Genomic DNA, 57671 nt, shown 5'->3' with positions numbered 1-57671 from the left:
TCTCCCGGCTGGACATCCATCTGATCAATACTAATTTCCGCCAGATCTTCGCGTCCCAAACACTGAGACAGAACATGACGCCAAGGATGAGTCCGAGCTTCATCAGGAGTTAAGGCATTGCGTTTCACCGCTTGAGCCACCCAAGTTTGATCTTCGGTAATTTGTTGTAACTGATGTCCGCGTAAACGATATAAACGGGAATCTCCGACATTGGCAAACCAAGGATTCTCCTCATCTTCGCGGAATAAAGCTACAACCCCCGTTGTTCCCATATCCGAGCGTTCAGGATGTTTTTGCTGATCCTTTAAAATGGCGTTATTGGCAGCTACAAACGCATTTTTGAGCAGAATGGGGGATTGATCAGAACTATCCCAATGCTCAAGGATGTATTCTTTAATGGTTTGAGTAGCCATCAAACTCGCCTCTTGACCTCCGGCGTGTCCACCCATGCCATCAGCGACAATGAAAAAACGGCCTTCAGGATCAATATAGTAAGCATCTTGGTTGACGTTGCGAACATTGCCTGTATCCGTCATCCCAGCGAAATAACGTTTCATAAACAAATATGAGTTAACCTCTAACTCCCCAGAGGGTTTTATTCTAAAATTTTCCAATATCTGCGATTGAGAGTGGGTTAGAAGTGCGGCGCGACATCGAAAAATCTCTGACTCTAAAAGTCATCGTTGATGTGACTACCGGATTAAGGGTTTACATCATCCGATCCAAACGATCAATCCGTCGCAACAATCTCAAGAAAGCAATCCCCATCGCCAATGCTAAGAAGAGTACAACAAGAGCTAATCCCACCTGATCACTAATCAATAACAGTGTAGCTGATAGAGTGAAGGCACTGATCAGGACAGCGTAATTTGTTCCCATTTGGACATTGCTCACCCGTCTTAATACCCGGTCGGTTTCCGCCAGACGAACCCGCATTCGGATATCTCCCTGTTCGAGTTTTTCCAGGGTATCTTCAATGCGTCCCGGTAAACCCAAAGCCGAGGAACTGACTTGAACCGCTTGGCGGCTGATTTCATTAAAAATACTATTGGCGGTATTGGGCAGATTTCCATCAGACATAAGTTGTATGGCAAACGGCTGTGCCACCTCCATAAAGTTAAATTCGGGGTCGAGTCCTTTTCCTACTCCTTCTAAGGTGGAAAATGCCCGCATTACAAAGGTAAAGGTTGCGGGAAATCGAAAGGGTTGGTCATAAGCAATTTCATAAAGATCATCACTGATGGAGGCAATGGATTGATTTTCAAAGGGTTGATCCATAAAGTTATCCAACATATATTGAATCGACCGACGCACTGGCCCCATATCCCCCGTTGGTGCGAGTGCTCCGACCGCAATCAAGGATTTCATCACCCGATCCCCATCTTTTTGAGTAATCCCAAATAGGGTTTCCATGAGTTTTTCCCGCAGATTAGAGGTAATTTGTCCCATCATGCCAAAATCATAAAAAATCAGTTCGCCACCGGGACTAACGGCAATATTACCGGGGTGGGGATCGGCATGGAAAAAGCCATGATTTAGGAGTTGTTGTAAATAAGCTTTAGCTCCCATTTGGGCGAGTTCTTTGCGATCGAGTCCTGATGCTTCCAAGGCTTCATAATTGCTGATTTTAATCCCTGGAATATATTCTAAGGTCAGAACCCTGGGGGCGGTATATTGCCAAGAAACTCGTGGCACTTTTACCCAATCACAATTACGAAAATTGCGTCGGAAAGTATCAGCATTTCGACCTTCATTTAGATAGTCGATTTCTAACCACAAAATCCGACAACATTCGTCATAAATACCGACCCAATCTCGACCTTTACCCCAACGAGGATGATTCTGGAAATAACGGGCAATACCTCGCAGAATGCCTAAATCAATTTCAAATAATTTGTTCAGTCCAGGGCGCTGAACTTTAACCACCACATCTGCACCGGAATGCAGTTGGGCTCTGTGAACTTGACCCAGACTTGCTGCCGCTAAGGGAATCGGATCAAAATTTTGGAATAAATCTTGAACGGTTTTACCCAGATCTTCTAGGATAATTTCCTCGGCTTGTTCATAACTGAAAGCGGGAACTTTATCTTGGAGTTTGGAGAGTTCTTCTACATATTCTATGGGAAATAAATCGGCACGGGTGGAAAATAATTGTCCAACTTTAATAAATGTTGGCCCTAACTCTAAAAAGGTTTCCCTTACCCAAATCGCTTGCGCTCGACGACGAGCATTCTTTTTTTCTTCGGTAAAACCGCCCCGGTAACTCCATTTTTTACTATCGATCCACAACCAAGTTAACCACGTCAATACAAACGTCCAAATATCAATAAAACGTCGTTGACGGGAATAATTTTTGCGGTTCCAACGGTAAGCTTTTCCCCCATAATTTTTGCGAGGGGGAGTTACTGAAGGCGGATGAATCCGTTGCTCCGAATCGGAACCCCGAATTGAGTTATTAACAGACACGACCGTTTCCAAAATTAAGTTGACCCAATAATCCCGTGACTTTTACTACAAGAGAGTTTACACGGTACGATTACGATACCGTTGGAGTTCGGAGCGCAATTCCGCCACTTCCGCCCTCAGTTCGTCAATGGTGGCTTGTAAATCTACAGGTTCACCGTTAAAGGATGGGGAGTTAAAGGAGGAGGGACTGTCTGTGACAACAGTTCCGGCTTCTTGACAGGCGCGTTCCATCACTTGTTGGGTAAATTGTCGCAGATTTTCTTTCTGCTCGGCGTCAAATTTCCCCAGTTCACTCAGGAAGTTGGCCAGACTGTTTCCCAGTTGTTCGTACAGTCCTTCCGCTAAGGCGCGACCTACAAAAAACGAATTCACGGCGGGTTTACTCATAAAACTTATAGTTTTGCTAACTTCCGTAACAAATTATAACCCGCCTTTCTCATCTTCGGCTTCTCTTGAACGACAAATACCCCTGTAGAGACGTTGTATACAACGTCTCTACAGAGGTATGAAGAATTCTTTGATTTTGAGAATCAAATAGTTTGGCCTACTTAGTCGGGATTAATCCCCAATGCTCTCAGTTGTTCGGCTAAACGTTCGGCTCGTTGACGTTCGGTTTCGGCCCGTTGATGTTCGGTTTCGGCCCGTTGATGTTCGGTTTCGGCTCGTTGACGTTCCTGTTCGGCTCGTTGACATTCCTGTTCAGCCCGTTGACGTTCGGTTTCTGCGAAAGTTTGAGCTTGGAGTGCGGCTTCTTCTGGAGTGGGAATTAATTCACCTTCTGGACTAAAATAACGCAATTGATTGTTATAAATTCCCAAATTTAACCCTAATACATCACTCCATAATAACCCCAATTCATTAATCAAAATGGGTTGATAGTCTTCCCCGCTTAAGCGAAATCCAGCTAATTCTAAATCTTCGGGAGAAAACCAGAAATATTCAGGGGTTCTAAACCGATTTTGATAGAGAATTTTCTTTTCTTGTCGATCAACTTTAGCGGTAGAATCTGAGAGCAATTCGATAATGATATCAGGATATTTACCGTCTTCTTGCCAAACGACCCAAGACCGACGCGGACGTTTGGCTGTATTTTTGGCAACAAAAAAATCTGGGCCTCTAAATTCTCGATTTTTGAGTTGTTGTTGACTATAATAAACGGTTAAATTAGCCCCAATAAAATAATCCTCTCGATCTCGCCAGAGCCAATCTAAACCAGAAACCAATAAAGCTAATTGTAAATAATGTAAAGAACTTTCCATCTCCGGTTCATCACTTTCTAATTGACTGGTATCCGGCATTAAGTCTGCGATCTGTTGAGCCGTTAGTGCCATTTTGTTGTACCTCCGTTGTTTAACATTTTAACATACTCTTGATTAAAAAAGTCTGTTTCATAAAATTATTTTAATAATTATAGCAAAGCGATCGCTTTTTGATAACAAATAACAAAAAAGCGATCGCTTCTAATTTTTACCCTCAGCTTTCTCTACTTTTCCTTTCATGGCATTTTTCTCCAAAAATTCAATAATTTTATCCGAAACATCAATACCCGTAATGGTTTCAATTCCTTCTAATCCAGGGGATGAATTTACCTCTAAAACCAACGGCCCCTTATGGGAACGAATTAGATCAACGCCTGCAACTTTTAATCCCATCACTTTTGCGGCTTTAATCGCCATATTACGTTCTTCTGCGGTTAATTTAACATTTTCAGCTTTCCCTCCTCGATGTAAATTAGCGCGAAATTCTCCAGGGTTGCTGAGTCGTTTCATCGCCGCCACAACTTTATCCCCAATCACTAAACAGCGCAAATCTGAACCATCTGCTTCATGAATAAATTCTTGCACTAAAACATCAATATTTAACCCTTGAAAAGCTTCAATAATCGATTTAGCAGATTGATAACTATCAGCTAAAATTACCCCCATGCCTTGAGTTCCTGCTAATAGTTTAACAATTAAAGGAGCACCCCCCACAAGTTTAATTAAACTATCAATATCTTTAATAGAAGTGGTAAATCCGGTTTTCGGTAAACGAATTCCTTCTTTCGCCAACCCTTGTAAAGCATATAATTTATCACGGGAACGTGCAATCCCTTGGGATTCATTTAAGGTAAACACTCCCATGAGTTCAAACTGACGGACAATTACCGTTCCATAAAATGTTTTTGACGCGCCTATTCTAGGAATAATTGCATCAAATTCTTCTAAATCATTCCCTTCATAAATAACAGTTGGATTCGGGGAAGTAATCGAAATATGACATCTTAAATAATCAATAATCTGTATCTCATGACCCCGTTGTTCCCCGGCTTTTCTCAGTCTTCTGGTAGAATATAGGGAACTATCTTGGGATAAGATCGCAATTTTCATAACAATCAATACCGTTAAACTGTTGGGTTTTCTGCTCTATTTAGAATTACTTAAAAAGGATTGACGACAATCAATTAAAAACTGTCCTCTGATTGCTTGTCTTCCTAATAGCATCCGAAATCCCATCGCATCTCGATTTGTTAAAGTTAATTCAATTAACCATCGTTTTCCCATCAGTTCAATATCCGTTAAAATCACAGGTCTTAATTCCGTCTGTCCGCCAGAATTACGGACGGGACGATATTCTAGTAAGTCTACTTCAGCACTAACCGTATTGATTGTATCGCGTTGGATGGGATGTACTTTAAACCGAATTCGTTGTTTACCCTGAAATTCAACAATCTGAATATCAAAAGCGTGTAAACTCGATGAACGCGCACCTGTATCAATTTTGGTTTTAATTTGTCCAATCCCCAAACTCGGTAACGCCACCCATTCCCGCCATCCAATCGTCAGTAATTTCATAGTTGGCTGTTGACTGTTGACTCTGTAGAGACGTTGCATGCAACGTCTCTACAGGCTGTTGACGGTTAGCCACTGCTCAGGAGTGCTTATTTCTTAGGACGATGAGGAGAACGATAAAAGGGACGTTTAACAACAGTTGCGGGGTAGGTTTTACCGCGAATTTCAATGTCTAAGAATTGACCAATTTTGGATAATTCTGCGGGAACATAGGCCATTGAAATCGCTTTTCCTAACGTTGGGGATAAAGTACCACTGGTAATTTCTCCCACTCTTTCACTATTAAATAAAACCGGATATCCGTGACGCGCAATATGTCGTCCTTGCATTTCTAACCCGACTAATTTTTGAGTAACACCATTCGCTTTTTGTTGTTCTAAGGCGCGACGACCAATAAATTTACCTTTCGTTTCCCAATGAATAACCCAACCTAAACCCGCTTCTAAAGGAGTTGTGGTTAAATCAATATCTTGCCCATATAAAGCCATTGCTGCTTCTAAACGTAGGGTATCTCTGGCTCCTAAACCACAAGGAATTACACCTGCTGCGGCTAAATTTTGCCATAATTCAATACCGATATCAGGAGCCACCATAATTTCAAATCCATCTTCTCCGGTGTATCCTGTGCGGGCAATAAACGCAGGTTTTCCCAAAATTGTTGTATTAATATGACCAAAAAATTTAACCTGAGAAAGATCATCCTTGACCAAGGGTTGTAATGTAGCTTCAGCTTGTGGCCCCTGAACAGCTAATAAGACTTGATCTCTGGATAAGTCCTCTAATGTTACCCCTTGATCCTCAATATGGGCACTAATCCAAGCTTTATCCCGTGATTTAGTCGCCGCATTCACAATCATTAGCCCTTGGGACAGATTTGTCACTGGATCAATGCCTTGATCATAAAAAATAATATCGTCTAAAATTTTGCCCTGGACATTTAATAAAACACTATATTGGGCTTCACCGGGTTGTAAACGGCTCAAATCTGAGGGAACAAGAGCTTGTAAAGCATCAATCAGACGTTCCCCTCGCAGCATAAATTTACCCATGTGGGAAATATCAAACATTCCCACCGCTTGTCGGACGGCTTCATGTTCTCGGCTAATTCCTGTAAACTGAACCGCCATTTCCCAACCCGCAAAAGGCACCATGCGGCCATTGAACTCAACCGAGACGTTATATAAAGGAGTACGAGAAAAGGTCGTTGACATGGGATGTTGACTGTTGACTGTTGACTGTTGACTGTTAGCTGTTGACCGTTGGGTGAAGATGGGGTTTTGGGTCAATCGTTGTATTTTTCCTGTTTGACTATCATACTGTTAACCCTATATATAATGATGGGTTTTGAAAATTTCCGGGCAAAAGACAAAAAGCCATCTCAGAATGGACGTTCAGTGATTTCATCCAGGTCTGCAATGATGACAACCGATTTAGGATTGCGATATTTATATTTATATAAAAAATATTAAACCCCAATAAACCCAAAACCCTTTTAAATCAAGGGAGAGAAGACAATCGAAAAATATTTTGGCAAAAGGGTTGACAAATCCAGAACTAGCTGATAGATTGATAAGAGTGTCGAAAAACAAAAGACACGCCGAACCTGGACAACTTAAGAGTTTGAAAGCCAAGTTGACACATTTTTTCTCGTCATAGGAATTCAGTCTTAGTCAAGGAGTTTAACACAAACTCTGAAATTAAGCAAAGAATTCCAAAACTTTGAGAAACAAGTTTTGGAGCCAAAAACAACAGATTCTTCAAAATGGAGAGTTTGATCCTGGCTCAGGATGAACGCTGGCGGTCTGCTTAACACATGCAAGTCGAACGGAATCCTTCGGGATTTAGTGGCGGACGGGTGAGTAACACGTAAGAACCTGCCTCTAGGACGGGGACAACAGTTGGAAACGACTGCTAAACCCGGATGAGCCGAAAGGTAAAAGATTTATCGCCTAGAGAGGGGCTTGCGTCTGATTAGCTAGTTGGTAAGGTAAAGGCTTACCAAGGCGACGATCAGTAGCTGGTCTGAGAGGATGATCAGCCACACTGGGACTGAGACACGGCCCAGACTCCTACGGGAGGCAGCAGTGGGGAATTTTCCGCAATGGGCGAAAGCCTGACGGAGCAAGACCGCGTGGGGGAGGAAGGTTCTTGGATTGTCAACCCCTTTTCTCAGGGAAGAAGAAAGTGACGGTACCTGAGGAATAAGCATCGGCTAACTCCGTGCCAGCAGCCGCGGTAATACGGAGGATGCAAGCGTTATCCGGAATGATTGGGCGTAAAGAGTCCGTAGGTAGCCCCTCAAGTCTGCTGTTAAAGAGCGAGGCTTAACTTCGTAAAGGCAGTGGAAACTGGGGAGCTAGAGTATAGTAGGGGCAGAGGGAATTCCTGGTGTAGCGGTGAAATGCGTAGAGATCAGGAAGAACACCGGTGGCGAAAGCGCTCTGCTGGGCTATAACTGACACTGAGGGACGAAAGCTAGGGGAGCGAATGGGATTAGATACCCCAGTAGTCCTAGCGGTAAACGATGGAAACTAGGTGTTGCCTGTATCGACCCGGGCAGTGCCGGAGCAAACGCGTTAAGTTTCCCGCCTGGGGAGTACGCACGCAAGTGTGAAACTCAAAGGAATTGACGGGGGCCCGCACAAGCGGTGGAGTATGTGGTTTAATTCGATGCAACGCGAAGAACCTTACCAGGACTTGACATCTCTGGAATCTTGATGAAAGTTGAGAGTGCCTTAGGGAACCAGAAGACAGGTGCTGCATGGCTGTCGTCAGCTCGTGTCGTGAGATGTTGGGTTAAGTCCCGCAACGAGCGCAACCCTCGTCGTTAGTTGCCATCATTAAGTTGGGAACTCTAGCGAGACTGCCGGTGACAAACCGGAGGAAGGTGAGGATGACGTCAAGTCAGCATGGCCCTTACGTCCTGGGCGACACACGTACTACAATGCGAAGGACAGAGAGCAGCCAACCCGCGAGGGCGAGCGAATCTCAGAAACCTTGGCACAGTTCAGATTGCAGGCTGCAACTCGCCTGCATGAAGGAGGAATCGCTAGTAATCGCAGGTCAGCATACTGCGGTGAATCCGTTCCCGGGCCTTGTACACACCGCCCGTCACACCATGGAAGTGAGCCACGCCCGAAGTCATTACTCTAACCCGCAAGGGGGGAGGGTGCCGAAGGCAGGGCTGATGACTGGGGTGAAGTCGTAACAAGGTAGCCGTACCGGAAGGTGTGGCTGGATCACCTCCTTTTAGGGAGACCTACTTCTGGGTAGAGTGCGAACATCCCAACAAAATCTAGCACCCTCAGAAGTCATCCCAGGTCGTGCGAGAACAATGAATTAGACAGAAGCTTTCAAACTCTTAAACTCAGGTTTAAAAAAACGGACAATTCAGCACCTTGCGTGAGCCAAATCAGCAAGAATGCTGGACTAGCAAGTCCAGACAGAACCTTGAAAATTGCAGAGAAACAAAACTGGCAGTAGTTCGTAGTTAGAACTTCTGATTTGAGGGAAAGGAAACTGACCCATTCAGCAGAAGAACTAATCACAAACAAAAGAGAATCAAGTGGTCAAGATAGAAAGGGCTGACGGTGGAAACCTTGGCACACAGAGGCGAAGAAGGACGTGGCGACCGACGATAAACTCCGGGGAGCTGGAAGCGAGCGATGAGCCGGAGGTGTCCGAATGGGGCAACCCAAAAACAGCCCACTGAATCAAATAGGTGGGTATGAGCGAACCGGGCGAACTGAAACATCTTAGTAGCCCGAGGAAAAGAAAGCAAAAGCGATTTCCCGAGTAGTGGTGAGCGAAAGGGAAACAGCCTAAACCAACAGGTTTACCTGTTGGGGTAGTGGGACAGCGACAGTGGACTCAGAGAGTTAGACAAAGCAGATGAAACCTGCACCAAAGAAGGTGAAAGTCCTGTAGTCGAAAACTCAAAAAGCCTAGCTGAATCCCGAGTAGCACGGAGCCCGTGAAAGTCCGTGTGAATCCGCCTCGACCACGAGGTAAGGCTAAATACTCCTGTGTGACCGATAGAGAAACAGTACCGTGAGGGAAAGGTGAAAAGAACCCCGGAAGGGGAGTGAAACAGAACCTGAAACCGTCAGCTTACAAGCAGTGGGAGTCCGATTCAACGGATGACCGCGTGCCTGTTGAAGCATGAGCCGGCGAGTTAAAGGCAATGGCAGGTTAAGACAGAAAATGTCGAAGCCCAAGCGAAAGCGAGTCTGAAGAGGGCGAAGTCGTCATTGTTTTTAGACCCGAACCCGGGTGATCTAACCATGTCCAGGATGAAGCTTGGGTAAAACCAAGTGAAGGTCCGAACCGACCGATGTTGAAAAATCGGCGGATGAGGTGTGGTTAGGGGTGAAATGCCAATCGAACCCGGAGCTAGCTGGTTCTCCCCGAAATGTGTTGAGGCACAGCGGTTGCGGAAAAATCTGGGGGGTAAAGCACTGATTCGGTGCGGGCTGCGAGAGCGGTACCAAATCGAGTCAAACTCTGAATACCCAGAGGAAAGCAACCAGTCAGACGGTGGGGGATAAGCTCCATCGTCAAGAGGGAAACAGCCCAGACCACCAGCTAAGGTCCCCAAATCACCACTAAGTGAGAAAGGAGGTGGGAATGCCGAGACAACCAGGAGGTTTGCCTAGAAGCAGCCAACCTTAAAAGAGTGCGTAATAGCTCACTGGTCAAGCGTTGCTGCGCCGAAAATGAACGGGGCTAAGTGGTGTACCGAAGCTGTGGAATATATTTTTAATGTATTGGTAGGGGAGCGTTCTGGCGTAGGGAGAAGCACTAGCGGAAGCAGGTGTGGACGAACCAGAAGTGAGAATGTCGGCTTGAGTAGCGAAAATGTAGGTGAGAATCCTACACCCCGAAATCCTAAGGGTTCCTCCGCACGGCTCGTCCGCGGAGGGTAAGTCAGGGCCTAAGGCGAGGCTGAAGAGCGTAGTCGATGGACAACGGGTGAATATTCCCGTACCGTTGGCAAATTGGTCAGGGGAACGGAGAAGGTGTGTGCTAGCCGGACGATGGTTACCGGTGCAACCGTACGAGGTGTTGAGGTCTGGAGAAAACAGACTGAGCTAAGGCGGGAGTCCGACCCTCTACGGAGGGGAAGTAGAGAGCATCAAGCTTCCTAGAAAAGCCCTAAAACCGTTAATTTGTCAATGCCTGTACCCGAAACTGACACAGGTAGGAAGGTTGAGAAAACCCAGGGGCGCGAGATAACTCTCTCTAAGGAACTCGGCAAAATGGCTCCGTAACTTCGGGAGAAGGAGTGCTTATGCAAGTAAGTCGCAGTGAAGAGGCCCAGGCGACTGTTTACCAAAAACACAGGTCTCCGCCAACTCGTAAGAGGAAGTATGGGGGCTGACGCCTGCCCAGTGCCGGAAGGTTAAGGAAGTCGGTCAGGAGTAATCTAAAGCTGATGACTGAAGCCCCGGTGAACGGCGGCCGTAACTATAACGGTCCTAAGGTAGCGAAATTCCTTGTCGGGTAAGTTCCGACCCGCACGAAAGGCGTAACGATCTGGGCGCTGTCTCGGAGAGAGACTCGGCGAAATAGAATTGTCTGTGAAGATACGGACTACCTGCACCTGGACAGAAAGACCCTATGAAGCTTTACTGTATCCTGGAATTGGGTTCGGGCTTTGCTTGCGCAGTATAGGTGGGAGGCATGGAAGTGATCCTTGTGGGGATCATGGAGCCATCGGTGAGATACCACTCTAGTAGAGCTAGAATTCTAACTATTACCCGTGAATCCGGGTAGAAGACAGTTTCAGGGGGGCAGTTTGACTGGGGCGGTCGCCTCCTAAAAGGTAACGGAGGCGCGCAAAGGTTCCCTCAGAATGGTTGGAAATCATTCGCAGAGTGTAAAGGCAGAAGGGAGCTTGACTGTGAGACCTACAAGTCGAACAGGGTGGAAACACGGCCTTAGTGATCCGACGGTACTGCGTGGAAAGGCCGTCGCTCAACGGATAAAAGTTACTCTAGGGATAACAGGCTGATCTCCCCCAAGAGTTCACATCGACGGGGAGGTTTGGCACCTCGATGTCGGCTCATCGCAACCTGGGGCGGAAGTACGTCCCAAGGGTTGGGCTGTTCGCCCATTAAAGCGGTACGTGAGCTGGGTTCAGAACGTCGTGAGACAGTTCGGTCCATATCCGGTGCAGGCGTAAGAGCATTGAGAGGAGCCTTCCCTAGTACGAGAGGACCGGGAAGGACGCACCGCTGGTGTACCTGTTATCGTGCCAACGGTAAACGCAGGGTAGCCATGTGCGGAGTGGATAACCGCTGAAAGCATCTAAGTGGGAAGCCCACCTCAAGATGATTGCTCTCACCCGTTTAACGGGTTAAGGTCACGGGCAGAACACCCGTTTATAGGTGTTAGGTGGAAGTTCAGCGATGAATGCAGCCGAGACACACTAACAGACCGAGGGCTTGACCTCTATTCTCTACTCCAGTTTCTCTGCAATCTTCAGTGTTTCTGATAACTTTTTAAAGTTAATCTTTTATTCTTTAATCTCTAAATTTCCTATGCAGACTAGATCTGTGATAGGGAATTTTTGATTTGGGGATAGGAAGGAGATGTAATATTTTATATGTGGCTTTTGGGGTTTGGAAATCCCAAAAGCCTAAAGTAGAGATAAAAATACTAACTCACCAAATACTGTTCTACTGTCCAGACTAACTGATTCGCCCAATATTCGGCTAAATCGGCGCTCTTTGCTTCTACCATCACCCGAATTAAAGGTTCTGTTCCCGACGCCCGGACTAATATTCGCCCTTGATCTCCCATCGCTTGTTCTGCGGTTTCAATTGCTTTAATCACAGGTTCGCACTCTTGCCAATGACGCCGTTGATCAACATCCTCAACCCGGATATTTTTTAACAGTTGGGGATAGGTTTGAAAACTATTATTCACTAATTCTGCCAAAGACTGACCGGAACGTTTCACTAAGGTCGCTAAATGTAACGCCGTCAGTAACCCATCGCCACTAATTCCATAATGGTGACAGAGAATATGTCCCGACTGTTCACCGCCTAACATCGCCCCGGTACGTTTCATTTCGGCGTGAACGTGTTGGTCGCCTACCGGAGTCCGAATTAATTGGCCCCCGAACTGTTGCCAAGCCCGTTCAAAACCCAGGTTAGCCATCACCGTTGAAATAATTAAATTTTCGGGGAGTTGTCCGGCTTGGCTGAGGGTTTGACCCCAAAAATAGAGAATATAATCCCCATCTACCGTTCGACCTTGGCCATCGACAGCCAAAACCCGATCCGCATCCCCATCAAACGCGAACCCAAGATCCGCTTTATGCTCTAAAACAGTCTGTTGTAGAGCGTGTAAATGGGTAGACCCACAATTAACGTTAATTTGATGGCCATTGGGTTGATCGTGGAGACAAATCACCTCCGCCCCCATTTCTCTAAATACCTGGGCTGCTAAGGGAACTGCGGCCCCCCAAGCTAAATCTAAAACCACCCGCATCCGGTGTAAATTCGAGACAGAGAGTAACGGCCCATGTAGAGATTGGGCATAATTTTGAATCAGTTCGGGGCGATAATAGTGTTGGCCACAGTCGCTATAAGAAATGGGAAAATCGGCAGTTCCTCTAATTCCCGCCTCTATTTGCTGTTGTAGGGCGGTGGATAGTTTTGTACCATCTTTTCCAAAAAACTTAATTCCGTTGTCTTCTGGGGGGTTGTGGCTGGCGGAAATCATCACTCCACCAATAGCCTCAGAGGTTAAGGTTAAATAGGAAACTCCTGGGGTGGGACAAACCCCAATATGCCAAACTTCCAGCCCCGCAGCAATTAATCCGGCGGAGAGGGCCATTGCCAACATATTGCCAGAGGTGCGGGTATCTTGGCCTAAAATTACCGGGCCGGGATGTTGGGCCTGTTGTCGGAGAACTTGACCCGCCCAGAAGCCCACTTGTAAAGCCAGAGGTGCACTCAGGAGTCCTCCAACCCGTCCCCGGATACCATCGGTTCCAAATAGGGGGGTGGTGGGGAGTTCCCCGACTTGATCAGTAAAGCCAAAATGGGAGATAGTTCGAGGTTGGGCGGTGTTGGCTTCTTTTTGCAGCGAACTAAAGTTCTGAGTCCGAGCGGGTGTTGCGACCATAAAAATTCACTCCTCTTAATATATTCACACACTCAATGTGGAGCATAACACGTCAGGAACAGAGGTCAACTCTCTGCCTATGGATTGTGTTGAATCACGAGGGATAAAATTCACTGATTTTATATTACCTGTTGAGGGTCTATTTTTTTCAAAAAGTTTAAATAAATTGTGGAGAATTGATGACTTGACAGGATCATCTTAAAACCTGATACTGAAAAAACTCGCCATGAATCCGGTTGCCCCAAATTTAACACGGTAATGAAGACAAAATCTTTTTCCAAAATCTCTCGTTATTCAATAATTTTAATCGGAATTATTGCTGTTACAGGGTTGATTGCTTATTCTAACATTTTTAATAGTTTTTTTCTCTCGGATGATTTTGTTTTAATTGCCTTAATGTCTAAATTAGGGCCGTTTGGGTTGTGGTTTAATCAACAACATGGTCAATCGTTATTTTTTCGTCCTCTATTGGGATTAATTAGTTTTTTAGATTATAAAATCTGGGGATTAAATGCTTTTGGCTACCATTTAACTAATTTTGGCTTTCATTTAGGAAATGCCTTTTTAGTGGGAATAATAGCATTTTTATTAAGTTTAAATTTAAGATTAGAATTAAAATTAAAACGATTTTTTCCTTATTTTGCCGGATTTATTTTTCTATTATTACCCTCCCATTCTGAAGCTGTTTCTTGGATTTCTGCCCGGACTGATGTTATTGCCACATTTTTTGCCTTACTCTCCTTTTCAACCTATTTAACCTTTAAACAATTTTATCAACCCTTACAATTCTGGATCTCTTTAGCTGCCTTTTTAGCTGCGTTATTATGTAAAGAATCGATTGTTAGTTTTCCAGGGTTAATTTTAGCCTATGAACTCTACCAATATTTACAAGAAAAACCCAGAACTTTGAATAAACTCTTGACAATTGTTTCAATGTACGGAGCCGTTTTAGGGTTTTATTTTGTTTGTCGATATTTAAAATTAGGAACGTTAATTGGGGGATATGGAGAAGGAATTCATCTTCAGTTTAATCCGATTCAAATTTTATACAATTTAATCATTTATCCAACTCGTAGCTTTTTATCACCTCAACTCAACTCAAATTTAACAATCTGGATTACACAATTATTGGGAGTGATTCTCATCTCCTTATTGGCTTTTATTTTAAGTTATCATAAACATCAACTAACCTCTCAAATTCCTCAAACCTTAATTTTATTAATCGTTGGATTTTGGATTTGTGTTTTACCTGCAATTAATGTTTCTGTTTCTCCCTTTGATACCCAAGGAGAACGTTATTTATATTGGGCTTCTAGTTTTACCTCAATTTATATTGCGTTAATCATTACAATTTTAGCTAATAATTTTCAACTGACTTTAATTCTATCCTCGATTATATTAGTTAGTTTAGGATTATCCCTACATTCAGTTAACCAAAATTGGAAATTCGCCGGAGAACTCTCTCAAAGTTTATTAACCAGTCTCCAAAAAACGCCCATAGAATCCCCTATAATTACCAGTGTTCCCGATAATTATAGAGGCGCTTATGTATATCGAACTGGATTAATCCAAGGACTCTATCTTTTTAATTTTGATAATCGCTTTAATATTCAATTTGAGCAAAAATCAACAGATAAACCCTTTGAAAAAGTTAGATTATATACCGATAATATTTTATCAATAATGATGAATACTCTGCTAGAACCCACAGATGAAATTATCGTTAAGCCTCTTCAACCCAATCAATATCAACTAAAATTATCTAATCCCCAAACCTTATTTTTTCTCACGCCTAAAAATACAGTCGTCACGAAAGACTATCAAGTCAGTGATGTACAACCCCAATCCTACACCCTAACCCTAAACAATCCTAGCCGTTTTCAGGATTTATTGTTGTATTCGTCGGGTAAGTTTGTTAAACTATCGAATTAATCTTGTATTATAGAGACAATTTATCCAACGATAATATTAGGTGTGATGGAACCCATTTATATTTTAGGGGCTGGCCCAGCCGGACTCGCTGCGGCTTATACGTTAACGAAACAAGGTCAATCCGTTGTTGTGGTTGAACGCGATAGTCAAGTCGGAGGATTAGCTAAAAGTATAGAATATCAAGGCTTTATATTAGATTACGGCCCCCATCGATTTTATACAAAAATTGCTCCGGTTTTGCAACTTTGGGATGAAGTTTTAGGAGATGAACAAGTTACAGTTAATCGTCTGACTCGGATTTATTATGGGGGAAAATATTTCAGTTATCCCTTAAAAGCTAAACAAGTTTTATCCGCGTTAGGATTCGTTGAAACTTTAAGAATTATTATCTCCTATTTAGCAGTTCGATTATTTCCTAAATCCCAAACGAATAACTTTGCAGAATGGGTTGAAAATAAATTTGGAAAACGATTAGCAGAGATATTTTTTGAAGGTTACACCGAGAAATTATGGGGAATTCCCTGTACAGAAATTAGTGCAGATTGGGCCGCACAACGAATTAAAGGATTATCCTTATCAAAAGCGATTAAAAATGCTATTTTAGGCAATGATGGTAAAGTTAAAAATCTGATTGACCAGTTTCAATTTCCCCGTTTAGGTTCGGGTCAACTCTATGAAAAAATCGCCGACTATTTACAACAACATCAACAACCAATTTTATTAAATACAGAAGTTATTCAAGTTCATCATCAAAATTCTCAAGTCACCCATATCACTCTAAGAAACCGCATCACCAAAGAGGAAAATACCGTTACTTGTGGGGGTGTGATTTCTTCTATTCCTCTAACGCATTTGGTTCAACAATTGCAATCTTCCCCGCCTGAAAAAGTCATTGATGCAGCTAAATCGCTAAAATTTAGAAATACAATTTTAGTCTATTTAATGGTAGAAGGCGGAAATATTTTCCCTGATAATTGGTTATATATTAATGACCCCAGAGTTCAAGTTGGACGAGTGACAAATTTCGCCAACTGGTCGCCAGAAATGTTAGCAAATACTCAACAAACCCCCCTTTGTTGTGAATATTGGTGTAATTTTGGCGATGATTTATGGCAATGTCCAGAAGATGAACTGCGAATATTAGCTGCGAAAGAATTACGCCAAATTGGATTATTAAAAAATCAAACGATTTCTGATGGGTTTATTGTTCGTTTATCTCGAACCTATCCTATCTATGCTGGAAATTATCAAACCGCTTTATCGGAAATTCAAGGCTATTTACAAACCTTCCAAAACTTGCAATTAGTGGGACGTTATGGCGCATTTAAGTATAATAATCAAGACCATAGTTTATTAATGGGAATTTTTGCGGCGGAGAACGTTCTAACTCCGGGTAAACATGACCTCTGGGATGTTAATAGTGATAGTGAATATGTGGAAGAAGCCAGCGCAGAAGCCGCCACAACCGCAGCAACCAATACTCGCTTATCCCGTCGTCGCCAAACCTTAAAAACCTTACGAGAATTTGGCGGCTATTTATTCACAGGTGGCGCAGCTACTATTGTCGATGTTCTCGTTTTTTCGATTCTCATCCAGTCGGGTTTATGGTATGTTTTTGCATTAGGAATTAGTTATTTTATCGGATTAAGTACAAACTTTTGGCTAAGTCGTCGGTTTGTATTTGGGGTGTATTGGAAAAACTGGTTTGTTCAATATGGTGTATTTGCGACGGTTGCTTTAAACAGTTTATTAGCCAATTTAGGGCTATTACAACTGTTAATAAATGAATTGGGATGGCATCCAACCCTATCTCGTTTAGCGAGTGCTGCTTGTGTTGCGATGATTAGTTTTACAGGACATAAGTTGTATTCCTTTTCATCCCAAAATCAATCATCTAATCAAGTTTCTGAATTGCAATCTTAACGGTAGCAATCTGTGTTGAATTTGTCAAAAAACTGTAGGGGTGGTGTCCCTCCTAACCCAAATCCATAGAGGGTTGGGAGACCCAACCCCTACAATAAAATATTCAACTTTTCCTACCTGTTCCCTATTCCCTGCTTAAAAATGTCTGAACAAAAACAACAGGCTAAAGTGAATTTAACCGCCATTTTTACCATCACTTTAGCGACTTGGTTAATTCTAGTTCCTTGGGTCAATTCGATTAAAATTCCCTTTGGAAGTCATCAAACAGGGGTGATTTCTTTAGCCAGTATTGAGGATATTAGTCCCTATACAGACTATATTAAATATATTATTTTACTCCTAACTCCTCCTTTAATTGCGACTCTGGTTTTAAATCTGAATCAAAAACCCCTAAAAGCAATTTTAGGAGTGCTTAACCATCGTTATACTTGGATAGGAATCAGTTCTATTTTACTTCTGACTTGGTTAATTAATACTCCTTTTAACCAATTTAAAATTAATTCAATCTTAATAGATTCGTTTCATGAAGGAGAATTTTTAGGCTTTTTACCCAACTTTCTACAACTCAAACAACCCTTTATCAATACCGTTTTAATTCATGGCTATGGCGTTGATGTCCTTCCTAGTTGGTTAGCAGCAAATCTCGCTAATCAAAATAATGGTATTGCTTTAACTCGGTTATTTGTCAACCTAGAAAATGTGATCACCTGTTTAGGGTATTTTTGGATATTGTGGGAATTAATTAATTTATCTCAAATCCATAAAAATCGCTTAAAAATATTTTTAATCTCCTGTATTCTATTTTGTGTTTTTGATGGAGTTTTCTATAAATTTGATGGTCGTAGGGGAACCAGTTTTATTATTCAATTAGCCTTAACCTTACGTTTTTTTAGAGTAGCGGAAACTCAAACCAACCAAGCGCAATGGTTATCTATATTAATTGGAGCTTCAATTCCGAGTAGTTTTTTCTATATTTATGACCGAGCGATTTATTTTATCGCCGTTTATCTTTGTGCTTCTATTTTATCATTATTTATCAACAAAAAAACATCTATTTTATGGTTAAAAGGATCGTTAATTGGGATTATTGTTACTTCTATTTTTAGTCTAATATTCCTAGGTTTTAATCAAATTAATGCCATTATCTCTCAAGTTTTATATTGGGGAAAATATGGACGCTATATTTCCTTTATTCCCCTTCCCCCCCTAGAATTAACCTGGACTTCCCAAACCTTTTGGTTATCTATGTTTGTTCAAAGTGCGGTTTTAGTTTATCTCCTCTTAGACTTCAAAAATCATGAATTTAAACTTCGTTCTTTTATTCAAAACAATTATCTGATTATTTTACTCCTAGTTGCTGCATCCGTTTACATGAGAATTACCCTTGATAGAAGCGATTTAGGACACGCCTATCATGGCGCATTAATTACGGCATTTTTAGGATTTTACCTGCTTTATCGGGGATATAAACATAAAATAGAAGCGCAGTTATCGCAATTTAACTTAACTCCCCTTCAACAGACTTTAACGATTCTGCTTTTGATTGTAATTATTTTAGCAGAACCCAGTTTTAATATTGTTAAAGGGATGCAAAAATTAACTCAACTCCCTGACGCTTTATCAACTCCTAATCAAGAACTCTTAAAACCCGACTATTTAGAAGCGTGGAACACCCTCAAACCTGAAATTGAGCAACAATCTTGCTTTTATACCTTAACTTCTGAAGGATTATGGTATTATTTATTTAATAAACCTTCCTGTTCTAAATACGGTTATGTTCTCTATGCTAAACCCACCATTGCACAACAGCAAGTCATTCAAGAACTCAATGAAACGAAACCCAATATCCTATTATTAACCAATGAAATATGGTATCATAATCCTTGGGATTTTGTATTAAAATCAGAATCAGCTTCTTTAATTTATCAAAACGTTTTAACCACCTATCGACCCTATAAAACCGTTCAATCTCATTGGTTTTGGAAACGTAATAATCAACCGTTAAAATTCACTCAAACTCAAACGTTAAATGGTAATATAGAATCTATTCCGACCCAACCCATTTATCAACGGGATGATTTATCTATTAGTGGATGGTCAATTCTTCCTAAACAATCAAAACCTGCGGATGCAGTTTATCTAAGTTTAGGAGAAAATAATCAATTAATTGCTGTCGGTCAAGTCAATATTCCTAGACCTGATGTAGTTAAAACCTTATCTAATCCTAAATATGAAAAATCAGGCTGGATGATTCGTGTTCCTACAGCAATTTTACCCCCAGGAAATAATCAGATGAAAGTTTGGAGTTATGACGCTAAAAACAATCAACTCACTCAAATTGGAAAAAGCTTTAATTTAGAGATTATCCCCTAACCCCGTTGTTGCGTCGTTGTTTCGCTTGAGCGCACTCTTTAAAATAATTTTTATTAAATTAAACATTTTATTGAGTTTAATATAAGATAATTAACAGAGAAGATCTAAAAACTTGTTTCCTATGGCGGCGCTAAACCTGAAACCCACCCATAAACCCATTAGAGCTTATTATGACGCTTTACAACAGTTTGCAAAATTGGGAGTTTCCCACGAATTAGCGGTTAAAGATGCCTTTGCAGACCTCTTAAAAGCCTGTTGTCCGCAATTTGAGTTAACCTTAGTTCCTGAAAAACAAATTAAATTACCCAACGGTAAAAGCATTCGGGTTGATGGTGCTTTAGTTCGGGATGGAAGTATTAGATATGGCGTTTGGGAAGCGAAAGATAGTCAGGATAAATTAGAGCGAGAAATTAAACAGAAATTTGCGGTAGGTTATCCCAAAGATAATATTATTTTTCAATCTCCTGAACGAGTAATTTTATGGCAAGGAGGAAAACAAATCTGTGATCAAAATATCACAAAACCGCAGATTTTAGTAGATACGTTAAAGTTATTTTTTGAATATCGCACCCCTGAAATTGCCCAATGGGAAATAGCGGCGGCAGAATTTGGTGGACGGGTTAAAGATTTATCGGGTAAATTGATTGATTTAATCGAAACCCAACGCAAAATTAACCCAAAATTTATTCAATCTTTTAGTGAATTTACGGGAATTTGCCGTCAAGCCATTAACCCGAATCTTTCTGAGGCGGCGGTGGAAGAAATGTTAATTCAACATCTCCTTACAGAACGAATTTTTAGACAAATTTTTAATAATCCTGATTTCACCCGTCGTAATATTATTGCGGTGGAAATTGAAAAGGTAATTCAAGCATTAACATCTAAATCTTTTAGTCGAGATAATTTTTTAGGGGAAGTTGATTATTTTTATCGCGCTTTGGAAGATGCGGCTCAAACCATTGATGAGTTTAGCGATAAACAGCATTTTCTGAATACGGTTTATGAGAAATTCTTTCAAGGGTTTGCGGTTAAAGTTGCGGATACCCACGGAATTGTTTACACACCGCAACCCATTGTTAATTTTATGGTGAAAAGTGTTGAGGATATCTTACAAAAAGAGTTTGGGAAGTCTTTAAATGACAAGGGAGTGCATATTCTTGACCCGTTTGTGGGGACGGGTAATTTTATTTTACGGGTGATGCAGGAAATTAAAAAAACTGCCCTTCCCTATAAATATGAACAGGAATTACACTGCAATGAGGTGATGTTATTACCTTATTATATTGCTTCGATGAATATTGAGCATCAATATTTTGAAGCAACGGGAGGTTATAAAGCTTTTGAAGGGATTTGTTTAGTCGATACGTTTTCTGATCAACAGGTGCAACAGTTATCTTTATTTACGCCTGAAAATACGGCCAGGGTTCAACGTCAAAGAAGTTCACCAATTTTTGTGATTATTGGAAATCCGCCTTATAATATGGCTCAGGTTAATGAAAATGATAATAATAAAAATCGCAAATATACAAATAAAGATAAAACTGGAATTGATGATCGAGTTGCCGCAACTTATTCTAAAGATTCAAAAGCCACGAATAAAAATTCCCTTTCTGATCCTTATGTTAAAGCGTTTCGTTGGGCTTCAGATAGAATAGGAGATGAAGGAATTATTGCTTTAGTTACAAATAATAGTTTTATTAATTCGCTTGCTTTTGATGGAATGAGAAAAAATTTATTTAAAGATTTTAGTTGTATTTATGTTTTAGATTTAAAAGGAAATGTTAGACAAGACTCGATGCGGGAAGGAATACCCATTGGAGAAAAAAACACGATTTTTGGTTTAGCAGCTATGGTAGGTATAGCTGTTACTTTTTTAATTAAGCACAAAAACAATGATAGTGATTGCAAAATTTTTTATAGTGAGGTAGATTGGAAAGCGACACGAAAAGAGAAATTTGAGTTGATAGAGAAATTAAAAAGTATCCAAAATTTAGAATGGCACGAGATTCATCCAGATCAAAAATATACTTGGTTAACTGAAGGATTAGAAAATGATTTTTATGATTTTATTTCAATGGGTAATAAAGAAAGCAAGTCATCAAAAATAGATGATATTCATGTAATTTTTAAACTTTATAGTAGAGGAATCGCTACTTCTCGAGATTCATGGGTATATAATTTTGATCCCATGAATCTTACAGAGAATGTTAAACGCACTATATTAACTTATAATGAGCAAATGATCAGTTGGACACAGCGCATTGATCGTTCAGTAAAAATAGATGATTTTGTAACTAACAATGAAACTAAAATTAGTTGGTCTGAAGGACTAAAAATTTGGTTAAATAGAGAATTTAAAATAGAGTATAATTCCCACTTTATCAAGCAATCTATTTATCGGCCATTTACTAAATATTATCTATATTTTAATACTCAATTAAACGAGCGCCGTTATCAATTTCCTTATATATTCCCTACACCTGATACTGAAAAAGAAAATCGACTTATTGCTGTAACTAATCATTCACAAATTCCTTTTTTAGTACAGATAACGAATTGTATTCCATCTCTTGATGTCGGTGGTCGTCCTGGTCAATGTTTCCCCTTCTATACCTACGACAAAGACGGAACAAACCGAAAAGAAAATATCACCGACTGGTCACTTGAACAATTTAGAAATTATTACCAAGATCAGACTATTACAAAATGGGATATCTTCTATTATACATATAGCCTCTTGCATCATCCCGTCTATCGAGAACGCTACGCCGCCAACCTCAAACGAGAACTTCCTCGCATTCCCTACGCGCCAGATTTTCGAGGGTTTGTTGATGCTGGACAACAATTAGCAGACCTGCATCTGAACTATGAACAACAACCCGAATATAGCCTTAAATTCATTGAAAATGATGAAGTTCCGTTAAATTGGCGGGTGGAAAAAATGAAACTTAGTAAAGATAAAACCCAAATTATTTATAATGAGTTTCTCACCTTAAGCGGTATTCCTCCTGAAGTTTTTGAATATCGTTTAGGAAATCGTTCGGCGTTAGATTGGATTATTGATCAATATCAAGTTAAAATTGATAAACGCAGTGGAATTGTTAATGATCCTAACCGTTTAGATGATGAACAATATATTGTGCGGTTAATTGGTCAAGTGATCACCGTTAGTTTAGAAACTGTTAAAATTGTTAATTATTTGCCAGATTTGGGATTACCTTAAGAGAAGAAGCCCTGAAGGGCTTACTACGGTTTTTGATGTTTATGTTAATATATTGGTTAAGCTACAAGGTAGGTGATTTAATCCAAAACTCAAAATTGAGAATCTAATATTGCTAGTTGTTATCAATTAACTTTAAAGACAAGGAGATAAAAATGCAGATTGCAATTAAGCCAGAGCAAGAAAAATTTATTCTTGAAAAACTACAACAAGGTAAATATAAAAGTGTGGATGAGTTATTAGCAATAGCATTTCAACTTTTAGATCAGCATGATCAAAGAGAAAAGCAACTGATTGAACTTAGGCAAAAAATTGCTGAAGGAACACAGCAAATTAATGAAGGGAAAGTCGTTGATGGTGAATTAGTTTTTCAACAACTACAACAAAAGTTAAATTCTATGGAAGAACGTTAAAAATGGGGAGTTACTTTTTCTCAGAACTGGCAGTTAAAGACATCAATATTTTTCAACGTAGTAAGCCCTTCAGGGCTTAATCCCCAGTAGTTTATAACCTTCTCATTAACCGCTTATTATTCATCAATATTATTTTTAGATTCATCACGGTTTAAATTCGATGGAAAATGAAGTTGAAGGTTAATATCAATTGAAATAGTATTTTCTTTTAAAAAATCAACATTAACTATTTTAACCAAAGTTTCTTGAGGTAATAAATTATTGAATAAGTTTTCTCCTGAAGATAACTTTTTATAACCTGCATCATTTAACCAGTTACAAATATTACGCCAATTTCCTACTTCTGAGGGAACCTCTAAAAGATTTTTTAAATACGGATATAACGTTTTACAGAGGTAAACTTCCACACTTTTAGGACTTTGAAATAGTTTTTTAGCAATTTCCGCCGGACTATAACCACACAATAGTCCCCTCAGATAAAGCTTTTCCGTTTCCGTTAACCCCTGTCGAGAACGAGGGGACAATAGCCGTTTTACTGCTTCTAGGTCTTGATACAGTTTTTGTAAATCCCAAAAGTTACTAGCCTCAGTAAACATCTCATCTTTAGTATTCATGGTAGATCTGGATAATTTAGCTAACGTAAGCATAGCGTAAAATACTAGCTTTTGTTAGTTGTGTGATAGTTTAGACTGGTATATTCTAAAACTAACCCACTAAAACATTAGTTATCGAGAAAACCCTAAAAATAAAAGCCAATTCCCTATGAATAGGCAGTTTTTAGCATGAAAAAATATGAGTTGATCCAATCAGAACATAAACTTTTGTAACAAATACTGAGGTTTGGCGTAAAAGCCTTTACTAGCCATCGATAGCAGAAATATAACCTTTCAATTTTGAACGTTTGATTAGTTTTCACCAACCAGAGAACCTACCATGTTTGAAGTTAATCCTAACCCTCCATCAGCCAACGCTATCACATCTTTAGCGGACACTAACACCTTTTTAGCAGAACAGGTGATGCCCAAAGTCTATCAGCAACTCCAACTGTTTGCTAGTGATCCCACTTTCGTTGATCAATTGAAATTGCCTTTTGGTGATAGTTTGGATATTCAAAAGGCACAAACCTTAGCCACAGAATGGCTTACAGGAAATTTTAGCACCCTTGCCCCGATTAAAATTGTCGCTTCAGCCGATATTAAAGGGTCTTCTGGTGCGTTTGCGGATACCACGAATCAAATTTACCTGGCTGAAGATATTTTGACGGGTAGCAACGTTAATCAGGCTGTCAGCGTAGTCTTAGAAGAAATTGGACATTCTATTGATCCTCGGCTTAATTCTAGTGATTCTCTTGGGGATGAAGGCGAAATTTTTGCCAATATTGTTCAAGGTAAAGTATTAAGTTCTAAACAAATTCAAACGTTAAAAGCTGAGAATGATCACGCCACTATCACTATAGATGGAAACATCCTTTCAGTTGAGTTTAATGATGAGGTTTATGATTATTATTCTCAAAACTGGGGGGGTGAAATTTTTGATTGGACAACAGGACAAAATGAAAGTAAAGGATGGTATCCATTTACTCGAAATGATCAAAGTTCTGTTACTACAAGAAATAGTATTTCTCGAAATTGGGGTAATGGCTCACCCAGCGATGTAGGTTCGGATTACTTTGGAGTTAATTTATACACTATAACAAATTTTGAGGCAGGTAATACCTACAATTTCTCAGTCACAGCAGATGATTTTTATCGAGTAGGTGTTATCCCAGTTAATGCTTATGATTCTAATCAATGGGTGAACATCAGTGGTCAAGATTGGAACTGGTTAAATGATGCTAACAGTACCAAACAATATACTTTTACTCCAACAACTACTGGCGAATATTGGGTTTATGCTGGATATGCGGAAAAACAAGATACTGCCAGTTTTAATATTTCTTGGACTACAAATGTTAATCCTAACCCAATAAATCCAACACCTTTTCCATCTTCTACAGATGGTCTTGAATCAGAAGAGGTAAAACTTTATAATCTAGTGAACGAGTACCGCACTCAAAACGGACTTCCTCCTATAGCTGTGTCTAAAGCATTGACAACTGTTGCCAATCGTCATGTTATTGATTTAGGGGAAAATATTGGTCAGGTTACTCATGCTTGGAGTGACGCTGCTTATGATTCTAATAACTCTAGTACCTGGCCTAATATGTGGAGGGCACCTGAAAGACTCAACACAGGTTATTCTGGTTACGGCTATGAAGTTGTAACAGGTTATTCTGGTTTTAATAGTCCTAGCATGAGTGCAGAAGAAGCTCTCAACTCATGGAAAAATAGCCCTCCACACAATTCAGTTATCTTAAATCAAGGGATTTGGTCAGACAGACCCTGGGGTGCTTTAGGTGTTGGTTTATATGAAGGATATGGAGCTTTATGGTTTGGAGAAGAAGTTGATCCCACTGGTCAACCGTTGGTCAGCTAAATGATAATTCAGTCATAATCCGAATCCTTTAGTAATCTTTAGGTCAATCTTTGAATAACTATGGTACTACAACCTAGCACTCAAAACGGTATATCTCTCCTCGTTGGAGATAACACCGCCGAATCAATTATTTTATCTTCTGGACAACTAAACAATTATCCAGGTGGTGTATTAGCTCTGGATGGGAATGATACGGTTATCGCCTCAGAAGATAGTGAATTTATTAATGGAAATACGGGTTCAGATTCCTTAATTGGGAATGGAGGAATTGATACCCTTAGAGGAGGAAAACAAGATGATATTCTCGATGGAGGAAGTGGGAATGATTTCTTAGCTGGAGATTTAGATCAAGATATTGTTAGAGGGGGAGACGGTAACGATAGTTTGTATGGGGGAAAAAACAGTGATCAATTGTTTGGAGATGCAGGGGATGATATTCTTTCAGGAGACAAAGATAACGATACATTAACCGGAGGAACGGGAAAAGATACCTTTGTTTTAGTTACAGATGGCGGTTTTGATGTAATTACAGATTTTGAAAATAGCATTGATATTATTAAATTGCCTGATGGTGTAACGTTTAATGATATTCTGTTGCAACCCTCATCAGTAAATACCCTAGTTATTGTTCAAACTACAGGAGAACAATTAGCCCAAATTAATAATATTTCTGTTAGTAATTTGACGGCTGCTAGTTTTGGGGAAACAACTACAAATGTAATTCCTGATATCCCTGATATTCCTACTATTCCTGTTTCTAACAACAATTTATAATCTTTTTCCATGGTTCTACATGAACCCGAAACTGAGGCTCTGTCTAAGATTACGGAGCCTGCAACAACGAATAAGATGCGCTGAAGCGCAACAACAGGATAATTTATAGGTGGTTTTGGATGATTTTTGCTGTTTCTTCTCCGGTTTTTTCCCAACTAAATTGTTTAACTTGTTCTAATCCTAATTGTCTTAAATGCGATCGCATTTCTGTATTATTTGCTAAGGTTTCCATCGCTTCTGTAATTTCTTCTACTTGATAAGGATTAACATATAATGCCGCATTTCCGCCCACTTCAGGTAAAGAAGATAGATTAGAAGTAATCACAGGAGTTCCACAAGCCATCGCTTCTAAAACCGGGAAACCAAACCCTTCCCAAAGACTAGGAAAAACAACAGCAATCGCTTGATTAATAATTGGTATTAATTGTTCAAAAGGAACATAATTTAAAAACTTTACCTGTTGACTTAATCCTAATTCTTGAACCTGCCTTTTGAGTTCGGGTGTGTAGGTTTCATCTGTTGGGCCAGCCAACCATAATTCATATTTGGATAAATTTTTTAACTTAGAAAAAGCACTAATTAATCGAGATAGATTTTTATAAGCATCATGACGACCAATATAGAGAAAATAATTGTGGGTTGGTAAGTCTAAAAACTGGAACCTCTGCGGGTTGTATGCGAGGGGAATAGGTGTAATTTTATGTTCTGGAATGTTAAAAAATTGGATTAAATCTTGAGCCGTTGAGATAGAATTACAGACAATATGTTCAGCTTGGGATAATACAAGGGGAATATAATATTTAAAATAAGCGGTTAACCGAGAACCCCGTCTCGGAAACCTTAAGGGAATTAAATCATGAGCCATCACAATTGATCGACATCCACAATATAACGGTGCTTCTGGAATAGGAGAAAATATCAAATTTCCCTTGAATTGTTGATAAATTTTAGGGAGTTTAAATTGTGTCCAAATTAACCTCCTAAGATGTCCCTTTGTTCCTTGGTCTGGGGTCATATTATTAGGAACGGAATAACAAGAATAATCAGGTTTTTCTTGAGAGATTAATAATGTGGGTTGAAGCGGTTTTAAAGCAGGTAATATATGACTAGCATAAATAGAAATTCCCGTTGGTTTAGGAATTAAAAAGGATAAATTAATCAGGAGTGAATCGCTCATAAATTCAATCGATAATTGAAAATATTACTAATTCTATAATATAGCAATCCGTGTAGAATTTGTGATCAAAACCTGTAGGGGTGGTGTCCCTCCTAACCCAGGCGCAAAGAGGGTTGGGAGGGACTCCACCCCTACACGGATTGCTATAGCTTATCTTTGTTTGTTTTGAAAATAAAATTTAAAACTCCTTTGAGTTTATATCCCGATTTTTTTGGGGTTATCAAAAGTGTAATTAAACCGATAAAACTAATTCTAAATAACCAATAAAATAGAATAACTTTAGAGGTATGTTTATCAAGACTGAGGAGATAACTGTAAATACTGTACTGAAGTTTGAGATTGGGATTTCTCTGGGTAATAGATGAAGTTTCATGGAATACTTGAAGTTTTGAAGTAATACCGATTTGATGTCCTTGGTTTCGATACCGCAAACAGAAATCAAAATCTTCATAATAAAGGAAATAGTTGGGATCAAAATAAGGACATTCTCTAAAGTTTTTAAAATTAATTAATAAACTACATCCCGATACCCATTCTGTTAACTTGTAAGGTTGATTTTTCCCATGTTCTGACAACTTGTTTTTAACAATAATTTCGCCTGTTTTTCGGTTAAACTCTCCCTCGGTAAACTCTAAGCCTCCGGTAGCATTATAAATAACTGTTCCTAAAATTGACAATTTTGGGTAATTTTCAAAGAAGTCAGAGGCTTGAGATAAAGCGTTTTTAGACAGATAAGCATCAGGATTAATTAACCATACAAGAGCTTGAGAATCTTGTTGATAAACCCAATTTAACCCAATATTACACCCTCGACCAAACCCAATATTTTCGGGTGCATCTAATATTAAAACAAAGGAAGATTTTAACTGATGAATAGAGATATCATCGGGAGAATTATTGATAATAATTACTTGATAATTTATCCCGTGTAGAGACGCACCCTGGCACGTCTCTACAATTGAATCAATTAACCGTTGAATCAGTTCGGTTGAGTAATAATTAACCGTTATCCAGTAAATCACGCTAATTCAATTTGACTATCATCTCCAATCATAAACCGTAATGCTTTCGGTCGTTGAGGTGCGGTACTTAAAGTAGCCCGACGGCCAATAACCGTATCCACAATGCGTTGATTAATCCCAATAATTTTAGCTTCACTCAAAATGACACTATGTTCAATTTCAGCATCAATTAAAGTCACTTTATTCGCCACACTACTGTAGGGGCCAATAAAGCAATTTTCTAAATAACAATTTTCCCCAATAATGACTGGCCCCCGTACACTACAATTAACTAATTTTGTGCCTTGACCAATTTTAACCCGTCCTAAAATATGACTATTTTCGTCTACTTCTCCTTGAACATCGTAGGTAATACAGGAATCTAAAATAATTTGATTGGCACTCAGTAAATCATCTTTTTTACCCGTATCTAACCACCATCCCTCTAAGGTACAAGCTTCGACACTTTTGCGATCATCAATTAATTGTTGAATTGCATCCGTAATTTCTAGTTCTCCGCGTGGAGAAGGTTGGATTTTAGCGATCGCATCATGAATCGTTTTATCAAAAAAATAAACCCCCACTAATGCTAAATTTGAAGGGGGAACTTTGGGCTTTTCAACTAACTGTAAAACTCGTCCTTGATCATCAACAACAGCCACCCCAAAGGCGGTAGGATTAGGTACACTTCTCAATAAAATTAACCCATCTAGTTGGTGTTGTTTAAAGAGTTCCACAAACTGATTAAGTTGACTTTCAATTAAGTTATCTCCCAAATACATAATAAAAGGAGAATCCCCTAAAAACGGTTGAGCAACTTTAACCGCATGAGCTAATCCGGCGGGTTGTTCTTGTAAAATATAGGTGATTTTGGCTCCAAAGCGATCGCCATTCCCCGTCAAATTTTTAACTTCTTCTCCGGTTTCTGGACTAATAATAATCCCAATTTCAGTAATTCCAGCCGCAACAATTCCCTCAATTCCATACCATAAAATCGGTTTATTAGCGACGGGAACGAGTTGTTTTGCACCCGTATAAGTTAAAGGGCGCAACCTTGTTCCTTTTCCACCGGAAAGAATTAGTGCTTTCATAATTAATCATTAATGGTTAAGAGTTGACAATTAATCAGTTTAGAATTTCTGAAAACATCCTGTAGAGACGTTCCATGGAACGTCTCTACGGTTTTAATTCTTGTAACATTTTACGCAATCCCTGACGCCATTGGGGAGTATGATTTCCGAGAACATTAGCTAATTTTTTTCCACTTAAAACCGAATAAGCCGGACGACTTGCAGGCGTTGGATATTCGGGGGTTGTAATTGGAATTACCCGTTCAATTTTCAGGGGAAAACCTAACAGTTTGGCTTCTTCAAAAATAGCGATCGCAAAATCATACCAACTGGTAACACCACTATTTGTACAGTGATAAATTCCGTAGGTTTGAGAGTTTAAAAGTGGCATTAATTGAACAATTGATTGTGCTAAATCCCCTGTCCAAGTTGGACTCCCTACTTGATCACTAACAACCCGAATTTCTTCCCGTTCTTTTCCCAACCGTAACATAGTTTTGACAAAATTTCCGGTTCCACCACTGCCATAAACCCAAGCTGTTCTAAGAATAGCAAATTTAGCTTGGGTTTCTTGAATGGCAATTTCTCCGGCTAATTTCGATTGACCATAGACACCGAGGGGATGAGTTATATCTGTTTCAACATAAGGATGACTTTGAGTTCCATCGAAAATATAATCCGTAGAAATATGAATCAATGTTGCATCTAATTGTTGACAGACTTTTGCTAAAATACCGGGTGCAATTCCATTAATTGTCATTGCTAATTCCGGTTCACTTTCCGCCTTATCTACTGCTGTATAAGCCGCCACATTAATCACCCATTCGGGTTGAATATCCTCTATTATTTGTTCAATAATTTGAGGTTGAGATAAATCAAGAGTATCCCGTCCTACAGCAACTAACGACCCCATAGAAGTTAGAAAAGGCTGTAATTCTTGACCGAGTTGACCATCTTTTCCAATCAATAAAATTTTTGTCATGAGAAGAACTCCGCCGTTTTCAAGGGTTGACCTTCCTGATCTTTTGCTGATAAAATTGGTGTAATTCCATTCAGGGGCCAATCAATTCCCACATCAAGATCATTCCACAGCAAAGATCGCTCATAGTTGGGTGCATAATAGTCTGTCGTTTTATATAACACTTCAGCCATATCTGAAACCACTAAAAAGCCATGAGCAAATCCTGGGGGAACCCAAAATTGTCGCTTATTTTCTGCGCTCAGAATACAACCTACCCACTGTCCAAAAGTCGGAGAACTTTTTCTCATATCTACGGCGACATCAAAAATTTCACCCGCAACAACACGCAGTAATTTACCTTGTGTTTGTTGAATTTGATAATGTAAACCTCGCAAAACTCCTTGAACAGAACGAGAATGATTATCCTGTACAAATTCTGAGGTAATTCCAGTCTTTTCAGCAAAGACTTTATGGTTAAAACTTTCAAAGAAAAAGCCACGTTCGTCCCCAAAGACTTTGGGTTCAATGATTAAAAGATCGGGAATTGAAGTTGGAATAATATTCATATTTGGGTTAATCAGTGGTCAGCGATTAAATATTGTACCAAATTATTGCTTCTTAATGGAAGCTGAATTAACGTTCACTTCAAGGTTAAGAACGGGTTAGTCTTTCTCAACAATGATCTTAACTTCCCCCTTTAACGGGATAAATTCATGAGCATCTGGATTATAGACCCAAGCTTTAATGGTTATGTTTCCCAAGTCATAATGCAATTCATGGGTGGAAATTTGGACTTGCCATCGTGCATAATTATAGAGTGGGGAATGCAAGACCTGAGCAATATCTGGACTTTTTAAACCGACATTAGCATTCGCAAAAAAGGATCGTTGGTTTCCCTGAGAGAAAAAGACGAGTTGGGGTTGGTTTTGTTGATGGGGAAAAATTGCCCATCCCTTTAAAATAATAGAGTCTTTGGGGTTAAGTTTCACGGGTTGATCACGAGATAAAGGAAAATCAATATAACCATAAAGTTGTTCTGATTCTGGTTTAAAGGTTATATTATTTGCCCAATTTCTCAGGTGAACGGTCTGGAGTTGTTTAACACCATCTTGAATCCACCAAGTTGTTTTACTTAATCTTAATAAGCACCGATCAGGATGGGTTTTGAAGAAGTTAGAGTCTTCTAAATAGTTAATCAGTTCTAAGCAGGTTTTACCCCGTTGTTTATTAATTAAGTCTGTTTGAGCGTGAGCGATCGCTATTTCTGATTTTACTCCAATTAAACAAACTAAAATTCCCGCTATAAAACTATAAATTAGTTTAGGACTATAGTTAGATTTAAAAATTTTAGATTGAGTAATAACAATAAACCAAAGTTGAATCACAGAAATAATTAATAGTAAAGAATGCGTTGTATATCGAGAGGTATCAATGGCATAATTTGCTCCATAATCATAACGACCTAATGTTATTAAAATTGAACATAAAATCGAAAATATTCCAATAGAAAACCAAGGAGAACAGGATTTTAGTAAATACTCTTGATCTTTTTGATTAATCAAACAGTAACACCCTAACCCGATAAAATTTAATATAATTATTAATCCTATATAACCACTAAAATTATAGGAATTTGTCAGAGTTGCAGCAATTAAGTTTAAAAAGAAGTGAACCCCAGTGAACAACCGCTCAAGAACCGAAAGATTGATTGTTTGGGGTTCTTGAGTATATCCTATGGAGTAAATTAAACTAGAAATTGCAAATAAACTTAGCCAAAATATTAAATATTTTTTTCGTTGATTTGCTTCTATGGTAATCATCCAAATAGAAGGAATTAAAGCCAACCAACTCATTAATCCCTGTGCGGATGAAAAACTGGCAATTAAACAAGGAATAGCCGCCAGTAACAGCTTTGTTTTAGGTTTGATTTTATTATGATTTAAAATAAAACAACTCAAAATCACGCATAAATTAATTAAAAATAAAGCAATTTGAAATCCCCAAAGCCAATTTTCAGATTGAGCGAAGGAGAAAAATATTAAAGCGGTTAATAAATTAGTAAAGTAAAAAAAATAGTTTTGATTTGTTGAGGAATTAACAGAAAGTTTATATAACAAGATAAAAGTTAGTATTGCTAATCCCAAACTAAAAAAAAGCTCTAATTTAATATTCCAACTGGAAATAAATCCTAAAACAATAAAAATTAAGCGTGGAAATAAGATTCGATGGTTATTATGAAGTTCAAATAACTCTTTAAATTCTAATGTTCCTGTGGCTGTTTTTTCAAATAAAGCAGGTACAACCCATTGATCATAAAAAGGAACATTGACACCAAAAGCAATAATAAATCCCGTAACTGTAAGAATTGGACTTAAATACAGAAGCCATAAAATAATAGCAGGAAAGGAGAGAACAGAGGGAAAGAGAGGGAGAAGGAAAGATGACAGAATTAATTCCTGATCTCCCTGTCCCCTGATTCTCTTTCCTTCTTTCTTTTCCATCCTGGCTCCCTTGAGGGTTAGTCGTTCTTTAAACCTTAAATTACTTCAAGTTGGTGATACTGTTGATCCGACCTGTAAAGCGGTTTAAGAAGATGTCTAACACCGAACGTTTACCGACATTAATCTTCGTATTGACTGACATCCCCGACTGTACACCAATCTTAATATCTTTCTGTTCATCTAAGATAAAATTCTGCTTATCTAATTTCACTTTTCCTTTAAAAGTAAAATATTGACGGCCTTTTTCAGGATCAGGTTTAATCGCATCTTGACTCAGCCATTTTAACTGTCCTGGAACCATCCCAAATTGATCATTGGGAAAAGCATCAATTGAGACTTCTACTGGAATACAATCGGGATCAGTAATTCCAATTTCTTGTCGAGCTTCTGGAGACTCTGGACAAATACAATCTTTTTCGGCTTTACATTCAATCACTTCCCCGGCGACAGTTTTTCCATCATAAGGCTGTAAGAATTTCCGCTTAACCCGTAAAGCATTTAATACTAACGCTAAATCGGTATTTTTAATATAAATTGTGGCTTCAATTCCCCCATCATCCGCTAAAACTTGCATGAGTTTTTCTGTTTGTTGAGCTTCATAATAAGCCTCATTACAACGCTTCATCTTAGGATCGCCCGATTTTAACACCTGCTCATTGACATATTTGCAAATTTCATCCTGCTTCATATCGACTTCAGAATCCTGTTTCGTTGAGGGTTGTAAATCATAAATCACCCCCGCCACAGGTGAACGTAAGACTTGAGTATCGCGCTGTTCTTCAACCTTTTCGAGTTGAGCATTAACATCTCCTAGGCGTTTTTCATTATCGAGTTTATAGCGACTGAGTTGAGAATCAATACTGGCAATTTGTTTTTTGTTTTCTTCAACCCGATAATACAATTCTTTCGCCCAAGCATCTTTTGTATTTTGTAACTCTTGTTCCGTCCGATCAATAGAAGCTAAAACCTTCTGTTTCTCATCTTCTAATCGTCTAATTTCAGCTTGTTGTTTCTCCACCTCACCCTTACGCGCATTAATTTCACTTTGACGGGTTGTGATTTGATCCTGCTGACGTAAAAACTCATTTTGGCTTTTTAAAATCTCTTGTTCCTGACGTTTTTTATTTAAGTCAGACATCGCCCCTTCTTCCACCAAAGGAGCAATTTGACCCAAAATTGACTCATTCAGATCCAAAGATTCTTGAGATTTGTCGAGTTGATCCTTCGCTAAACCTAATTGTTCTTCAGAATAGCGAATTTGATTCGTCGCATATTGAACTTGTTCTCGTGTTGCTCGAATAGAATTTTCCGTTTGTTCGAGTTGTTTTCTAAATTCTGTTATCCGTCCTTCAACAGCAGACACACGAGATTGATATTCTGCTCGGTAATTTGCCACTAAACCTGACTGAGCCGGACTATAGTTAATCGCCCGACCTTGATTATTATAAAGTTCATTAATTAAACCCGTTAAAACTTGATTTTCTTGGATGCGGGCATCCCGATCTTTAACCATCGTTTCCCATTCAGGGGGTAAACTTCCTCTGACGTTTCCCTGAATAATATTCTTATAGAATTCGTTTTCTTGATTGAGAGTATCTTGTAATTTAGCTAAAGATTTAATATCTGCACTGGGACTCGTGGGACTGAAGGTTAGAAGCGGTTGGTTTTTCTGTACGCGATCGCCATTTTCAACGTGCAGTCTCACAACGGCTCCGGTTGTTGGGGCTTGAATTTCTCTAGCGCCTTCTTTATATTCCAGTTCACCCACGGCGGGGACTGTTTGTTCAATCCGAGAAAAATAAGCCCAAACAACGCCTGAAGTGGTTACTAACATGATCATCCAGAGAAACAGATGAGACCACATTGCAGGTTTCTCAAGAATAACCGGTTGATCAACAAGTGATATAGATTTCATAAATAGTAATCGGTAAACAGTAATCAGTAATCAGTAAACAGTAATCAGTAATCAGTTAAGAGTTAATAGCTAATAGTTAAGAGTATTAATTAATAGTTGTTTCCTCCACTGATAACTGATAACTGGTAACTGATAACTGTATTAAGTCGGGGCTTCCTGTTGTTGATACAGGCAGTAATAACGTCCTTTCAAAGCAACTAACTCATCATGATTTCCTTGCTCAACGACAGACCCTTGATCCATCATAATAATAACATCAGCATTTTTGACAGCACTCAGACGGTGAGTAATAAAAAACACCGTGCGATCGTGAAATGCTTCCATTAAATGATTAATTACAGCCCGTTCTGATTGATAGTCTAGGGCGCTCGTCGCTTCATCCAAAATCAACAGTTTAGGATTTTGTAATACTGTACGGGCAATGGCGACCCGTTGGCGTTGTCCCCCCGATAAAGCCGATCCCCTTTCCCCCACCTGGGTATTGTAACCATTGGGAAGACCCATAATAAAGTCATGAGCCGCAGCAATTTTAGCCGCCCGAATAATCTCATCTGTACTAGCTTCGGGGTTACTCAAACCGATGTTATCCTGAACGGTTCCGTTAAATAGCAGGGTATCTTGCAACACCACCCCCAATTGACGGCGGACAGAATACAGTTCCACTTTATTAATATCATAGCCATCAACTAGAATCCGCCCTGATAGCGGGGCATATAGACGCTGTAATAACTTCATCATCGTACTTTTACCCGATCCACTCAACCCCACAATCGCCACAAAAGATCCAGAGGGGAAATCTAAATTGATATTAGCCAGTTGTAGCGGCCCTGTGGGATTAAACCGGAAGGATACTTCCTCAAAAGTAACTGACCCTTCAATTTCCGGTAATGGAATATTATTGCGATCAGCTTCATCGGCTTCAGGAAGGGTATCGATAATGTCCCGCAACCGTTCCACCGAAATTGACACCTCTTGAATTTGTTGATAAACACTAATAAACCGCAATAGGGAGCCGGTGACGTTTCCAGAGATAATCCGAAAAGCAATTAATCCCCCAATGGTCAACTGCTGTTCAATCACTAGATAGGCTCCCACCCATAACAAGGCAATCCCCCCAATTTTATTCAGGAAGTCACTCATGGTTCCCGCCGCCGTTTGGGTGAGAGTGGTTTGTAAACTCGCACTCATGAAACGGGCATACATTCCTTGCCACCGCCACCGGGCTGTTAATTCAATGGTTTGGGATTTAATCGTTTGAATCCCACTAATAACTTCCACAATATAGGCCATCGAAGCCCCAGCCAAACCAGCCCGTTTACGGATTAACCGCATAATCACAGGGGAGAAGACAAAGATAATTCCAGCAAATAGGGGCAAAGGAGCCAAAGCCACCAGAGTCAGAGTTGGACTCAGGGCGAACATCACCGCCACATAGACCACCGAGAACACCGCATCCAAAACCACCGTTAAGGCTGTTCCCGTTAGGAAGTTACGGATATTTCCCAACTCGTTAAAACGGCTCATCAAGTCCCCGACCTGTCGGTTATCAAAGTACCCCAAAGGCAGCCGCAACATATGGTCAATAATTTCCGCCGTGAGTTTAATATCAACGCGGTTGGAGCTATCCACAAACAGATAGGTTCGCAACGCTGTTAATAAACCCTCAAATAGAGCAAACCCCAACAGCAGAATCCCCAGAATATTCAGCACATCCAAGTTACCTTGTCCGATCACCGCGTCGATGATCACCATACTCACCAAGGGGTTGACCAAACCGAACACTTGAATAAAAAACGAAGACAGCAACACCTCAACAAATGTCGCTCGATGCTCCATCAAGGCGGGTAAAAACCACCAAAAGCTAAACTGTTCTTTTTGGTCAACTCGCGGGGCTTGTAACAGCAGTACCTGTCCTTCTTCCCCCCAAATTTCAGCAAACTGTCCTGGACGCATCCGGGTTAAACCCTTTTCTGGTGATGCCAGGATCAGTTCCCGTTCGGTGATGCTATAGAGAATGGCAAAACTATCTTTCCATGCCACCATTGCTGGGGCTTTCAGGCGACCAATAGCCTTGGAAGGCACCTGGACTAACTGAGCATTAATCCCCAACATTTGGGTGACAGCCCCGCAAGCCTGCAAACTAATATTGCCCACCGTCGCCAACTGATTATCTAAAACTCGGCGGACAATATCTTTTTTAAAGTTGATGCCGAAGAATTTAGCAATCATGTTGAAGCAGGCTAGAGGCGCGTCAATCTTGCCTCGACCTCTAACCACCGGAAACCGTTGAGCCGATTTAGGCAGGTTTGTTGTTTCTGGAATCGGAGGCACATCAGGGGCCGGGGCAACGGCCGATAAGTCTATTGTCCGATTTCCATTGCCAGAGTCCTGAACACCCACACCCGCTTCCGGGCTGACAGTAGCGGATTCTGCTTCATAAACAGGTTCTCGCAAACCAATTAATCGAACTCCCCGTATCCCTTCCGCCTTGTAATAGGGGTTATTTTCTTCTAATACAACCTGGCTACCCGGGGTGAAAGTGCCTAACGTTCCACTACTGACTAACCAAATCCGGTTAGGATCGAGTAAATTTTTCAGTTCTTTGATTTTATTGTTGCCATTGAGCAAGTTCAGCACAATGGCATCTTGCCCAAGATCTTGGGCTAGGGTCTTGATATTATTAACCGGAATGGCTTGTTGCTGCAAATGTTGGCTTAATAGATCAAAGACTTCACTCAAAGAGGCGTGATCGCGGAAGGCTTCCCCAAAGGCTTGTTCTTTGGCCACTGATTGCAGAAAATCCGTGGCCGATAGGGTAATACAAATTGTGTCCGTTGAAGCGATCGCAGTTTCACAGGGGACTCCTCGAATTAACCCTCCCCAACCCATGATTTCTCGGGCTCCAAGTAAGCCCAAACTGACATGGCGTTGCGCTCTGGGATCAAAACCCAGTAATCTAGCCTGTCCTTGATAAATAATTGTAATTTGAGTCGGCAATTTATCCCGCTCAAAGATCGGTTGTCCGGTGCGGTAGCCCAAGAGTTGGCATTTCGGCAGCAAGGTTTGAAGGGCCTTTTCCGAGAGCCGATCAAAGGGGCTGGTTTCAGCTAAAAAGGTCTGAATTTGAGAATGGGAAACGGCGGATGTTGTCATGACACTGAAGATACTGAAGTGCGAAGAGGTTGTAGAGAGCCAACTTGAGCCAATTGCTCTCGGAGCCAATTTTCAAACATTTCTTCGATCATACGGCGACGCATAGATTCATCTAATTGAGCCGGAAGGAATTTTTCTAATCGAATAATCACGAACCATTCCGCCAAGGGGCGCGGTGCCCACAGTTGACCGGGTTGACTCACCGATAAAAGTTTACTAATCGCTGGGTGAGGTTGGGATACCGGAACGGGGCCCAATACTCCACCAGAACGAGATTCTGGCCCTTCTGAATGATCCCTAGCAACCTCAGCAAAAGAATTTTCCCCCTCCGCAATTCTAAAATAGAGTTCTTGGGCCAAGCCAGGATTTTTAGTCCGAATTAAAGAATATACAACTTGATCTAAACTCCCTTTGCGACTCAAAAAATAATTCTCAACTCGGCCACTCCACATCTCTTGTTTAAATTTTTCGACTCTCACAGGGCGTTCTGCCATTTCCAGAAGTTGTTCTGAGGTCATATCATAAGCGGCTAGCCAAGCTGCTTTCGCTTCTGGGGAAGTGAGTTGGTGTTGATTTTCAAATCGTTCGAGGGCCGCTGCTTGTTCTGCCTCTGTACAAGTGATCTTAGCGATCGCTTGCTCCAAAATCACTTCTCGCAGAAATAATGGCATTAACTGATAACGTTTGAGCAGCGATGGTAGATCCTCTGCTGTGATAATGGTTTCTCCGACTTTGAACACTCCTGTCATTGAACTCTCCAACCGACTTTCACTACCCCTTTCAAATTTACCCTGAATAGTCCTAGAGTGACTACTGTATTTAATCTCTTTGTCCAAATAATAGCAGACGGTTTACCCCTTACCCGAATTGATCATCTCCAAATTACCTCAACTTCTGGGAAACTGCTAAAAAAAATTACTTCTTTTGTATTCAATACAAGGACGCATAGCCTGGTTTTGGGGTTCCTGATCGGGAGCAGGAATGCTGATCTAGCCATCTCCCGGTTGGACATCGACGGCCAAAACTAGATTGACTGATCAACTCGGATCATTGTCTTTTGAGTTTTGAACTAGAAAATCAATAATTTTGTTTCTATACTCATAGATCTTTTGAAGATTAATCGGGGTTAAATACTCAGAAGTTAGTCGAGAATATTGAAGATAAGATTGAGCGACATATATCCACAATTCAGACGCGGATGAATCCGTCTTTAAGTTGTTGATAATATAAGCTAATAAATTTTCTTGAAAATCAATATATTGTTCAACATATTCTTGAGTTTTGAAAAAATCAACGCTTGAAAACAGCCAAGCGATAAATTCAGGGAAAAAATATTTGGGAATTACCGCATTTTCGTATATAAAAGGAAGTTGATAGGCTCTTTTGTATAACATAATTCCCATCAAATTAGGAATTAAATCACAGGAATATAACCCTTGATTAAGCCGTTCTTCAAGTGGCTCTATCCAAAATTGCTCCTGTTCACCAACTTCTTGATCGACAACATTACTTGTTAATAAAAGTTGATAAATGGGACGGATTTTATGGGGGTATTGAGTTTCTAACTCCCTGGGAGTTAAAGTTAACCAATATTGTACTAGGGTTTGGCGAACTAACTGGAGATTATCTAAAATTAGATCCCTGGGATTTTCTTGATATTGATTCAGTAAATTTTTTATTAATTTGAGATAAAATTCTGAATTTAATAAGGCTTTTTGTAAAATCATCCTTTTTAAAGAGGGATTCAAAAAAGCATAACTAGAATCTTGCAATAGTTTTAAATAAAGTCTTTCATAATCTTTATAATTTTCTTGTTGAGCAATATTAACTTGAGTTTGTTGTTGTTTATGAATCAGAAGATAAGATAAAGTTTGATCCACAAAAGCAATTTTATAACGTCCCATAATTCTCAACCACATATCAACGTCCAGCAGTTGTTGAAGCTGAAAATCAAATCCTCCTAATTCCTCAAAAACTTGTTTGAGAATTAATACCGTTGTCGGTTCACCAATTTTATTTAACCCTCCAATTAAACAGTTAGGATCAGATAAAAGATCCTGACCTGATTGAATGGGTTTTAAATCCGACCATTTTTGATGTAAATTAATCGCACCTTTATAAGCAGATTGACAAATTAGATCGGATTTTGAATGGGGATCAATCACAACTTGACGAGGAGAAAAAACTAAACCAATTTCTGGATCTTGTTCGGCTAAATTTACCATTTCTTCAATACATTTAGGCTCTAACCAATCATCTTGAAAAATAAATTTGAGGTACTTCCCCTGAGCTTGCTGAATACAGAAATTTAGATTTTTGACTAATCCATATTTAGAATGAGTAATAATCCGATAAGGAATCAAAGAATTTTCTTGAAAAGCTTTGGCAATTTTTACAGTCTCATCTGTTGAACCATCATCAGAAATAATAATTTCTAAGTTAGGATAGGTTTGATCTAACGCACTTTGAATTGCTTTTGATAAAAAACCTTCCCCATTATAAGTAGGAATTAGTATACTCACCAACGGACAAGATGGATTCAGTTTAGATTCAGTTTTAATAGAAACGGTATCTAATTTTTGTTGTAAAATTTGATTTTGATTTTGTACTGCTTCGAGTTGTTTTTGAGTGATTTTAAGATTATGTTTGAGTTTTCTGTTGCTCATCAGTTGGAAAGCATCATGAATTCCCGCAAGATGAATCAGATCAGTATATTTAAAAGCATAGGTTTTTTCCAGATATTCAGCCGTTTGAACATGATTCATCAACTGATATAGGGTATGAATTCCAAAATATTGATGACTGGGACGCTGAACATTTAAAGCCAGTTTTGCAATTAAAAATTGAATATCTTCAGGCGTAATGGAAGTTTTAACCCGTTGCTGCTGAGGAAAAATTTTAGTAAAATTTTGAATAACTTCAGGAGAGAAATAATGCGAAAGCAATTGAGAGACTTCCCAACTATGTCGAATAATATTTTCTGATTTTAAACCACTAATATTACTATCATGAAATCGGAATAAAACTAAGGGTTCAGGTAAAATATAAATCTCGGATTTTAGACACAAACGTATCCAGAAATCTAAGTCATGCAATTGACGTAATCGCGGATCATATAGTCCGATTGTATTATAGCATTTTTTCTTAATTAAAACACTGGTATTACACAGGGAATTATCGGCATAAAAAAAAGAGTTTAACCAGTGAAAACGATTTTTATTTTCTTGAGTAAATAACTGTTCAAACTGGGCTTCTTTTCCCCCATGAGGATTACCATATTTATCAATAATTTTGGCATAGGTAAAAACAGCATCAAACTGAGGATGATCATCTAAAAAATTAACTTGTTTTTCAAGCTTATCCGGTAAAAAAATATTGTCAGAGTCTAAAATTGCAATCAATTCTCCCGTCGCTTGACGAATACAATGGTTGGCTGCGATACTAACCCCTTGATTTTGATCAAAAGAAAAGTAACGAATTCGGGGATCAGATTTTTCTTGAATGCGTTGTAGAGTTTGATCAGAAGAACCATCATTTGTGATAATAATTTCAAAATCTTGATAGGTTTGGGTTAAAACACTATCAATAGCTTCTACAATGTATTGTTCTTGGTTGTAAGTGGGAATAATAACGGTAACTCTAGGCATAAAAATGATGTTGAAAATTGTCTCAAATAGTTGGAATACTCAAATCAACTTGCCAGTGTGACCTAAAACCTGCTATTTATAAAATAGCTCTAATTTCACTTAAGATCATGAATAGAGATACTACAGATCAGGTCAATGATCATAATTTCAATCGAAAACCCTCGGAGTTGTTGGATTTTTTACCCCCTAATGCTCAAATCCTGATAGACGTGGGTTGTTTAAACAAAAGTACAGTTTCTTATTATAAACGAATTAATCCTAAAAGTTTTTATGGGGGAATTTTAATTAATGCTGAGTTTAATTCAAAAGCAACAGAAGGGTTAGATCAGATTGTCCTCAGTTCGATTGATCAGTTAGAAACAATTGCATTAGATTTAGAAGAAGCAACGGTAGATTGTTTGATCTATGATTTGATTTTACACCAACTTAGAAACCCCTTAAAAGTCTTACAACATTATACCCGATGGTTAAAAGATGGCGGTCAGGTTTTAGCTTATATTCCTAATGGTCAGTATTGGAAAAATATTATTAATTTGTTGCAAGGAAAAGCAGAAATTTTATCCCCAGAAGATCGTTTTCAAAAGGGATTAACCTTAGAAACTATTCAAAAAATATTTTGGGAATCGGGACTCTATATTTATGAAATTCAAACCAGAGGTAATAAGGATGAGGAATTTCAAAAATTCTTGGAATTAGTACATCCTCTTCGGGATAGTTTGGGGTTAGATCCGAGTCGTTTTGCTACTCAAACCGCAGCAGAATATTATCTAGTCCGCGCGATCAAATCTGTTCAACCTCCTCGGCGTTTATTAATTCAAACTGCGATTATGGCTCCGACAGGATGCGATCGCATTCGAGTTTTAGAACCGGATCAATTGAGTGCAACCATACCGGGAACGCGCACGATTTCAGCGTCTAAATCTATTCCTACGGGTTCAATTTTGCCCGAAGAAGAAAAAGTTTTTATTTGGCAACGCACAATTTTATCTTATAATCATCACTTAGAAATATTAAAAAATTTGTTGAAACAGGATTATTTAATTATTGCTGAAATTGATGATAATCCTTTACGAAGAAGGGAGTATGCTGAACATCGTTATCTTAGTTATCGCGGATGTCATGGGGTACAAACTTCAACACAACCCTTGGGGGTATTTCTACAACAATTTAATCCTAATGTTGCTATTTTTAAGAATCATTTGCTGACTTTACCTCCCCCTCGAATCTATTCTAATTCAAGAGTTACTTTATTTTTTGGAGCCTTAAATCGAGAACAGGATTGGCAACCGATTATGGAAGCTTTAAACCGGGTTTTAATCCGTCATCAAACCCATGTTCAAGTCAAGGTGATTCATGATCGCCGTTTTTTTGATCAGTTAGAAATATCGGAGAAAGAATTTGAGCCCTTTTGCAGTTATGATAGATATAATCAAATTCTCCAAAGTTGTGATATTGCGTTATTACCCCTAACACCTACACCTGTTAATTTGATGAAATCGGATTTAAAGTTTTTAGAATGTGCGGGTCAGGGTGTTGCTGTTTTAGCGAGTCCGACGGTATATGAACAATCGATAATTCATGGAGAAACGGGTTTAATTTATCGAACAATCCAACAGTTTGAAATGTATTTTAATGAACTGATTATCAATACGTCACTCCGTCGAAAAATTGCCACAAATGCCTATAATTGGGTACGGGATCACCGTTTACTTTGCCAACATTATCAACAACGACGAGAATGGTATTTACAAATGCGAGATCAGTTACCCAGTTTGAATCAAGAACTGCGTCAACGAGTTCCTGAATTATGATCACGGATTTAAAGGATTACGCGGATTGCACGGATTATATTTGGGCTTGGTTTAAGTTCTTTTAATTTGTGCTACAGAATATTGAATAATTAATGTTAAAAGGTTCCGTTGTAAATTATGCGAATTTTATTTACGATTCCTCACTTTTTCAACCCGGATGGAGATGGAAAACACGCCTCTTTAAGTAAAGATCCTCGCCCTCGAATTACTGGGTTAGTATTCGCTTTAACTGCTTTACGCGAATTGTATAGTCAATCCCAGTGTATGATTAATATTGCTCAATGTGCAACGATTCCAGTTAATCAGGAACAAAATTATCAAGTTGATATTGTGATTTGTACGACTCAAGACTATCATTTACTCGCACAAATTCCTTTACCTTCATGGTTTTGTAAACATTACTCGACCCAAACAGAGCCAATGTTACTGGGATTTGAATGCCATCGAGTTTTGCGGGAATATTTGGGTCAATATGATTATTATTGTTATTTAGAGGATGATTTGATTTTGCATGATCCCTGGCTATTTACTAAGTTAAATTGGTTTAATCGTCATACCGGAAATACCTGTCTTTTACAACCCAACCGTTACGAAGTTTCTCCTCACAGCAAAGTGATTAAGGCTTATATTGATGGAGATCTTTTACCTCAGATCACGGCTAATTTTCAAAATATTCAAGATCAACCGCAGTTTGTTGGTAAAGTTATGGAGCAGGCTGTTTCTTTCAAGCGTCCTTTAAATCCCCATGCAGGTTGTTTCTTTTTGAATGCTGAACAAATGGAATCTTGGGCAAAACAACCCTATTTTTTAGATCGAGATTGTAGTTTTATTGGGCCGTTAGAAAGTGCCGCCACTCTAGGAATTATGAAAACATTTAAAGTTTATAAACCTACTGCGTCCCATGCTAATTTTTTAGAAATTCAGCATTTTGGTTCCGGTTTTCTCAATTTAATTGGAAGACAAGTTAAACATTTTGATCAAGATAACAATACAGAAACAAGTCAGTCCCAATCAAACCCAGTAGCATCAGAAAAAGACTGATGCAGCCAACCTATACGATAAAAAAAAGACCGAGATAAATTTAATTTCTCGGTCTTTTTGTGTTTAACTTATTGACAAAATTAAAGGGGAGAAAAAGCGAATAGAACTCAAAAGTTAGTGCGTTAAGCCCGTCTCTTTCTCCTGATCTGTCAACCCAACCTAGATGATGATTGTAAAATCTGTCCGGGTCAGGGTTGGAATTGTATTGTCTGGCTGTTTCATGAAGGCAACTAAATCAGCCGGAGTTCCAAGACCGCCATCGGAGTCATACCATAAGGCTCCACTGGTTTCCTCGTACACTAACACAGGGCCGACATTTGTTGGTGCTTGAGTATTCGCAGCACCGCCACTGTAACTGGTATCGAGAACGATAAATTGCTCGAAAGACAGTTCAGTGGTTGGGACACCCGGACGCAAATCAAAGGCAAAGCCTCCAGCCGCACGAGAGAAGTAGATGTTGTCACCTTCACTGGAGTTGAAGTCAGTAATCAAGTCGGCTAAAGTGCCATTGAGATCGGATTTGAACTGGTAGAGGAAGACATCAGCACCGGCACCTCCGACTAATGTATCTTGCTCAGTGCCACCTTGCAGGGTATCGTTATCGGCTTCCCCAAACAGTACATCTTGTCCAGAACCCCCGAAGAGGTAGTCATTGCCACCACCAGAGATAATAGTGTCATCTCCGAAACCAACATCCAATCCCGCAGTCGCGGCAACGCTTCCCCCTTGTAGGAAGTCAGCACCACTTCCAGTCACGATGCTGTCATTGCCATCACTACCAGAAATGGTGTTATTGCCTAGGGTATCAACTAAGACAAAACTGGTTGTGGTGAAACCTAGGCCTAAACCCCCCACAAAGGAAATCTTGTCATTACCCTCTGAGGAACCCTCACCCAGAAGGCTATCATTGGTTGTGGTAAAGATAATGGTGTCATCTCCGAGACCACCATCATAAATATTAGCAACTTCGCCGAATGCACCGGAAATATAGTCGCTACCAGAACCACCCAATAAGGTAACCGCAGGAGCTTTCCCTCCGCCTCCAGGTAATGTCCAATTTCCTCCATTAAGGGTGTCATTCCCATCTCCACCATCTAAAAGGGTGAATTTTCCAGAGAGGCTGTCATTACCCGCATCACCATAGAGGTAATCTGTACTAAAGGCGGCGATTAAGGTATCATTTCCACCGCCACCATAGAGGGTACTTTCACCAGCAAAACCGGGTTGGGTGCTGCTCCCTTGAGTGGTCAGAACATCTGTAGTTGCTGTTGTGATCAAGTCATTTCCAGCACCACCATACAGGGCATCCTGAAGAGCGTAGCTTCGGATTGTATCGTTACCATCCCCACCGTCCATGTAGTTCTGGCCTTCTCCAAAGCGACCAATACCACCGTAGAGAGTATCATCACCCGCACCACCGCTTAGGGTAATTTGGCTTAGACCAACAACAGCAGGGCTGGTGGAGAATTGTAATGTGGCGATTGGATTTTGAACCTGAATGGAATCATTTCCTGAACCCCCATCTAGGACGTTGAGACTGCCTACGCCAATAATGGAGTCATTATCATCACCACCAAGGAGGGTATCCCCGGTGTTAATCCCAACAATACTATCCCTGCCTAGATCCCCGGAGACATAGTTGTTTCCTTGGTTCAAGCCACCTACAGCCCCAGTAACAGCAACTCCTGCGAGGTTACTTTGACCATTGGTACCTACAAACCCCATAAGGTCGGCTCCTGAACCGCCATAGAGGAAATCTCCACCTTGAATACCCCCCAGCAGAGTATCTGCTTCTTTATTTCCAAAGATGTAGTTATTGGCAGATTGACCTACTAAAAAGTCGTTATCTTGCCCCCCATACAGGCTGGCTGTTAAATCCGCCGATAAGGTGTCCCGGCCTTCATTACCAAACAGACGGGTGCCAAGCTGTTGAGATCTTAGGGAATCATTACCCGTCCCACCGAAAACCGTATCCCCTGGGCCTCTGCTTTGCAGAATATCATTATCGGCCTCACCTTGAATATTGCTTCCACCAAGGGTAGAAGAAAGAATGGTGTCATTTCCGGTTCCACCATAAATTGTATCGGGTCTGGGGGCAAAACCCACATCCTGATCGTAATATTGTGGCCCCGCGCCTAAATTTGTTGTCATTTGATTTCACTCCTCTGCAATAATGTCATTAGATCTGCTGGGATGACAGACACTGCTTAAAACACCATATCTTGTTCGGCAGTAGTTTAACCTTTTTGTCTCCAGCAAGTCTAGTCCTTTATCATCACTCTTGTCTACTAGATAGATATGGCCGTTTCGACTGCTAGAGTTTATGATCAATTCTATATTGAAAATTCTCATCCTCACTTTGTCTTGAAGCCATCACTCTGAAGTCAGAAAAGGCACTTTATTTTAAGTTCCTTCACCCTGTCAGACGGGTTCCCAGACAAAAAGGTTCCTATTAACCCTTGATCATCGACTGATCAGAAGTTACCCATTAGGGATAAACAGAAATAACATTAAGTTAAGTTCCCTTTCTATCGCAAAACCATTCCCGGTTCAATTCGGCCAACGGTTGCGGGAAAAGAACGATTTGCCACTTCTGTAATCAATTGCAGATGTTTTGATAAGAGTTTGCTCAAATCATAACGTTCTAAGGCGGTTTCACGAGCTTTGACTCGCAATTGAGCCATACGATTCGGATGATCCAGAACTTCATCAACTCGATCAGCAATCTGTTTAGGAGAGAAGAAATCAACCAATAAGCCATTGACTCCATCTTGAATCACTTCTCGCACCGGAGCCGTATCTGAACCAATGACTAGACAACCTGTTGACAGGGATTCAATCATTGACCAGGACAGGACAAACGGCCGTGTTAAATAAATATGGACATCTGAAGCTTGAATCACTTGCAGATATTGGCCATAGGCAAGTGGCCCCACGAAATGAATCCGAGAAAGATCCAAGGGGATTTTCTTGAGCATATAGTCTTTATAACTGATGCCGTTGGGTAAAGGTTTACCATAACAAACTCGTTCTGATCCCACAACCACAACATGGCATTTGGGTCTACGTTCTTGGATATAAGCCACTGCTTCAATAAATTCGGGAAATCCCCGATAGGGTTCCATTCCCCGTCCGACATAAGTAACCAGTTCCTCTACACCCGATAAATCCAAATCCGGTAAAACCAGTTTAGCTCCTGGATTGGGTTTAAAATAGCTGGTATCAACTCCATCGTGAATGACAGAGATTTTTTGACGAAGTTCTGGGGGAAATTGGGACTGTTGCCAATGGGTCGGTGAAACTCCCCAATCACACGAATATAAATCAATTAAAATCGGGGTATTTTTAACTCGAATTCGGGCTTTATCATCAACACTAAGAGGGTCAGCCGGATCAAAGTCGGCATCTGAACCTTCTGCATGATAAAACCACTCGAAATAACATAATAACGGGGTATTAGGAAAGGCTTCTTTGGCAAATAAAGTGGGGCCCCAACCGGAATGACCACAGATTACATCGGGGACAAATCCTTTGGCTTTGAGTTGTTCTGCCATTCTAAATACCGCTTGTCCATGTAAGACTGCACTTTCTAAAACCCGAACATATTGATGGGTTTCAGCACTGGCTTCTCGACTGGGACTAAATACGGCTTTTTCTACTCCGGGAATACTCCATTCTGGACGCTCATTTTTTGTCCCAAATACAACTCGATTATTGGGATCTGCACCCAAAGTTGTAATAATATGGCGGTATTGGGCGGGAAAGTTAGGATGTAAAAACAATGCTTTCATAGGAACAGGGAACAGGGAACAGGGAACAGGGAACAGGGAATTTTAACTCTTAAACTGATAAGTGCTAGAGATGCGCCATGGCACGTCTCTACAATGATTTAGATTATTTCAGGTGCTCTACAAATCCACACACAATCTCTCGGCACAGATTTAGTATCTTTTCGGAGAATTTCATAGTTAAGATGGGTCAAAAATTTCTCCATAATAGCATCGGTCATTAAGGAAAAAGCGGTTCCATGTCGGTTCCCTAATAAATTTTTATCCCAATCTTGCAAGAATTTTTTCCAACCCAATTCGCTTAAGAGGTTAGTATGGTGAAAAATACACAAGCGATCGCCTTTTAATAAAGCGGGAATTCGAGTTAAATAGTTAAAAATATCTCGCGGTTCAATATGTACTAGCGTGTCATAACAAAAACAAACATCTAAGGATTGAGGAACAATTCCATTGAGAGTTAGACCATCTAATTTAACATACCGGACTCGTTCATCTCCGAGGCGTTTATGAGTTGCATTCAGCAGTTCATTAGAGATATCTGCACAGACTAAGCGATCGCAATAATTCAACAGTAAAGCGGCAGTTCTCCCTCCACCAACACCTATTTCTAAAACCTGATGATGGCTCTGAATATAAGGAGCAATAAATTGTTGTTCAATTAAAGATTCATATTCGGCTAAGGAACTCGCCGCACCCGCAGCAACTCCAATCCATTCATCTCCTACATAAACTTGTTCTGAGCTTGTACTTTGCCAATTTTTAGCATAGTTATCCCAGGCGGATTCATAATCAACTTTTTTCATAAATTCAACAGTGGTTAAGGTGGATTGAGAACTTTTATTTTCCGGGAAATCTGACAATAAATGAGGGAAATTAGAGGAGTTTTCAGGCATTCCCCAACTCCAATCTTGATCCAAAAATTGGGTTAATTCTTGGTTAAAGGGCTGAAAATACGCTTCTAATTGCTGACGGATAATGGGGTTTATATTGGGATAAGTATTGGCATTATATTTTTCGTAAGTTGATAATTGATAATTTGGAACTCCTAAAAAATTAAACACTTGATTCACGACTTTCTCGGAATCCAAATATAAATCTTCACTCTTGAGAATCAAGAATTGTTCTTTGGGGAAGAACTTCATCCATCTTTGCAGTTGAGCCGCATAAATTCCCCGTGAAAGATAGGAATAATGTTGATGATTAAAACTAAAATAATTACCCTCCGCACAAATTTTTTCAGCTTCTCCTTGCAGTCGTTCAGATTCTTGGGCGATGGCTGCTTCTAAAGATAACGATTCATACCCCAACTTTACCTCCCAATAGTAATGGGAAATCGCTCGATCTACAGGATTTCTCAATAATACAATTAACCGGGTTTGAGGAAAAGACTCATAAAGTCGTTGGGGTACTAACGGATGAAATAGATAATAGGGAGAACCCTCACCCGTCAGGATTTGTCTTCCATCTGCCTCCGTCGAAAATTGGGATTGATACCAGTCCAATCCTTGATCATAATTTAACGTAAAAAAGTGGATTTCCTTTTGAGTTGCTGCTACAATTTGAGGGTGTTGGCACAGGTAATGATACAGGGAATTGGTTCCCCCCTTTTGTACCCCAAGAATGATAAACTGGGGTGGTCTGATTCGTTCTGAATCCATTATCCTTGTTTGAATCAAAGGTAATACTCCTCCAGATTAAGAGTCGAATTTTCAGGGTTAGCTTCCCCAATTTGTTCAATTTTCCTACTACCCAAATCCAGAGAAATTCGAGGGAAGGAATTAAACAAAATTGAGTCAACCTTCAACTCAAGTTAAGATTATACTCTAATAAGTTTACCTAATTCATTATCACCAGACTTAAAGTTCAAAGAAAATAAACCCCCCTAATAATACCAAACTATGACTATTACTGCTTCTGATGAAACACTTTCCCGGCTTTATACTTTTCGTCGTTTCTTTGCCTACAGATATATACAGGGAAATGGGATTGAAGTCGGTGCCTTAAATCACCCTCTGGAAGTTTCCTCATCAACCTGTGTAAAATACGTTGATCGCATGAGTGTTCCTGATTTAAGAAAACATTATCCTGAATTAGCATCCTTTAATTTAGTCCCCGTTGATATTATCGATAACGGTGAAGTTTTAGGAACTCTTGAAGACGAAACCCAGGATTTTGTGATTGCTAATCACTTTATTGAACACTGTCAAAACCCGATTCAAACCCTTGAAAACCTATTAAGAGTTATTAGAAAAGACGGCATTCTCTACTTAGCTGTTCCTGAAAAACGTCACTGTTTTGATCGAGATCGTCCTGTAACCTCTGTTGCACATTTATTAAAAGACTATGAACAGGGGCCAGAGTGGTCAAGACAACAGCACTATGAAGAATGGGTTAAATTAGTGGAAAAAGAAAAAGATGAAAATAAAGCGCAATGGATGGTTAAACAATTAATGAAACGAGATTTCAGTATCCATTTTCATGTCTGGAGAAATCAAGATTTTATTGATTTTTTAATTACGTTAAAACACAAGTTAAATTTTCCTTTTTATTTAGAGAAAATTTTTGATAATACAAATGAAATAATTACCATCATCAAAAAAATATAACGGTATATTTTAGAATCAGGTACACCCCAAAAACCCGGTTTCTTTAAGAAACCGGGTTTTTAATCCTCACTATAATCCCGTTTATGTTGAGGATTTTGGCTGTGTTTTTTGATTAACAAACAGCCAATACCCCGCCTATTAAAATCGTTTTGGACGCAACACACACAAACAGAAATCAGATTCTAACCCTCCTGGAATTTCCATTAAAATTTGTTCAAATTCTAGCAAAAGTTTAATAATTGTTTCCCCTTTGGGATCACCAGGCAAAAATTGATTGTGATCTAATAAGGGATACATGGGATGGAGAATTCCTCCTCCAAAGGGATTAAATAGTTCAATATCAAAATAATATTGAATGAAGGGTAAAATCAGTTGAGAACGAACCGCTTCTGAAGGGTCAGAGGCAAACACTTGATGGATGCTGGGATTAATAAATTTTTTCTCCATAACCCCTGATCGGATTAATTTATGAAAACATTTATACAGACGATTAATAATTTCCATCTGGTGTTTATCGTAGATGCAATAATTAGCTCCAACATATTCATTAATAATGAAATAGCCTTGCGGATGTAATGCCTTATGCACAATTTCTAAAAATCGTTCCAATTCTCGAACATGATGCAAAGAGCCTGAACAAAATGCTACATCATATTTAATGTCTGGATTTAGGGTAAACGTATTAAAATCATCCTGATAAAAGTTAACTTGGACTCCGGCTTCTATTGCATCTCGTCGGGCAATTTCTAAGGATGCTTCCGAAAAATCAAAAGCATCAATCTGTTGGACAAATTCTAATTCTGCCATTAAAATTTCATGATTGCCAATTCCACATCCCAAGGAAATTAGATTATTAAAAGTTTGACCTGCAAAATAATCTCCAATTAACCACCGTAACCAATATTTCTTAGTTTGACCTCCAGACATTCGTTGATGAATTGTATCAGCAACAATGGGATTAGAAACCCACTGACTGGCGGCGGCGGTTGGGTTAGTTTCCCAATAATTTTTAGCTTGAGCTTCGGGAGGTTGAGATTCGGGAATATTTGATTCAATTTCAGCTTCAACTTCAGGAATATTTGATTCAATTTCAGGGATATCAACTTCAATTTCAGGAATATTTGATTCAATTTCAGGGATATCAACTTCAATTTCAGGGATATTTTCTTCTAATTCAGGAACAGATTCAATCTCATAAAAAACTTCAGGAGTGGATTCTTCAATGGGTAAATCTAAGGGTTCGAGGGGTTGAAGATTTGGAGAAACAGTCTGATCGGGATAAGGATTAATAAAATAAGATTCTTGGAATATTTCTAAATAGCTTTGAGTCATTTCCTCAAAGGTGTTAAGAGACTCTAAAACATATTGAGAATTTTCAGCGAATTGTTGTCTTAATTCCTGATCTTCTAGGAGTAAAGTCAAAGATTTTGCTAATTCTTCTGGCTGATGAGGTGTGTAGAATAAACCGTTAATTTCGGGGCGAACTTGTTCAGGAATTCCAAAGACTGGAGTAGTGATAATGGGGAGATTATATCCCATTGCTTCCATGATGACTCTGGGATAACTTTCAATCCGAGATGTACAAACAAAAATATCCGCAGCCCGGAAATATTGCGCTGTTTCTGGCGTTTCAGAAACCACTGTTAATCGTTGTTTTAAGGGTTCAGGAAGTTGGTTGACTAATTGAGCTAATTCAGTGCTATAAATACTGGGGCGATCGCCTACAATAAAACAGCGAATTTTGTGATGATATTGAGAGGATAATAAGGGCAAAGCCTTGACTAAATCCTTTTGTCCTTTGCGTTCACAAACGGTTCCCAATAACAGAATAACGATTTCATCTTCTCCTATATTTAACGTATTTCTGGCTTCAGTTTTGGTGAATTGTTCTGAGGCTTGAAATAACCGTTGAATATCTAAACCATTATGAATCACCGTAAAATTGTGATTACTATTTAAGGGTTGATAAAGATTCCGAGTTGCATCCGCAACAAAAATCACCCGATAGGGAAACTGAAAACACTCTAAAGCTCTCGCTGCAATTTCTGAACCCAAGCCATCAAAATAGGTTTGCCAAGGTTCACTTTCATGGACATTCCAAACACAAGGAACTGCCTTTTGTTGGGCACAATCTACCATAAAAAAGTTCTCTAAGGTGTTAGCATAAACAATATCAAATTGTTCTAATTCTAGTTCTTCTCCTAATGCTTGAATCGCTATATCGTAGGTTTCTCGTTGATAAAGATTAGCTAAGGGATGTTCCCGAACAATCACCCGAATTCCCTGCTGTTCATAAGCATAGCGTAAGGGCCCATCATCCACACAGAAAATAACAGGTTCTATTTTTCCTTCCGAGGCTAACTTAACTGCAATTTCAAATTGATGTAAGGGTGCGCCAGTATATTCTAAGGCATTAGTGCACATTAAAACTTTAGGAATAGGTTGAAAATTAGCTGTTGATTTTAATTGATATCGCCGAGGTTGGATTTGGAACCATTCATTCGCTAAGGATAAATTTGGGTTATAAAAGGGATCAATTTTATTGGCATATTGACGACGGAATTTTGCCACTTCTTTCGGGTCATCTTTATAGCCGCGACTGGTTCCTTCCCGATGAATTAATTCTGCTTCTGGGCAATAAACGGATTGATAACCTTGTTCAAATAACCGATAACCATAATCAACATCATTATAAGCAACAGCAAAATCTGTTTGATTAAATCCACCTAAATCTAAGAACAATTGACGGGGAGTTAATAAACAAGCGGCGGTGACGGCTGAATAATTCCTGACGACTTTAGAATAGGCTAAATAACCAAAATCTTGACGATGGGATAATTTAAAAGCATGACCCGCTAAACCATGATGAAGTCCATGCAGTATTCCGGCGTGTTGAATGCGATCATCGGGGTAAATTAATCGCGCTCCCACTGCTCCAACGCCCTGCATTTGAGCATAACCGATCATCTGACTTAACCAATGGGAATTGATCACTTCAGTATCGTTATTCAGGAATAATACATAATCGCTATTCACCTGTTCAACAGCCCGATTATTAATTGCAGCAAAGTTAAATTTTCCGTTATTTGCTATTTGCAAAATTGCTATTTTTTCGCTATTAATTTTGTTTAAATATTCTAAGGTTTTGGGGTCATCGCTTTCATTGTCAATAATCAAAACTTGATAATTTTGATAAGTTGTTTTTTGAATCGATTCCACACAAGCTTGCAGTAATTTAAGCTGATTTTTAGTGGGAATAATAATTGTAACGGAGGGCCCCTGGTCGGGGAATTGATGGGCAAAAATTCCTAAATTCAGTTCACTCGCCCAATTGGGTTGATACACTTTTCCTAAACTTTGACGACGGGTTAAGGCTTCTTGAATTGCGTGTTTACCTGCATCAAAACTTGCAGGTTTTGCGGCTCCAGAAACGGCCGTTGAACCGGGGGCTGTGCGCCAGTGATATAATACTAAAGGTAGATGACCAATATGGCGAGAAACTTCCGTTGCTCTTAAGGCAAAATCATAATCTTGTGAGCCTTCAAATCCGATTCTAAATCCTCCCAATTGCTCAAAAATTGACCGACGAACCACTAACAAATGCCCCATATACATATAGGATAATAAGAGTTGAGGCGACCAATCTGGCTTAAATTGAGGAGCAAATCGTTTACCTTCTGGATCAATTTTGTCATCATCGGAATAGAGGAAATCGGTTTCAGGATATTGGGTTAAATATAATGCCATTTCCCCTAAAGCATCGGGGGTCAATTCATCATCATTATCTAAAAATGCAATAAATTCTCCGGTGGCTTGACTCGCCGCACTATTGGTTGCTGCACTAATATTGCCATTTTCTGTGCGGAAAAGAAATTTAATTCGAGAATCTTTTTCGGCAATTTTATTTAAAAATTCTGCAACTTGAGCATCGGGACTGCAATCATCAGCAATACATAATTCCCAATTAGAATAAACTTGATTAATCACACTTTGAATGGCTTTTTCTAAAAATTCAAGAGGGGGGTTATAAACAGGCATCACCACTGAAATTTTAGGCAAAGTTTCTGAAGAATAAGCGGCTAGTCGAGTTGTCAAATAGTTTAAACTTCGTTCTGTCCATTGATTGGCTTCTAGCCAAGCATTATAGGGGTCAACAGATTGAGGCAATTCAAATCCTTGGGGCGGCAAAATATCACCGAGAGGGGCATTTGTTTGCCGATACATTTGGCGCATTTGTCGAATAATTGCCGGAATTTCCCAAGGCATCGGCAGCAGACGACCTAAACGTTGTTTTCGTTCTGCAATTCGTTTTTGAATAGCTAGGGTATAGCGAGAGATTTGTTTGGCTTTTACTGTACTTTTTTCTAATAGTCCATAGCGAGAAACTTGTAAAGTTTGAGGACAATTATAAATCAAGATTTCTCCGGTTTCTAAGTGCGCTTCTAAACTAATTTTCCAATTTCCTGACGGTAAATCAATTAACGCTTCAAATCCACTTTCCGCGCTTCCTACCCAACTCGGAAAAACTTGTCCGACATCGGCACGACGTAACCCATAAGCACAAATAACCCACTGATTTCCGCAGATTAATTTAAGTTGAGTAATGCGATGGTTGGGATGACAACACCAGCCAGCAAAGAGAATTTGTCCTTGTCGTTGTTCCCACTGAACAGGCACATCAAAAGAGGCTCCCAAGGTAGAAACGGTTAAGGGATAAGAGGCAAATACTTTCCATTTTCCGTTCCTTTCTTGGGTTTCTAATTCTACTAAGGAATTGCCTTGAGGAACACGAATTTGAATATAAAATCCTGATGATTTTGCTTGAGAATAGGTGGGTTGAATCTCGGCAACGTCTTCACGTTCAATCCCATATTCTCCTTTAAAAATATTAGTGCCTATTCTAGCTCTAACTGCTTTGGGAGGTCGATTTCCAGTAGAAAAACACCAACCCGAAATATTCAAAAACTTTTCAGTAAATCCGGTTAATTCCCAATTGAGGGGAAAATCTATTGCATAGATTAACCGCCGACGATAGGGTCGTAAAATCCGTTTAACTCCCAACCATTTATCGCGCAGTTTCCAAAATTTGGAAGACTTCATGGCGACTACTTCTTGTTGAGCTTTGCCGAGTTCTTCTTCTAAGCTAAAGATTTTATTTAAAGCTTGTTGAAATTTGGATTCTGCACCTAATAATTTTAGTTGAGTTTTACCGAGTTCTTCTTCTAAGGCTAAAAGTTTTGTGAGTCCGTCTTGATATTGAATGCTTAAGTCTTGATGTTGAATGCTTAATTCTTGGAGTTGAAATTGGGTATGTCCGAGTTCCGTTTCTGTTTGAATACAGCGCGCTAATACTTCTTGATATTTCGCATCGACAGCTTGTAATTGTCCTTGGGTTTGACCGAGTTCTTTCTCTGTAGCAACAAGTTTATCTACTGCTTTTTGGAATTGTGCTTTAAACCCTTCTAATTCTCCTTGAGTTTTGCCTAATTCCTCTTCGGTAGAAATTAATTTAGCGATCGCTTCTTGGGCTTGGGATTCTGTGCCATTAAGTTTTAACTGAGTTTGACCGAGTAGATTTTCGGTTTTAATTAAACGTTCAACAGCATCTTGAAAGCGTTCTTGCCATTGTTCAATATCCGTTTGTAAAATATCTCGATCTTTGAGCAAAATATCTAAATCTTTTACTAACGCAGATTGAGATTTTTCTAACTTGCGAAGTTTTGCCCAATCTTCAAACATCCAATCGGCGGATAAAGGTTGATTTAAACTCTCTAATTCCGATGCTGTTAAATGGCTACTTAAGGGATAAGCAGTTGCTTCTAAGTTTTGATAGAGTTCGATTGCTTCAGGAAAATGGGCTTTAATAAACAGGGGTTTTGGAGTAGCAAGAATGCGATTAACTAATAAAGAAGGTTCAAATTGATTAGAGAATTCACAGGGTAAATTGAGTTTGAATTTATGATTAATTTTTTGAATAAAATCTGCTGTTTGATTACCAATCGTGTAAACATTCGCTAAAAGGCAATGATCGGGATATTTTTGATAAAAATCTAAAACTTTACGGTTATAACGGTTCCACATTTGCATGGCAAGTTCAGGATGATCCAGTAAGGTCACATCCGTTGCTCGACGATACAAAGAATCAATTACTTCCCAAGGAGAACGATAGACAAAAATAAAATGAGCTTGGGGTAATAATTGATGCCAAAAGTCTAAAAATAAAGTGGTTCTTGGATCTTTCCATCCCCAAGGTGAATCGGACTCTTGATTGATTTCAATTAATTGTTTAGCTGTTTCTACATCCGCCTCTGTGAGAGAGATTTCCTCTGGAAATATACACCCCAGTTCATCAATATTATGGCTCTTAAAAATAGATTTATGAAAGTCTACAAAGTTAATATTTTCAAAATGGCCTTTAATATTGCCATAGTCAGCACCCACTAACTGTTTACCAATA

33 protein-coding genes and 2 rRNA genes (2 of these 35 cut by a window edge) are annotated in these 57671 nt (G+C 39.5%); 12 read left to right on the top strand and 23 right to left on the bottom strand.

Annotation, left to right across the window (positions count from 1 at the left end):
• From PL8927_RS17090 to gcvT, 7 genes are all read right to left on the bottom strand, one after another.
• A protein-coding gene (locus PL8927_RS17090; RefSeq protein WP_083623943.1) for a PP2C family protein-serine/threonine phosphatase crosses the window boundary here: on the bottom strand, nt 1-557 show its 5' portion. 184 nt of this gene lie to the left of the window's left edge; the window shows 557 of its 741 coding nt (coding positions 1-557); the start codon lies at nt 555-557; the stop codon falls past the left edge of the window.
• 151 nt (nt 558-708) lie between these two features.
• Nucleotides 709-2421, bottom strand: coding sequence for an ABC1 kinase family protein (locus PL8927_RS17085; RefSeq protein ID WP_231506071.1), 1713 nt, complete (start codon nt 2419-2421; stop codon nt 709-711).
• 102 nt (nt 2422-2523) lie between these two features.
• Complete coding sequence (locus PL8927_RS17080; RefSeq protein ID WP_083623941.1) at nt 2524-2853, bottom strand: DUF6825 family protein; 330 nt, start codon at nt 2851-2853, stop codon at nt 2524-2526.
• Between the two features lie 161 nt (nt 2854-3014).
• Complete coding sequence (locus tag PL8927_RS17075; protein WP_083623939.1) at nt 3015-3797, bottom strand: Uma2 family endonuclease; 783 nt, start codon at nt 3795-3797, stop codon at nt 3015-3017.
• A gap of 129 nt (nt 3798-3926) precedes the next feature.
• A complete protein-coding gene (rimK, locus tag PL8927_RS17070) occupies nt 3927-4835 on the bottom strand; it encodes a 30S ribosomal protein S6--L-glutamate ligase (protein WP_083623937.1) in 909 nt (302 codons plus the stop codon).
• Nucleotides 4836-4871: 36 nt separating this feature from the next.
• Nucleotides 4872-5300 carry an ATP-dependent zinc protease family protein gene (locus PL8927_RS17065; RefSeq protein WP_197047452.1) on the bottom strand — a complete coding sequence of 143 codons (429 nt, stop codon included), beginning with the start codon at nt 5298-5300 and terminating at the stop codon, nt 4872-4874.
• Between the two features lie 86 nt (nt 5301-5386).
• A complete protein-coding gene (gene gcvT, locus PL8927_RS17060; RefSeq protein ID WP_083624881.1) occupies nt 5387-6508 on the bottom strand; it encodes a glycine cleavage system aminomethyltransferase GcvT in 1122 nt (373 codons plus the stop codon).
• Nucleotides 6509-7056: 548 nt separating this feature from the next.
• Here gcvT and PL8927_RS17055 point away from each other — a divergent pair.
• Nucleotides 7057-8547 (top strand): 16S ribosomal RNA (locus tag PL8927_RS17055).
• A 317-nt stretch (nt 8548-8864) separates the two neighbouring features.
• Nucleotides 8865-11751: ribosomal RNA gene (locus tag PL8927_RS17050) — 23S ribosomal RNA — on the top strand.
• The 16S and 23S rRNA genes sit together here, the layout of an rRNA operon.
• Nucleotides 11752-11957: 206 nt before the next feature.
• Here the strand turns inward: PL8927_RS17050 and glmM are convergent.
• Nucleotides 11958-13433, bottom strand: a complete 1476-nt coding sequence (gene glmM / locus PL8927_RS17045; RefSeq protein ID WP_083623933.1) for a phosphoglucosamine mutase — start codon at nt 13431-13433, stop codon at nt 11958-11960.
• A gap of 258 nt (nt 13434-13691) precedes the next feature.
• On the opposite strand from glmM, the gene PL8927_RS17040 reads away from it, so the two are divergent.
• From PL8927_RS17040 to PL8927_RS17020, 5 genes are all read left to right on the top strand, one after another.
• Nucleotides 13692-15365, top strand: coding sequence for a hypothetical protein (locus tag PL8927_RS17040; RefSeq protein ID WP_083623931.1), 1674 nt, complete (start codon nt 13692-13694; stop codon nt 15363-15365).
• 45 nt (nt 15366-15410) lie between these two features.
• On the top strand, nt 15411-17288 hold the full coding sequence (locus tag PL8927_RS17035) for a GtrA family protein (protein ID WP_083623929.1): 1878 nt from the start codon (nt 15411-15413) through the stop codon (nt 17286-17288).
• Nucleotides 17289-17429: 141 nt separating this feature from the next.
• Complete coding sequence (locus tag PL8927_RS17030; protein ID WP_083623927.1) at nt 17430-19661, top strand: hypothetical protein; 2232 nt, start codon at nt 17430-17432, stop codon at nt 19659-19661.
• Between the two features lie 121 nt (nt 19662-19782).
• On the top strand, nt 19783-22884 hold the full coding sequence (locus PL8927_RS17025) for a type ISP restriction/modification enzyme (protein WP_083623925.1): 3102 nt from the start codon (nt 19783-19785) through the stop codon (nt 22882-22884).
• A gap of 152 nt (nt 22885-23036) precedes the next feature.
• A complete protein-coding gene (locus PL8927_RS17020) occupies nt 23037-23294 on the top strand; it encodes a ribbon-helix-helix domain-containing protein (RefSeq protein WP_083623923.1) in 258 nt (85 codons plus the stop codon).
• A gap of 116 nt (nt 23295-23410) precedes the next feature.
• On the opposite strand, the gene PL8927_RS17015 is transcribed toward PL8927_RS17020, so the two are convergent.
• On the bottom strand, nt 23411-23908 hold the full coding sequence (locus tag PL8927_RS17015; RefSeq protein WP_083623919.1) for a helix-turn-helix domain-containing protein: 498 nt from the start codon (nt 23906-23908) through the stop codon (nt 23411-23413).
• 319 nt (nt 23909-24227) lie between these two features.
• Between PL8927_RS17015 and PL8927_RS17010 the strand changes: the two genes are divergently transcribed.
• Entirely contained in the window at nt 24228-25769 is a 1542-nt protein-coding gene (locus tag PL8927_RS17010) for a CAP domain-containing protein (protein WP_083623917.1), read from the top strand.
• A 60-nt stretch (nt 25770-25829) separates the two neighbouring features.
• Nucleotides 25830-26543: a calcium-binding protein gene (locus PL8927_RS17005; RefSeq protein WP_083623913.1), complete on the top strand. Its 714-nt coding sequence runs from the start codon at nt 25830-25832 to the stop codon at nt 26541-26543.
• A gap of 103 nt (nt 26544-26646) precedes the next feature.
• Here the strand turns inward: PL8927_RS17005 and PL8927_RS17000 are convergent, their stop codons facing one another.
• From PL8927_RS17000 to PL8927_RS16955, 10 genes are all read right to left on the bottom strand, one after another.
• Nucleotides 26647-27720, bottom strand: a complete 1074-nt coding sequence (locus tag PL8927_RS17000) for a glycosyltransferase family 4 protein (RefSeq protein ID WP_083623910.1) — start codon at nt 27718-27720, stop codon at nt 26647-26649.
• 143 nt (nt 27721-27863) lie between these two features.
• Nucleotides 27864-28742 carry a glycosyltransferase gene (locus PL8927_RS16995; RefSeq protein ID WP_083623906.1) on the bottom strand — a complete coding sequence of 293 codons (879 nt, stop codon included), beginning with the start codon at nt 28740-28742 and terminating at the stop codon, nt 27864-27866.
• Nucleotides 28739-29812, bottom strand: a complete 1074-nt coding sequence (locus tag PL8927_RS16990) for a glucose-1-phosphate thymidylyltransferase (protein WP_083623904.1) — start codon at nt 29810-29812, stop codon at nt 28739-28741. Before PL8927_RS16990 ends, PL8927_RS16995 begins: the two co-directional genes overlap by 4 nt.
• Before the next feature lie 85 nt (nt 29813-29897).
• Complete coding sequence (gene rfbD / locus PL8927_RS16985) at nt 29898-30773, bottom strand: dTDP-4-dehydrorhamnose reductase (RefSeq protein ID WP_083623902.1); 876 nt, start codon at nt 30771-30773, stop codon at nt 29898-29900.
• Nucleotides 30770-31318, bottom strand: coding sequence for a dTDP-4-dehydrorhamnose 3,5-epimerase (rfbC, locus tag PL8927_RS16980; protein WP_083623900.1), 549 nt, complete (start codon nt 31316-31318; stop codon nt 30770-30772). Before rfbC ends, rfbD begins: the two co-directional genes overlap by 4 nt.
• A gap of 96 nt (nt 31319-31414) precedes the next feature.
• The gene (locus PL8927_RS16975; RefSeq protein WP_231506047.1) at nt 31415-33253 is read right to left on the bottom strand and encodes a hypothetical protein; all 1839 of its coding nucleotides are present in this window, start codon (nt 33251-33253) and stop codon (nt 31415-31417) included.
• Between the two features lie 40 nt (nt 33254-33293).
• Complete coding sequence (locus tag PL8927_RS16970; protein WP_331281840.1) at nt 33294-35117, bottom strand: chromosome partitioning protein ParA; 1824 nt, start codon at nt 35115-35117, stop codon at nt 33294-33296.
• 192 nt (nt 35118-35309) lie between these two features.
• Nucleotides 35310-38321 (bottom strand): ABC transporter transmembrane domain-containing protein, encoded by a 3012-nt coding sequence (locus tag PL8927_RS16965; RefSeq protein WP_083623896.1) that lies wholly within the window; start codon nt 38319-38321, stop codon nt 35310-35312.
• Nucleotides 38318-39070 carry a peptidylprolyl isomerase gene (locus PL8927_RS16960; RefSeq protein ID WP_083623894.1) on the bottom strand — a complete coding sequence of 251 codons (753 nt, stop codon included), beginning with the start codon at nt 39068-39070 and terminating at the stop codon, nt 38318-38320. The genes PL8927_RS16965 and PL8927_RS16960 overlap by 4 nt, the downstream gene beginning before the upstream one ends.
• 288 nt (nt 39071-39358) lie before the next feature.
• Nucleotides 39359-41968: a glycosyltransferase family 2 protein gene (locus tag PL8927_RS16955; protein ID WP_083623892.1), complete on the bottom strand. Its 2610-nt coding sequence runs from the start codon at nt 41966-41968 to the stop codon at nt 39359-39361.
• Nucleotides 41969-42075: 107 nt separating this feature from the next.
• Between PL8927_RS16955 and PL8927_RS16950 the strand changes: the two genes are divergently transcribed.
• Nucleotides 42076-43779, top strand: coding sequence for a glycosyltransferase family protein (locus PL8927_RS16950; RefSeq protein WP_083623889.1), 1704 nt, complete (start codon nt 42076-42078; stop codon nt 43777-43779).
• Between the two features lie 117 nt (nt 43780-43896).
• Nucleotides 43897-44820, top strand: a complete 924-nt coding sequence (locus PL8927_RS16945; RefSeq protein ID WP_231506046.1) for a calcium-binding protein — start codon at nt 43897-43899, stop codon at nt 44818-44820.
• Nucleotides 44821-44979: 159 nt separating this feature from the next.
• Here the strand turns inward: PL8927_RS16945 and PL8927_RS16940 are convergent, their stop codons facing one another.
• The 3 genes from PL8927_RS16940 to PL8927_RS16930 form a co-directional block, all read right to left on the bottom strand.
• On the bottom strand, nt 44980-46971 hold the full coding sequence (locus PL8927_RS16940) for a calcium-binding protein (RefSeq protein ID WP_083623886.1): 1992 nt from the start codon (nt 46969-46971) through the stop codon (nt 44980-44982).
• A 377-nt stretch (nt 46972-47348) separates the two neighbouring features.
• Complete coding sequence (locus tag PL8927_RS16935; protein ID WP_083623883.1) at nt 47349-48611, bottom strand: glycosyltransferase family 4 protein; 1263 nt, start codon at nt 48609-48611, stop codon at nt 47349-47351.
• 98 nt (nt 48612-48709) lie between these two features.
• Nucleotides 48710-50266 (bottom strand): sulfotransferase domain-containing protein, encoded by a 1557-nt coding sequence (locus PL8927_RS16930; RefSeq protein ID WP_083623881.1) that lies wholly within the window; start codon nt 50264-50266, stop codon nt 48710-48712.
• Nucleotides 50267-50506: 240 nt separating this feature from the next.
• On the opposite strand from PL8927_RS16930, the gene PL8927_RS16925 reads away from it, so the two are divergent.
• A complete protein-coding gene (locus PL8927_RS16925; RefSeq protein WP_083623878.1) occupies nt 50507-51214 on the top strand; it encodes a methyltransferase domain-containing protein in 708 nt (235 codons plus the stop codon).
• 138 nt (nt 51215-51352) lie between these two features.
• Here PL8927_RS16925 and PL8927_RS16920 read toward each other — a convergent pair whose 3' ends face one another.
• Nucleotides 51353-57671, bottom strand: the 3' portion of a protein-coding gene (locus PL8927_RS16920) for a glycosyltransferase (protein WP_083623876.1). It continues 101 nt past the right edge of the window; the window shows 6319 of its 6420 coding nt (coding positions 102-6420); its start codon lies off the right edge, out of view; its stop codon occupies nt 51353-51355.

Origin of the sequence: Planktothrix serta PCC 8927 (assembly GCF_900010725.2) — a bacterium.
GTDB classification, from domain to species: domain Bacteria; phylum Cyanobacteriota; class Cyanobacteriia; order Cyanobacteriales; family Microcoleaceae; genus Planktothrix; species Planktothrix serta.
The sequence above is the reverse complement of the archived record's forward strand: the minus strand, read 5'-3'. Positions and strand labels throughout refer to the sequence as shown.

Excerpts from the sequence above, each read along its gene's own strand:
- PL8927_RS17080 (WP_083623941.1), bottom strand. The coding sequence starts at position 2,853 with ATGAGTAAACCCGCCGTGAATTCGTTTTTTGTAGGTCGCGCCTTAGCG.
- PL8927_RS17075 (WP_083623939.1), bottom strand. The coding sequence starts at position 3,797 with ATGGCACTAACGGCTCAACAGATCGCAGACTTAATGCCGGATACCAGT.
- rimK (WP_083623937.1), bottom strand. The coding sequence starts at position 4,835 with ATGAAAATTGCGATCTTATCCCAAGATAGTTCCCTATATTCTACCAGA.
- PL8927_RS17065 (WP_197047452.1), bottom strand. The coding sequence starts at position 5,300 with ATGAAATTACTGACGATTGGATGGCGGGAATGGGTGGCGTTACCGAGT.
- gcvT (WP_083624881.1), bottom strand. The coding sequence starts at position 6,508 with ATGTCAACGACCTTTTCTCGTACTCCTTTATATAACGTCTCGGTTGAG.
- glmM (WP_083623933.1), bottom strand. The coding sequence starts at position 13,433 with ATGGTCGCAACACCCGCTCGGACTCAGAACTTTAGTTCGCTGCAAAAA.
- PL8927_RS17040 (WP_083623931.1), top strand. The coding sequence starts at position 13,692 with ATGAAGACAAAATCTTTTTCCAAAATCTCTCGTTATTCAATAATTTTA.
- PL8927_RS17035 (WP_083623929.1), top strand. The coding sequence starts at position 15,411 with ATGGAACCCATTTATATTTTAGGGGCTGGCCCAGCCGGACTCGCTGCG.
- PL8927_RS17030 (WP_083623927.1), top strand. The coding sequence starts at position 17,430 with ATGTCTGAACAAAAACAACAGGCTAAAGTGAATTTAACCGCCATTTTT.
- PL8927_RS17025 (WP_083623925.1), top strand. The coding sequence starts at position 19,783 with ATGGCGGCGCTAAACCTGAAACCCACCCATAAACCCATTAGAGCTTAT.
- PL8927_RS17020 (WP_083623923.1), top strand. The coding sequence starts at position 23,037 with ATGCAGATTGCAATTAAGCCAGAGCAAGAAAAATTTATTCTTGAAAAA.
- PL8927_RS17015 (WP_083623919.1), bottom strand. The coding sequence starts at position 23,908 with ATGAATACTAAAGATGAGATGTTTACTGAGGCTAGTAACTTTTGGGAT.
- PL8927_RS17010 (WP_083623917.1), top strand. The coding sequence starts at position 24,228 with ATGTTTGAAGTTAATCCTAACCCTCCATCAGCCAACGCTATCACATCT.
- PL8927_RS17005 (WP_083623913.1), top strand. The coding sequence starts at position 25,830 with ATGGTACTACAACCTAGCACTCAAAACGGTATATCTCTCCTCGTTGGA.
- PL8927_RS17000 (WP_083623910.1), bottom strand. The coding sequence starts at position 27,720 with ATGAGCGATTCACTCCTGATTAATTTATCCTTTTTAATTCCTAAACCA.
- PL8927_RS16990 (WP_083623904.1), bottom strand. The coding sequence starts at position 29,812 with ATGAAAGCACTAATTCTTTCCGGTGGAAAAGGAACAAGGTTGCGCCCT.
- rfbD (WP_083623902.1), bottom strand. The coding sequence starts at position 30,773 with ATGACAAAAATTTTATTGATTGGAAAAGATGGTCAACTCGGTCAAGAA.
- rfbC (WP_083623900.1), bottom strand. The coding sequence starts at position 31,318 with ATGAATATTATTCCAACTTCAATTCCCGATCTTTTAATCATTGAACCC.
- PL8927_RS16975 (WP_231506047.1), bottom strand. The coding sequence starts at position 33,253 with ATGGAAAAGAAAGAAGGAAAGAGAATCAGGGGACAGGGAGATCAGGAA.
- PL8927_RS16970 (WP_331281840.1), bottom strand. The coding sequence starts at position 35,117 with ATGTGGTCTCATCTGTTTCTCTGGATGATCATGTTAGTAACCACTTCA.
- PL8927_RS16965 (WP_083623896.1), bottom strand. The coding sequence starts at position 38,321 with ATGACAACATCCGCCGTTTCCCATTCTCAAATTCAGACCTTTTTAGCT.
- PL8927_RS16960 (WP_083623894.1), bottom strand. The coding sequence starts at position 39,070 with ATGACAGGAGTGTTCAAAGTCGGAGAAACCATTATCACAGCAGAGGAT.
- PL8927_RS16955 (WP_083623892.1), bottom strand. The coding sequence starts at position 41,968 with ATGCCTAGAGTTACCGTTATTATTCCCACTTACAACCAAGAACAATAC.
- PL8927_RS16950 (WP_083623889.1), top strand. The coding sequence starts at position 42,076 with ATGAATAGAGATACTACAGATCAGGTCAATGATCATAATTTCAATCGA.
- PL8927_RS16945 (WP_231506046.1), top strand. The coding sequence starts at position 43,897 with ATGCGAATTTTATTTACGATTCCTCACTTTTTCAACCCGGATGGAGAT.
- PL8927_RS16940 (WP_083623886.1), bottom strand. The coding sequence starts at position 46,971 with ATGACAACAAATTTAGGCGCGGGGCCACAATATTACGATCAGGATGTG.
- PL8927_RS16935 (WP_083623883.1), bottom strand. The coding sequence starts at position 48,611 with ATGAAAGCATTGTTTTTACATCCTAACTTTCCCGCCCAATACCGCCAT.
- PL8927_RS16930 (WP_083623881.1), bottom strand. The coding sequence starts at position 50,266 with ATGGATTCAGAACGAATCAGACCACCCCAGTTTATCATTCTTGGGGTA.
- PL8927_RS16925 (WP_083623878.1), top strand. The coding sequence starts at position 50,507 with ATGACTATTACTGCTTCTGATGAAACACTTTCCCGGCTTTATACTTTT.